The sequence below is a fragment of the Pseudomonas sp. NPDC086566 genome (assembly GCF_050280885.1).
Taxonomy (GTDB): domain Bacteria; phylum Pseudomonadota; class Gammaproteobacteria; order Pseudomonadales; family Pseudomonadaceae; genus Aquipseudomonas; species Aquipseudomonas vlassakiae.
In genome coordinates this window covers 57,672-112,222 of sequence record NZ_JBNNWD010000009.1, presented here as the reverse complement: position 1 = coordinate 112,222, position 54,551 = coordinate 57,672, and the positions used below count along the sequence as shown (strand labels likewise).

The 54,551-nt window shown below is 63.0% G+C and carries 57 protein-coding genes (2 of these 57 cut by a window edge); 27 read left to right on the top strand and 30 right to left on the bottom strand.

Annotated features, from left to right (window positions below; translation table 11 throughout):
* The 4 genes from ACQKPS_RS20915 to ACQKPS_RS20900 form a co-directional block, all read left to right on the top strand.
* Nucleotides 1-446, top strand: the final stretch of a protein-coding gene (locus tag ACQKPS_RS20915) for a cytochrome d ubiquinol oxidase subunit II (protein WP_427605538.1). The gene continues 562 nt to the left of window position 1, outside the view; only the last 446 of its 1,008 coding nucleotides appear in the window; its start codon lies beyond the left edge, outside the window; it ends in the stop codon at nucleotides 444-446.
* Nucleotides 447-626: 180 nt separating this feature from the next.
* Entirely contained in the window at nucleotides 627-1,835 is a 1,209-nt protein-coding gene (locus ACQKPS_RS20910; protein WP_283723274.1) for an MFS transporter, read from the top strand.
* Between the two features lie 108 nt (nucleotides 1,836-1,943).
* Complete coding sequence (locus ACQKPS_RS20905; RefSeq protein ID WP_283723275.1) at nucleotides 1,944-2,549, top strand: TetR/AcrR family transcriptional regulator; 606 nt, start codon at nucleotides 1,944-1,946, stop codon at nucleotides 2,547-2,549.
* 58 nt (nucleotides 2,550-2,607) lie between these two features.
* A complete protein-coding gene (locus tag ACQKPS_RS20900) occupies nucleotides 2,608-3,102 on the top strand; it encodes a DUF1543 domain-containing protein (protein WP_427605537.1) in 495 nt (164 codons plus the stop codon).
* 61 nt (nucleotides 3,103-3,163) lie between these two features.
* Here ACQKPS_RS20900 and gstA read toward each other — a convergent pair whose 3' ends face one another.
* The 3 genes from gstA to ACQKPS_RS20885 all read right to left on the bottom strand — a co-directional run bounded on the left by gstA (nucleotide 3,164) and on the right by ACQKPS_RS20885 (nucleotide 6,926).
* Complete coding sequence (gene gstA, locus ACQKPS_RS20895) at nucleotides 3,164-3,769, bottom strand: glutathione transferase GstA (protein WP_427605536.1); 606 nt, start codon at nucleotides 3,767-3,769, stop codon at nucleotides 3,164-3,166.
* Between the two features lie 121 nt (nucleotides 3,770-3,890).
* A complete protein-coding gene (locus ACQKPS_RS20890; protein WP_427605535.1) occupies nucleotides 3,891-5,195 on the bottom strand; it encodes a nitrate/sulfonate/bicarbonate ABC transporter ATP-binding protein in 1,305 nt (434 codons plus the stop codon).
* Nucleotides 5,196-5,204: 9 nt separating this feature from the next.
* A complete protein-coding gene (locus tag ACQKPS_RS20885; protein ID WP_427605534.1) occupies nucleotides 5,205-6,926 on the bottom strand; it encodes an ABC transporter permease in 1,722 nt (573 codons plus the stop codon).
* Between the two features lie 174 nt (nucleotides 6,927-7,100).
* On the opposite strand from ACQKPS_RS20885, the gene ACQKPS_RS20880 reads away from it, so the two are divergent.
* Nucleotides 7,101-7,319 carry a hypothetical protein gene (locus ACQKPS_RS20880; protein ID WP_427605533.1) on the top strand — a complete coding sequence of 73 codons (219 nt, stop codon included), beginning with the start codon at nucleotides 7,101-7,103 and terminating at the stop codon, nucleotides 7,317-7,319.
* Between the two features lie 272 nt (nucleotides 7,320-7,591).
* Here ACQKPS_RS20880 and ACQKPS_RS20875 read toward each other — a convergent pair whose 3' ends face one another.
* Nucleotides 7,592-8,362, bottom strand: coding sequence for an SDR family NAD(P)-dependent oxidoreductase (locus ACQKPS_RS20875; protein WP_427605532.1), 771 nt, complete (start codon nucleotides 8,360-8,362; stop codon nucleotides 7,592-7,594).
* Nucleotides 8,363-8,481: 119 nt separating this feature from the next.
* Here ACQKPS_RS20875 and trbK point away from each other — a divergent pair, with 119 nt between their 5' ends.
* Nucleotides 8,482-8,661: an entry exclusion lipoprotein TrbK gene (gene trbK, locus ACQKPS_RS20870; RefSeq protein WP_099814542.1), complete on the top strand. Its 180-nt coding sequence runs from the start codon at nucleotides 8,482-8,484 to the stop codon at nucleotides 8,659-8,661.
* A gap of 15 nt (nucleotides 8,662-8,676) precedes the next feature.
* On the opposite strand, the gene ACQKPS_RS20865 is transcribed toward trbK, so the two are convergent.
* The 5 genes from ACQKPS_RS20865 to ACQKPS_RS20845 all read right to left on the bottom strand — a co-directional run bounded on the left by ACQKPS_RS20865 (nucleotide 8,677) and on the right by ACQKPS_RS20845 (nucleotide 14,432).
* Entirely contained in the window at nucleotides 8,677-9,678 is a 1,002-nt protein-coding gene (locus tag ACQKPS_RS20865) for a 5'-nucleotidase (RefSeq protein WP_254484997.1), read from the bottom strand.
* A gap of 62 nt (nucleotides 9,679-9,740) precedes the next feature.
* Nucleotides 9,741-10,061 (bottom strand): YceK/YidQ family lipoprotein, encoded by a 321-nt coding sequence (locus ACQKPS_RS20860; RefSeq protein ID WP_254484998.1) that lies wholly within the window; start codon nucleotides 10,059-10,061, stop codon nucleotides 9,741-9,743.
* A complete protein-coding gene (locus tag ACQKPS_RS20855) occupies nucleotides 10,061-12,505 on the bottom strand; it encodes an alpha/beta fold hydrolase (protein ID WP_254484999.1) in 2,445 nt (814 codons plus the stop codon). Before ACQKPS_RS20855 ends, ACQKPS_RS20860 begins: the two co-directional genes overlap by 1 nt.
* Nucleotides 12,506-12,514: 9 nt before the next feature.
* Entirely contained in the window at nucleotides 12,515-13,957 is a 1,443-nt protein-coding gene (locus ACQKPS_RS20850; RefSeq protein WP_254485000.1) for a TIGR01777 family oxidoreductase, read from the bottom strand.
* Nucleotides 13,950-14,432, bottom strand: a complete 483-nt coding sequence (locus tag ACQKPS_RS20845; protein ID WP_186603820.1) for a cell division protein — start codon at nucleotides 14,430-14,432, stop codon at nucleotides 13,950-13,952. The genes ACQKPS_RS20850 and ACQKPS_RS20845 overlap by 8 nt, the downstream gene beginning before the upstream one ends.
* Nucleotides 14,433-14,599: 167 nt before the next feature.
* Here ACQKPS_RS20845 and ACQKPS_RS20840 point away from each other — a divergent pair, with 167 nt between their 5' ends.
* The 3 genes from ACQKPS_RS20840 to ACQKPS_RS20830 all read left to right on the top strand — a co-directional run bounded on the left by ACQKPS_RS20840 (nucleotide 14,600) and on the right by ACQKPS_RS20830 (nucleotide 16,621).
* A complete protein-coding gene (locus tag ACQKPS_RS20840) occupies nucleotides 14,600-14,854 on the top strand; it encodes a hypothetical protein (protein WP_254485001.1) in 255 nt (84 codons plus the stop codon).
* A 355-nt stretch (nucleotides 14,855-15,209) separates the two neighbouring features.
* Nucleotides 15,210-15,998, top strand: a complete 789-nt coding sequence (locus ACQKPS_RS20835) for a formate/nitrite transporter family protein (RefSeq protein ID WP_283723285.1) — start codon at nucleotides 15,210-15,212, stop codon at nucleotides 15,996-15,998.
* Nucleotides 15,999-16,177: 179 nt separating this feature from the next.
* Entirely contained in the window at nucleotides 16,178-16,621 is a 444-nt protein-coding gene (locus tag ACQKPS_RS20830) for an acetyltransferase (protein ID WP_427605531.1), read from the top strand.
* Between the two features lie 23 nt (nucleotides 16,622-16,644).
* Here the strand turns inward: ACQKPS_RS20830 and ACQKPS_RS20825 are convergent, their stop codons facing one another.
* From ACQKPS_RS20825 to ACQKPS_RS20815, 3 genes are read right to left on the bottom strand one after another with little or no spacing between them, the layout of a single operon-like run.
* The gene (locus ACQKPS_RS20825) at nucleotides 16,645-17,622 is read right to left on the bottom strand and encodes a D-2-hydroxyacid dehydrogenase family protein (RefSeq protein ID WP_254485004.1); all 978 of its coding nucleotides are present in this window, start codon (nucleotides 17,620-17,622) and stop codon (nucleotides 16,645-16,647) included.
* Between the two features lie 18 nt (nucleotides 17,623-17,640).
* Nucleotides 17,641-18,798: an MFS transporter gene (locus ACQKPS_RS20820; protein ID WP_427605530.1), complete on the bottom strand. Its 1,158-nt coding sequence runs from the start codon at nucleotides 18,796-18,798 to the stop codon at nucleotides 17,641-17,643.
* Between the two features lie 27 nt (nucleotides 18,799-18,825).
* Nucleotides 18,826-20,505 carry an amidohydrolase gene (locus ACQKPS_RS20815; RefSeq protein ID WP_427605529.1) on the bottom strand — a complete coding sequence of 560 codons (1,680 nt, stop codon included), beginning with the start codon at nucleotides 20,503-20,505 and terminating at the stop codon, nucleotides 18,826-18,828.
* Between the two features lie 124 nt (nucleotides 20,506-20,629).
* Between ACQKPS_RS20815 and ACQKPS_RS20810 the strand changes: the two genes are divergently transcribed.
* On the top strand, nucleotides 20,630-21,259 hold the full coding sequence (locus ACQKPS_RS20810; protein ID WP_427605528.1) for a TetR/AcrR family transcriptional regulator: 630 nt from the start codon (nucleotides 20,630-20,632) through the stop codon (nucleotides 21,257-21,259).
* 12 nt (nucleotides 21,260-21,271) lie between these two features.
* Here the strand turns inward: ACQKPS_RS20810 and ACQKPS_RS20805 are convergent, their stop codons facing one another.
* The 9 genes from ACQKPS_RS20805 to ACQKPS_RS20765 all read right to left on the bottom strand — a co-directional run bounded on the left by ACQKPS_RS20805 (nucleotide 21,272) and on the right by ACQKPS_RS20765 (nucleotide 28,834).
* The gene (locus tag ACQKPS_RS20805; RefSeq protein WP_254485008.1) at nucleotides 21,272-22,144 is read right to left on the bottom strand and encodes a metal ABC transporter substrate-binding protein; all 873 of its coding nucleotides are present in this window, start codon (nucleotides 22,142-22,144) and stop codon (nucleotides 21,272-21,274) included.
* Nucleotides 22,141-23,040, bottom strand: a complete 900-nt coding sequence (locus ACQKPS_RS20800; RefSeq protein ID WP_254485009.1) for a metal ABC transporter permease — start codon at nucleotides 23,038-23,040, stop codon at nucleotides 22,141-22,143. Before ACQKPS_RS20800 ends, ACQKPS_RS20805 begins: the two co-directional genes overlap by 4 nt.
* Nucleotides 23,040-23,786, bottom strand: a complete 747-nt coding sequence (locus ACQKPS_RS20795; RefSeq protein ID WP_254485010.1) for a metal ABC transporter ATP-binding protein — start codon at nucleotides 23,784-23,786, stop codon at nucleotides 23,040-23,042. Before ACQKPS_RS20795 ends, ACQKPS_RS20800 begins: the two co-directional genes overlap by 1 nt.
* A complete protein-coding gene (locus ACQKPS_RS20790) occupies nucleotides 23,783-24,685 on the bottom strand; it encodes a metal ABC transporter substrate-binding protein (protein ID WP_254485011.1) in 903 nt (300 codons plus the stop codon). The genes ACQKPS_RS20795 and ACQKPS_RS20790 overlap by 4 nt, the downstream gene beginning before the upstream one ends.
* Before the next feature lie 15 nt (nucleotides 24,686-24,700).
* A complete protein-coding gene (locus ACQKPS_RS20785; RefSeq protein WP_254485012.1) occupies nucleotides 24,701-25,270 on the bottom strand; it encodes a DUF6162 family protein in 570 nt (189 codons plus the stop codon).
* A gap of 11 nt (nucleotides 25,271-25,281) precedes the next feature.
* A complete protein-coding gene (locus tag ACQKPS_RS20780) occupies nucleotides 25,282-25,602 on the bottom strand; it encodes a hypothetical protein (RefSeq protein ID WP_254485013.1) in 321 nt (106 codons plus the stop codon).
* The gene (locus ACQKPS_RS20775) at nucleotides 25,599-26,138 is read right to left on the bottom strand and encodes a thiamine pyrophosphate-binding protein (RefSeq protein WP_283723295.1); all 540 of its coding nucleotides are present in this window, start codon (nucleotides 26,136-26,138) and stop codon (nucleotides 25,599-25,601) included. The genes ACQKPS_RS20780 and ACQKPS_RS20775 overlap by 4 nt, the downstream gene beginning before the upstream one ends.
* A complete protein-coding gene (locus ACQKPS_RS20770; protein ID WP_427605527.1) occupies nucleotides 26,135-27,328 on the bottom strand; it encodes a PepSY-associated TM helix domain-containing protein in 1,194 nt (397 codons plus the stop codon). The genes ACQKPS_RS20775 and ACQKPS_RS20770 overlap by 4 nt, the downstream gene beginning before the upstream one ends.
* A 171-nt stretch (nucleotides 27,329-27,499) precedes the next feature.
* The gene (locus tag ACQKPS_RS20765; RefSeq protein WP_427605526.1) at nucleotides 27,500-28,834 is read right to left on the bottom strand and encodes a lysine N(6)-hydroxylase/L-ornithine N(5)-oxygenase family protein; all 1,335 of its coding nucleotides are present in this window, start codon (nucleotides 28,832-28,834) and stop codon (nucleotides 27,500-27,502) included.
* 194 nt (nucleotides 28,835-29,028) lie between these two features.
* On the opposite strand from ACQKPS_RS20765, the gene ACQKPS_RS20760 reads away from it, so the two are divergent.
* Nucleotides 29,029-29,466, top strand: coding sequence for a hypothetical protein (locus tag ACQKPS_RS20760; RefSeq protein WP_254485017.1), 438 nt, complete (start codon nucleotides 29,029-29,031; stop codon nucleotides 29,464-29,466).
* 74 nt (nucleotides 29,467-29,540) lie between these two features.
* On the opposite strand, the gene pbpG is transcribed toward ACQKPS_RS20760, so the two are convergent.
* The 3 genes from pbpG to ACQKPS_RS20745 all read right to left on the bottom strand — a co-directional run bounded on the left by pbpG (nucleotide 29,541) and on the right by ACQKPS_RS20745 (nucleotide 31,329).
* Nucleotides 29,541-30,467, bottom strand: coding sequence for a D-alanyl-D-alanine endopeptidase (gene pbpG / locus ACQKPS_RS20755; RefSeq protein WP_427605525.1), 927 nt, complete (start codon nucleotides 30,465-30,467; stop codon nucleotides 29,541-29,543).
* A 243-nt stretch (nucleotides 30,468-30,710) separates the two neighbouring features.
* Nucleotides 30,711-30,893, bottom strand: coding sequence for a hypothetical protein (locus ACQKPS_RS20750; RefSeq protein ID WP_254485019.1), 183 nt, complete (start codon nucleotides 30,891-30,893; stop codon nucleotides 30,711-30,713).
* Between the two features lie 94 nt (nucleotides 30,894-30,987).
* Nucleotides 30,988-31,329: a hypothetical protein gene (locus tag ACQKPS_RS20745; RefSeq protein WP_099814553.1), complete on the bottom strand. Its 342-nt coding sequence runs from the start codon at nucleotides 31,327-31,329 to the stop codon at nucleotides 30,988-30,990.
* A 161-nt stretch (nucleotides 31,330-31,490) separates the two neighbouring features.
* On the opposite strand from ACQKPS_RS20745, the gene ACQKPS_RS20740 reads away from it, so the two are divergent.
* Nucleotides 31,491-32,324: a shikimate 5-dehydrogenase gene (locus ACQKPS_RS20740; protein WP_427605524.1), complete on the top strand. Its 834-nt coding sequence runs from the start codon at nucleotides 31,491-31,493 to the stop codon at nucleotides 32,322-32,324.
* A gap of 9 nt (nucleotides 32,325-32,333) precedes the next feature.
* Here ACQKPS_RS20740 and ACQKPS_RS20735 read toward each other — a convergent pair whose 3' ends face one another.
* From ACQKPS_RS20735 to ACQKPS_RS20725, 3 genes are all read right to left on the bottom strand, one after another.
* A complete protein-coding gene (locus ACQKPS_RS20735; protein ID WP_427605523.1) occupies nucleotides 32,334-32,576 on the bottom strand; it encodes a hypothetical protein in 243 nt (80 codons plus the stop codon).
* Nucleotides 32,577-32,671: 95 nt separating this feature from the next.
* Nucleotides 32,672-33,199, bottom strand: coding sequence for a lactoylglutathione lyase (gene gloA, locus ACQKPS_RS20730; protein WP_254485022.1), 528 nt, complete (start codon nucleotides 33,197-33,199; stop codon nucleotides 32,672-32,674).
* Between the two features lie 227 nt (nucleotides 33,200-33,426).
* Nucleotides 33,427-33,786 carry a histone-like nucleoid-structuring protein, MvaT/MvaU family gene (locus ACQKPS_RS20725; protein ID WP_254485023.1) on the bottom strand — a complete coding sequence of 120 codons (360 nt, stop codon included), beginning with the start codon at nucleotides 33,784-33,786 and terminating at the stop codon, nucleotides 33,427-33,429.
* Between the two features lie 358 nt (nucleotides 33,787-34,144).
* Between ACQKPS_RS20725 and ACQKPS_RS20720 the strand changes: the two genes are divergently transcribed.
* Complete coding sequence (locus tag ACQKPS_RS20720) at nucleotides 34,145-35,434, top strand: OprD family porin (protein WP_427605522.1); 1,290 nt, start codon at nucleotides 34,145-34,147, stop codon at nucleotides 35,432-35,434.
* A 21-nt stretch (nucleotides 35,435-35,455) separates the two neighbouring features.
* Entirely contained in the window at nucleotides 35,456-36,205 is a 750-nt protein-coding gene (cobF, locus tag ACQKPS_RS20715) for a precorrin-6A synthase (deacetylating) (RefSeq protein ID WP_254485025.1), read from the top strand.
* A gap of 59 nt (nucleotides 36,206-36,264) precedes the next feature.
* Here cobF and ACQKPS_RS20710 read toward each other — a convergent pair whose 3' ends face one another.
* On the bottom strand, nucleotides 36,265-36,615 hold the full coding sequence (locus ACQKPS_RS20710) for a response regulator (protein WP_254485026.1): 351 nt from the start codon (nucleotides 36,613-36,615) through the stop codon (nucleotides 36,265-36,267).
* 255 nt (nucleotides 36,616-36,870) lie between these two features.
* Here ACQKPS_RS20710 and ACQKPS_RS20705 point away from each other — a divergent pair, with 255 nt between their 5' ends.
* Genes ACQKPS_RS20705 through ACQKPS_RS20685 form a run of 5 tightly spaced genes read left to right on the top strand, consistent with a single transcriptional unit; the run spans nucleotide 36,871 to nucleotide 43,370 of the window.
* On the top strand, nucleotides 36,871-40,338 hold the full coding sequence (locus ACQKPS_RS20705) for a response regulator (RefSeq protein ID WP_427605521.1): 3,468 nt from the start codon (nucleotides 36,871-36,873) through the stop codon (nucleotides 40,336-40,338).
* Nucleotides 40,335-41,156, top strand: a complete 822-nt coding sequence (locus ACQKPS_RS20700) for a CheR family methyltransferase (protein WP_254485028.1) — start codon at nucleotides 40,335-40,337, stop codon at nucleotides 41,154-41,156. The genes ACQKPS_RS20705 and ACQKPS_RS20700 overlap by 4 nt, the downstream gene beginning before the upstream one ends.
* On the top strand, nucleotides 41,153-41,728 hold the full coding sequence (locus ACQKPS_RS20695) for a chemotaxis protein CheB (RefSeq protein WP_283723304.1): 576 nt from the start codon (nucleotides 41,153-41,155) through the stop codon (nucleotides 41,726-41,728). The genes ACQKPS_RS20700 and ACQKPS_RS20695 overlap by 4 nt, the downstream gene beginning before the upstream one ends.
* A complete protein-coding gene (locus ACQKPS_RS20690; protein WP_254485030.1) occupies nucleotides 41,722-42,948 on the top strand; it encodes a hybrid sensor histidine kinase/response regulator in 1,227 nt (408 codons plus the stop codon). The genes ACQKPS_RS20695 and ACQKPS_RS20690 overlap by 7 nt, the downstream gene beginning before the upstream one ends.
* A 44-nt stretch (nucleotides 42,949-42,992) precedes the next feature.
* Nucleotides 42,993-43,370 (top strand): response regulator, encoded by a 378-nt coding sequence (locus ACQKPS_RS20685; protein WP_254485031.1) that lies wholly within the window; start codon nucleotides 42,993-42,995, stop codon nucleotides 43,368-43,370.
* A gap of 80 nt (nucleotides 43,371-43,450) precedes the next feature.
* Here the strand turns inward: ACQKPS_RS20685 and ACQKPS_RS20680 are convergent, their stop codons facing one another.
* Together ACQKPS_RS20680 and ACQKPS_RS20675 are read right to left on the bottom strand one after the other, a co-directional pair.
* Entirely contained in the window at nucleotides 43,451-44,605 is a 1,155-nt protein-coding gene (locus ACQKPS_RS20680; RefSeq protein WP_427605520.1) for a cysteine desulfurase family protein, read from the bottom strand.
* A gap of 188 nt (nucleotides 44,606-44,793) precedes the next feature.
* The gene (locus ACQKPS_RS20675) at nucleotides 44,794-45,720 is read right to left on the bottom strand and encodes a LysR family transcriptional regulator (RefSeq protein ID WP_313203059.1); all 927 of its coding nucleotides are present in this window, start codon (nucleotides 45,718-45,720) and stop codon (nucleotides 44,794-44,796) included.
* Nucleotides 45,721-45,858: 138 nt separating this feature from the next.
* On the opposite strand from ACQKPS_RS20675, the gene ACQKPS_RS20670 reads away from it, so the two are divergent.
* The 8 genes from ACQKPS_RS20670 to tssH form a co-directional block, all read left to right on the top strand.
* A complete protein-coding gene (locus ACQKPS_RS20670) occupies nucleotides 45,859-47,088 on the top strand; it encodes an acyl-CoA dehydrogenase (RefSeq protein ID WP_254485034.1) in 1,230 nt (409 codons plus the stop codon).
* An 869-nt stretch (nucleotides 47,089-47,957) separates the two neighbouring features.
* Nucleotides 47,958-48,461 (top strand): type VI secretion system contractile sheath small subunit, encoded by a 504-nt coding sequence (gene tssB / locus ACQKPS_RS20665; protein WP_254485036.1) that lies wholly within the window; start codon nucleotides 47,958-47,960, stop codon nucleotides 48,459-48,461.
* A 33-nt stretch (nucleotides 48,462-48,494) separates the two neighbouring features.
* On the top strand, nucleotides 48,495-50,033 hold the full coding sequence (gene tssC / locus ACQKPS_RS20660) for a type VI secretion system contractile sheath large subunit (protein WP_254485037.1): 1,539 nt from the start codon (nucleotides 48,495-48,497) through the stop codon (nucleotides 50,031-50,033).
* Nucleotides 50,034-50,056: 23 nt separating this feature from the next.
* The gene (gene tssK / locus ACQKPS_RS20655; RefSeq protein WP_427605519.1) at nucleotides 50,057-51,412 is read left to right on the top strand and encodes a type VI secretion system baseplate subunit TssK; all 1,356 of its coding nucleotides are present in this window, start codon (nucleotides 50,057-50,059) and stop codon (nucleotides 51,410-51,412) included.
* Nucleotides 51,409-52,089: a type VI secretion system protein TssL, short form gene (gene tssL / locus ACQKPS_RS20650; protein WP_254485039.1), complete on the top strand. Its 681-nt coding sequence runs from the start codon at nucleotides 51,409-51,411 to the stop codon at nucleotides 52,087-52,089. Before tssK ends, tssL begins: the two co-directional genes overlap by 4 nt.
* Before the next feature lie 5 nt (nucleotides 52,090-52,094).
* Nucleotides 52,095-53,825, top strand: coding sequence for an OmpA family protein (locus tag ACQKPS_RS20645; RefSeq protein WP_427605518.1), 1,731 nt, complete (start codon nucleotides 52,095-52,097; stop codon nucleotides 53,823-53,825).
* A gap of 16 nt (nucleotides 53,826-53,841) precedes the next feature.
* A complete protein-coding gene (locus tag ACQKPS_RS20640) occupies nucleotides 53,842-54,345 on the top strand; it encodes an Hcp family type VI secretion system effector (protein WP_254485041.1) in 504 nt (167 codons plus the stop codon).
* A gap of 149 nt (nucleotides 54,346-54,494) precedes the next feature.
* Nucleotides 54,495-54,551: the beginning of a type VI secretion system ATPase TssH gene (gene tssH, locus ACQKPS_RS20635; RefSeq protein WP_427605517.1), read on the top strand. The gene runs 2,598 nt beyond the window's last position; the window shows 57 of its 2,655 coding nt (coding positions 1-57); it begins with the start codon at nucleotides 54,495-54,497; its stop codon lies beyond the right edge, outside the window.

The window sequence follows — 54,551 nt, the reverse complement described above, 5'->3', positions numbered from 1 at the left end:
GTGGCCTGCAGCGAACATCGCGCAGGCAAGCGCAATGTCTTTCTGCAGCCATCATGGTGCTATTGATGGTGCTGCTCTTCTGGACGTCTTGCCTGAACCCCGGTTATGCGCAGCGACTTTTCAACCCGGTCGTTCTGGGGCCAATGGGTGGAACAGGCCTGTTTGCCTTCATCGCTTTTGCGCTCAGCTTTCGAAGTCGCTACGACGTAGTGCCGCTGATCTGCGCGCTGAGCGTGTTCGTCCTGGCGTTCACGCTGATGGTCGTTACCCTCTTTCCGCTGATCGTCCCGCCCAGCCTCACGCTGTTCAGCGCCGCGTCTGGCAGGACAAGCCAAACCTTCATGCTGGCTGGGTTTGTCCTGCTGATGCCGGTGACCTTTTTCTACAACACCTTCGGTTTTCGAGTGTTTAGCGGGAAAGTTCATCCGCCAGAAATTCGCGGGTAGTTGATAGGCCTGGCTGCCATCTTCGAAGCGGACCTGCACGGTATCTGCCTGACAAGGAGAATCAGGCCGGATCGCGATGCTTTACATTCAGTACGTATGATAATAGGGTTTTAATCATACGCGATGTATGTAATCGCGCACCGGCGCACGACTGCGCAAGGTCGATAAGGAGAGTCGAGTATGTTCAGTACCTACCGCGAGTTGTTCCAGGCCAAAGGGGCCAAGGGCTTTGCCCTGGCTGGCCTGTTGGCCCGGCTACCATTGCCCATGACCGGTATCGGCATTATCACCATGCTGTCGCAGATTTCCGGCAGTTACGGCTTGGCCGGTGCTGTGGCAGCCACCTTCGTGCTGACCTATGCGCTGATGTCGCCACAGATCTCGCGCCTGGTCGACCGCCACGGCCAGCGCCGGGTATTGCCAGCCGCCGCCGGAATCAGCGTACTGGGCATTCTCTTGCTGCTGGCTTGCAGCTATTGGCGGCTGGCGCAGTGGACGCTGTTCGTCGGCGCCGCGCTTGCCGGTTTCATGCCCAGCATGTCGGCGATGGTCCGCGCGCGCTGGACCGCGATCTACCGCGGCAAGGCGCAACTGCAAACCGCCTATTCACTGGAAACCGTTCTCGACGAAGTCACCTTCATTGCCGGCCCGCCGATTTCGGTGGGTTTGAGCGTGGCGGTACTGCCACAGGCCGGGCCATTGGCTGCAGCCGTGCTCTTGGCCATCGGTGTGATCGCCCTGTCGGTGCAGGTCGGCAGCGAGCCACCGGTGGAGGCCGAAGCCGTCACCGGGCAAGGCAGCACTTCGGTGTTCCGGCTGGCCGACGTGCGCCTGCTGACCTTGCTGATGGTCGCCATGGGCGTGATAGTCGGTACCGTCGATATCGTCAGCGTGGCATTTGCCGAGCAGATGGGCATGCCGGCGGCGGCGAGCGTCGTGCTGTCCTGCTATGCCATCGGCTCCTGTGCTGCCGGGTTGCTGTTCGGTGCGATGAAACTCGATACCTCGCTACACAAGCTGCTCCTGCTCGGCGGGCTGGCGACTGCGGCGACCACCTTGCCGCTGCTGCTGGCGGGAAATATTGTCGGGTTGGCCGGCGCCGTGCTGGTCGCGGGCTTGTTCTTTGCGCCGACCATGATCGTGGCGATGTCGCTGGTAGAGCGCATCGTGCCCGAACGCAAGCTGACCGAAGGCATGACCTGGTTGCTCGCCGGGCTCAACGTAGGTGTGGCCGGCGGTGCAGCGGCAGCGGGGCAGGTGGTGGATGGATGGGGCGCCAAGGCTGGCTTCAACGTGGCCTTGGCTGCCGGGGCCGCAGTGTTGCTGGTTGCGCTCTGGGGCTACCAGCGCATGCGCGCCCAGGCCCGGCAGGCGTCGTATTCGGTTTGATCGGTTTCAGCCTGGCGACGTGGCCACAGCTTGTCAGCGTGCCTCCTGCCCAAGACAATGCGCGCAAGAGGCATGAATAGGTTTTGCCCCCCGACAAGGAATAGCTGGATGGTTCGTCGCACCCGCGCCGCAATGCAAGAAACCCGAGCCCTGTTGCTGGCCACCGCCCGTCAGATGTTCAGCGAGCAGGGCTATGCACATACCTCGATGGACGACCTGACCGCACGGGCGGGTTTGACCAGGGGCGCGCTGTACCACCATTTTGGCGACAAGAAGGGGTTGCTGGCGGCTGTGGTCGAGCAGCTCGATGCTGAAATGGACGAGCGCCTGTGTGCTATCACAGACTCTGCCGAAAACGCCTGGGACGGTTTTCGCCAGCGTTGCCGCGCCTACCTGGAAATGGCGCTGGATCCCGAAATTCAGCGTATCGTGCTGCGTGATGCCAGGGCGGTGTTGGGTGGCGGCTCGCCAGAGGCTCAGCGGCATTGCATAGAGTCGTTGCGCCATTTGATCGAGAATCTGGTGCAGCAAGGTGTACTTGTCGAGGCGCAGGCTCAAGCGCTGGCCGCGTTGATATATGGCAGCCTGGCGGAGGCGACGGTATGGATCGCGCAGGCCGAGAACGGTGACGAGCGCCTGGCGCAGGTAAGCCAGGCGTTCGACCTGCTGCTGTGTGGGGTGCTGAAACAACCAACGAACGCTACCGCACCGTGACCGCACGCTACATTCAGCGGCTTCAATGGGCTGACGAATACGATGACAGGGGTAATGAATGCTGTTCGTAGTGCTGCTTGGCGGTAAACACCCTCGGGCAAAAATCGAGGTGCACGACGTCGTTTTCGTGGTGGCCGAAACGCTGGAACAAGCCTACCCGCAACTGCGTGACAGCTGGTTCGGCAGCCTCAAAGGCATGCATATCGACGCCTGGATGGCTGTCGATGGCGTCGAGGGATGGCGGGTGGAATTGAGCAGCCTGGCGCCACCAGCCGATGCACCTCGCCTGTACTTCATCAACCTGGGAGGCTACGAGTCGCAGACGTTCGGTGAAGCGCATCATTATCTGTTGATCGTGGCCAGGGACAAACGTGAGGCCAAGGCAAAAGGCAAGCGGCAGATCCTGTCACATTGGGCGCAGGCCCATACCGATGCGGTGCTGGACGTTGATGACTGCTTGCCCATTGATGAAGTGGGCGGCCGCTATGTGCACCTGGTTGAAGGGCCGCATGCCGGGATCGTGCAGCGCAACGACTATATCGTACTGGCCTAGCCTTGGCCCCTGGCGAGCGGCGCAAGCCTGCGAGGGGCTGGCCGCTCGAACCCGGCGCGGGTCAGATCAAGCCTTCGGCTTCCAGGGTTTTCTGCACGGCCGGGCGGCTGGCGACGCGCTTCTGGAACTGCACCACCGTTGGCCAGGGCGAGAGGTCGATTTTCAGCATCGGCGCCCAGTTGACGATGGTGAACAGGTAGGCATCGGCCACGCTTAAAGCGTTACCGGTCAGGTAATCCTTGCCCTGCAAGGCCTTGTCGACGAACCCCAGGCGTTTGCCGAAGGTTTCGATGGTCTTGCTCTTGGCCTCCGCACTGATGCTCGGGTTGAACAAGGCGGCGAGGGTCTTGTGCAGCTCGGTACCGATGAAGTTCAGCCATTCCTGCACCCGCGCGCGCTCCAGCGTGCCAGCGGGCGGTAGCAGGTTGGCCTGGGGCTTGTGCTCGGCAAGGTACTGGATGATCGCCGGGCCCTCGGTGAGGACCTCGCCGTTATCCAGTTGCAGGGCTGGCACATAGCCTTTGGCATTGAGCGTGTAGAAATCCGCGCCGCTGGCCGTGGTATGGGTCTTGAGGTCGACCTTTTCGACGGTGTAGGGCAGGTCCAGTTCGTTGAGGACGATATGCGGCGAGAGTGAACAGGCACCCGGCGAGTAAAAGAGCTTCATGGTCTTCTCCCATTGAGTGGGCCAGCCGGGATACGGCTGGCGTGGTGAGGCGCTGTGCAGCGCTCAGGTTATGACAGCAAAGCAGGCTCTCAGGCAAACCGCTGACCAGCGGCCAGCGCAATCACTGCTCATCGATGATTTCCCGGGCCAGGGTCAGGCGGCGCGTGTGGAAGTCGTACTCATACAGCTCGGCATAGCGCCCCCACTCGATGGCCACCTTGAGCACACGCTCGGCTTCCTCGGCGTCCATGTACTCGGTCAGGCGGTCGAGCACGGTTTTTTCCTGCAGGCCCGCAGGCTCCAGGTGCAGGCTGTCGAGGATGTAGCCGATCAGCGACACGCGGCCCTTGCACTGGCGTGCGAACAGGTCCTGGCGCCGCGCCTGGCGGGCGGTCACGTAGTTGCGGCCGTGGCGTGTCAGGCGGATGTCGCCCTCTACCACCTGGGCGAAGCCGAGCAGGCCGAGCGCCTCGTAGATCGGGAACAGGACCTCGTCGGGCAGCTCGGTTTCCTCGGCCAGGTGCGGCAGGTCGGCCTCGCCGTTGAACGGTTCGCCGGCGATCAGCTCGAGCACGCTCTCCATCCGCGCGATATCGGCATCGGGCAGCCGGTAGCCCAGCTCCACGGCCGGTGGCGCGCCGGCGGCAGCGATGGCCTCGGGGCGCTGGGTCATCAGTGCATAGACCTCGTCGATAAGCCCGCGGACCTCTTGCGAGTCAGCGTTGCGCGGGCGCGGCAGGTCGATGTGCAGTTCCGAGCGCACCCGGCCCGGGTCGCTGGCGAGGATCAGGATGCGGTCGGCCATCATCACCGTCTCCTCGATATTGTGCGACACCACCAGCATGCTGCGGGTGGTGATGCGGTGTTCTTCCCAGAGTTCGAGCATGTCGTCGCGCAGGGTTTCACCGGTGAGCACGTCGAGTGCCGAGAAGGCCTCGTCCATCAGCAGCACTTCGGGGTTCATCACCAGGGCACGGGCGATGCCCACGCGCTGGCGCATGCCGCCGGACAGTTCGCGTGGCAGGGCGCCGCCGAAGCCGGACAGGCCGATCAGTTCAAGCGCGGCGTCGGCCATGCGCTGGCGTTCGGCCGGGGCCACACCCTGGGCTTCCAGGCCGAGTTCGACGTTCTGCTGCACGGTCAGCCAGGGGAACAGCGCGAAGGTCTGGAAGACCATGGCCACACCGCCCACCGGGCCGTGGATTGGCTGGCCGCGGTAGGTGACGGTGCCGCGGTCGGCACCGATCAGGCCGGCGATGATCCGCAGCAGGGTCGACTTGCCCGAACCGGAGCGGCCGAGCAGGGCGACGATCTCACGCTCGCGCAGCTGCAAGTCGACGCCTTCGAGGATGGTTCGCGGCGTGCCGTCGGCGGCCCGGAACGCCTTGCTCACACCCTTGAGCTGGATCAGCGGTGGTTGTTTCATGGCTGGTCCTCAACGACGGCTTGCGGCGCGCAGGTACAGGCGGCGCCAGAAAAAGCGGTTCAGCAGCATCACATAGATGCACATCACGCCGATCCCCAGTGCAATGCGGTGGAAGTCGCCGGCGTCGGTCATCTGTTTGATATAGCTACCCAAGCCGTCAGCCACCAGCGAAGTGTCGCCCCAGCTGACGTACTCGGCGACGATACTGGCGTTCCACGAACCGCCACTGGCCGTGATGGCGCCGGTGACGAAGCTGGGAAACACCGCTGGCAGGTACACGCGCTTCCATTTCAGCCAGCCGCGCAGGCCAAGGTTGTCGGCGGCCAGGCGCAGTTCATAGGGAATGGCCGCAGCCCCCGCCACCACGTTGAACAGGATGTACCACTGGGTGCCGAACACCATCAGTGGGCTCAGCCAGATGTTCGGGTTGAGCTGGAAATGCACCAGCAGCAGGACGACCAGGGGGAACAGCAGGTTGACCGGGAAGGCGGCAAGGAACTGCGCCAGCGCCTGCACCTTCTGCAAGTAGCGCGGGCGCAGGCCGATCCAGATCGACAGCGGCACCCACACCAGTGAGGCCAGGCCAATCAGCAGCATCACCCGGCACAGCGTGATCAGGCCCAGGCCGAGCACATGCAGGGCTTCGCCCCAGCCGACGTCCTGGTGCACGAACAACCCCAGGCGGAAAAAGGCAAAGGCGCAGGCCAGCACCAGGAGGATGTCCCAGGCGCGCGGCCACCAGGCCGGCAGGCGCAGCCACGGGCGCCGCGCCACGGTGCCGTCGTGGCGCTGGGCGAACCAGCCCATGGCGTTCTGCACGCCCTTGGCCAGCTGCGCACTGAAGGCGCTCAGCCAGCGGCTGCGGCGCCCCCAGTCAAGCACCCAGGAGCGTTGCGCGGTGTCGCCCTGGGTGTCTTCGAAGCGGAAGCGGTCAGCCCAGGCCAGCAGCGGGCGGAAGAACAGCTGGTCGTAGAGCAGGATGCCGGTGAGCATCGCGCCGATGGCCCAGGCGATGGCGCCGAGGTTGCGTTGGTCGATGGCCACGGCGATATAGGAGCCGATGCCGGGCAACTTGATGTCCTGCCCAGCCACCGAGATGGCCTCGGCGGCGACCAGGAAGAACCAGCCACCGGACATCGACATCATCATGTTCCACAGCAGGCCAGGCATTGCGAACGGCAGCTCAAGGCGCCAGAAGCGCTGCCAGGCCGAGAGACGGAAGATCCGCGCAGCCTCGTTCAGCTCCGGCGGCACGGTGCGGAACGACTGGTACAGGCTCAGCGCCATGTTCCACGCCTGGGAGGTGAAGATGGCGAAGATCGCCGCGCATTCCACCCCCAGCAGGTTGCCCGGGAACAGCGCGATGAACGGCGCGATGGCGATGGCCTGGAAACCCAGAATGGGTACCGACTGGAGCACGTCCAGTAACGGGATCATGGCCTTTTCGGCGGCGCGATACTTGGCCGCCAGCGCAGCGAAGACGAAGGCGAACAGTAGCGAGAAGCCCAGCGCGATGAACATCCGCAGGATGGTGCGCATCAGGTAGTAGGGCAGGTTGACCGGGTCGAGGGCAATCGGCAGCGCCTCGCCGACCACGAACGGCCGGCTCATCTGCATGGCGCCGTAGGCGGCGAGCACCAGGACCACCAGCACCAATGGCAGAAGGATCCAGTCCCAGCGATTGGGCGCTACCTCACGCAGGCCTGGCGATGGGTTGAACAGGCGGGCCATGAACAGGTCTCGATCGTCAGGTGTGGAAGAGCCAGGTGCCAGCACCTGAGCCAGTATGGTTCAGGTGGATGACAGGTCAATGTGCCGAAAACGGATGGTCAGATGGCACTGCACACGCTGTTCGGATAAGGTTCGGCTGTCTGCCATGAAATGTCACGTGAAGGCATGGGGGTTATGGATAACTTTTTTGACATGCAGATACGCAAGCTGACCTGCGCCGATATACCCATCGCCAGCGCCCTGTGCCTGGAGGCATTTACGCTGGCGGTGGCGCCATCGCTGACCGAGCAGGGCGTAGAGGCTTTCGCTGCAGTAGCGGCCGAACATGTGCCTGCCGCAACATTTTCAGCGCCTGTGAGATCGAGCGCCGCCCGCGCGGCGCATCGCGGATAAATCCGCTCCTACATCTGTTGCAACGTGCCGAACCTGTTACGCCATGGTCGCCTGCCTTGGCGCATGACTTGAGCCGTACAAACCGGCTGACAACCATGGCCTCACAGACATGGTCACGTTGCAACAAATGTAGGAGCGGATTTATCCGCGATGCGCCGCGCGGGCGGCGCTCGATCTCATAGGCGCCAGACCGCTAAAGGCGAACACCCGCAGCGTTCGCCGAGCGCATGGAAGGCGATAACCTGACCCTGGTCTGTGAAACAAATGGTGTCTCACCACTCAATCGATTGCCCGTCCCACGACCAAAACCCTCCGCTGTCCGCAGGCCCCAACCGTCCGACCTGCTCGATGACACACTGCGCGGCGAAAGCAGGGTCAAACAGCTTGCCCGCTGGCACATTCCCTTGAAACGGCCGCGACAGCGCTGTGTCCGTGGTCCCGGGATGCAACGCCAGCACGGTGGAGGCCGGATTAAGGCGCCTCAGTTCGATGCTTGCCGTGTGCAGTAACTGGTTTAGCGCGGCCTTGCTGGCCCGATAGCTGTACCAGCCACCCAAGCGGTTATCGCCGATCGACCCCACCCTGGCTGACAGCGCGGCAAAGGTGGCGGGCGCCTTGCGCAGCAAGGGCAGTAGGTGCTTGAGCAGCAAGATCGGTGCGAAGGCATTGCTCGCGAAGCTTGCCTGCAGGCCGGCCAGGTCCAGTTGTGCCAGTGATTTCTCTGCCTTGGCGCCCTCTTGATGGAGGATGCCCAAGGTGCTGATGACCAGGTGCAAGTGATCGCAGGCACGCCCGAGTTCGGCTGCCAGTGCCGCGAGTGCTCGTTCATCGCGTGCGTCGCAATCCATCAGTACCAGGCGCTCGCCGTGTTGCCTGGCGAGTGTCGCCAGGTCGTCATTGCCTTTGGCATTGCGCGACACGGCCCAGAGCCTGGCCACATCATCACGCGCCAGCAAGGCCGTACACAGCGCCAGGCCGATGCCACGGCTTGCGCCGGCTATCAGGACATTGGCCTGGCCATTGAGGTTGGGTATCAGGCTCATGCGGCACCTCACGCGAGTGAATTGAGTATGGCATTGAACTCGCCCTGTGACGCGCTACGCTTTTGGCAGGCGTCTTTCCTTTTGCCAAACCTCCGCCCGTCAATGGAGTGAGTGAGCAGATGATTCGCAAATCCCTTCTTGTGATTGCCATCGCTACCTTGCTGGCGGCCTGTGGCGACGATTCTTCCCACTACGCGGTCTCTGATGAACACTGCCAGCCCGATCGTTTGAAGACGCTCCCCAATAATGCCAACCGCGATACGCTGGTCGAGAAGTGCATGCCTCGGCAGTCGCCGTGAGTGCATGGTCGCGGTTCACGCCGGGCGAAGATGGGCTGGCGGCGTGGCTGGACGCTCCGATGGCAGTTGTTCGGCACTATTTTGTTGCTTCTCTTTGTTCGCCACACCGAAGGGCACATGCACCATCGGCAGATCCCCCGCCGCTGAAGTCAGGTGACTGCGCTGGTCGTCGAAGAACATGTGCGGCTTGAGGATCGACAGCACCCGGTCCTTCTCCATCCCGCCAAGGAAGAACGACTCATCCGGCGAAACGCCCCAGTTCTTCAGGGTCGTCACCACCCGTTCATGGGCCGGCGCATTGCGTGCCGTGACGATCGCGATGCGCAGGATGCGCTGGTACGCAGGGTCCTGTGCCAACTTGCGGTCTTCCAGTTTGCGAATCAGCGATAGCTTGCGGTACAGGTCCGCCAGCGGCCCCGGCTGATGCGGGATGGCCTTGCGATCACGCTCATGGGCCTGGAACTCATCCAGGTTCAGATGCTGCTTGTACACACTTTCCGCCTCGTCATCGGCAATCACGCCATCGAAGTCGAAGGCCACCCGCAGCTCGGTATCGATCTCGTCGTCGTAGATCTTCGTCGGCAGCACCAGGCCCGCCGGGTAGTCGGCGTCGATTGCACGCTGCACGTCGCCTTCATGGGCGCTGAGGAACAGCGAGGCATTGAACGCCGGGATGTATTCGTAGGGTGAACGGCCGGACATGAACGCGGCACGGGTGATGTCGAGGTTGTAATGGTTGATCGAGCGGAACACTCGCAAACCGGTTTCCGGCGAGTTGCGCGAGAGCAGCACCACTTCCACCGGCAGTTGTTCGGGAAAGGCCTTGTTGATGCTCAGGAAGCGGCGGATGAACGGGAAGGCGACGCCCTTGGGGAAGGGCACGTCGAGGTTTTCTTCCTGGTGCTGGCGATACGCTTCGACGCCATCGCACTGGTAGATGTTGTCGGAGACGGTCAGGTCGAACAGGGCGCTGGAGGCGACGCCGACGACAAGTTTCTGTTCGATGGGGTAGGGCATGGGATGTCCTGAGAAAGGCGGGGACCAGCCATCATCATAGGCCAAGCGCCGAACGCCGTGCGTTACATCACGTCGAACGAGCCATCCAGGTTGCATTCCCGATGATCTCCACCGCTATCTTCAGGCAGAAACGCGGTCAGGTCATAGGGCAGCAGCACCGTATCCAGCGCAAAGGAGAAGGGCACGTCGATCAGGCCCACCAGGCCACTGGGGCCGTTGCGCGTGGCAAAGTTCCAGCCAAAGCGCGTGCCCGGATAGACACAGCGCTCGCCATCGAGGTGAGTGAGGGTACTCCAGCAGCCACTCAACATCAGCGGCAGCGAGAGCGCCAGGTACTTGGCAATCCTTTTCATAAGTGTGGTCACACCTTCCTGGTCTTTCATCAACGGGGTCCTTCAACCAGCCGTAATTCCCCGTCCCGATACAGCACCTCACGCCCCAGCCATTCGCTGCTCACTTGGGGCAGCACTGCCGAGGGTTTTCGCAGTTCGCGCAGCAAGGTCGAACCATGGGACAACCGCCCACCCATGCGCGCAATCACGGCCCGCGCGGCCTGATAGTGGGCGTGGCGGCCGGGGTCGAGGCTGTCCTCGAGGAGGATGTCCTGGCCCAGGATGCCTTGCACCTGGCCAGGGTAGATCATGAAACCGGTGGCCTGTTCGCTGCCCTGGCTGCCGTCTTGCCAGAAGCTGCCGTCGCGCGTGCGCACGTCAGGATGCGGGCCGAACCAATCGGCACGCTGAGCCTCAGGCATGGCGTGGTGCACGCGGAAGAAGATCCGCATCAGGTTGTCCCGGTACCACTCGCGCACTTGCAGGTAGTAACCCCGCAAGCCGGGCACGCCGAGGCGATGGGCCAAGGTTACGACGGATGGCCAGGCGGGCAGCGGCTGCAGGGGCAGTTCGGTCGGCGCCGGCCGCGGTGTGCCGGGGTCGGTTTCCCACGGCAGACGGTGGGTGCTGTGCTGCAGATCGTTGTAGGCGGTCGCTGGCCGGCCCAGCCAGGCACCGCCACTGCTGGCCAGGGCCGTGGCGATGCACAGGTTGCCCTGCACCACGAAGACATAGAAGCGGCTGAACCAGTCTGCCAGTTGCTGGCCGTCAGCGCCGGCGGCCTGCAGCTGCGCCAGTTCTGCGTCGAAGCGTTGCAGGCCCGGGGCCAAGGCTTGCAGGTGGCTGCGTGCAGCATGCTGCATGCGCCACAGGCGCGGCACAGCGCGCAGCAAGCGCAGTGGGCGCCAGGGCAGGTCGGGGGTGGCGCCGCCGACTTCGCCCGCGTAGCTGGCAGCGGAGATGCCCCAGTCGGCCAGGCGGGCAAGGAACAGGTCGTTGTTGATGTAGGAGGCACCGCCAAACACGGCGGTGAAAGGTTCGTTGTCCTGCAGCACCCGGCTGTCCCAGCGCGCCATGATCGCCGGAATGCTGGCGGCGGCGCGGCGCTGGGCGTATTCGACGAAGCGGCTGGGTTGCGGCGGCAGGATCTCGGCGATGTTGGCCGAGGTCAGGTGGCGGCGCCAGCCGTGCTCGCTGATCGGGCGATACTGCAGCAGCCACAATTGCTGGCCGTCCCACGCCCATTCGACATCGCCTGGCACGTAGTGGAACACTTTCAGCACGCCTTGCAGGAAGTCCCAGATCGCGTTGGCCGTCAGGCCATGCACGTTGGCGAAGTGGCCGCTTTGCCAGGCAGCGCCCAGGCGCGACAGCGTTGCGCGCCGGGGACTGGCCTGGCCGTCGGCCAGCGCTTCCAGATGGCCTTCGATCCACTCCAGCTCCACCGAGAGGTGGCGCACGAAGGCGATGCCGGACACCCTCGGTTCGATGAAGCGCTGCACCACCACTTCCTCGACGCTGGCGTCACGCAGTGCCCTGACACGGTCGGCGACGGCGTGTCCAGGCACACGCAGGTAGGTGGTGCTCAGGCCGGCATTGGCGGCATCGGCCTGGTCCTCGGCATAGCTGGAGGAACGCACGGCCCACAGGGCATCCGGGGCCGAGGCAAGCAGTCTGGCAAGGCGCGGGTCGTTGCCGTCGTCCAGGCTCAGGGCTTCGGGCACAGCCTGGCCGGCCAGTGCTGCCAGTTGCAGGCGGCCGCCTTTGGTGTGGGCGACGAAGCCTTGGCTGCCTGACTCCAGCCAGGCGGCAAATTCGGCCGGCGCATCGATCCAGGGGTAGTGGCCCCAGCCCGGTTGCAGGCTGATGCGCAGGTCGGCGCGGGCGAGGATCGCCGACCAGGCGGCGGCCTGGGCGATCCCCAGCAGGCGGTCGTGGTCGCCCCATACCAGCTCGACAGGGTCGGTGACCCACTCCAGTAGCGGCAGCGCGCTGTCGGCGCGCAGTTGTGCCCAGGAGGGCACGAAGGCGCGGCAGCGGGCATAGCCGGCACCCATGCGCCGGTACTGCGCGGGCGTCCAGCGCCGGCTGGAAAACTTGGCGGCGAACCAGTGCGGCTTGTGGCTGAGCAGCCAGTGGATGGCCTTGCGCAGAGGCAGCGGCGACATCAGCGCGGGCAGGCGGCGTTGCCAGAGGAAGGCGCCGACCGGGGCCAGCAGCACGCTGCGGCTGAAATGGCCGGGGCTGCGCTGCAGCGCATGCAGCACGATCAGCGCGCTGACGCCAACGGCCATGATGGCGTGTCCGCGTTCGCTCAGGCTCAGCAGGGCTTGCGCGTACTCGTCCAGGTCCGCGCAGGGCGGCGCGGGGTTGTCGCCGAAGCCGGGCAGCTCCAGGGCCTGCACCCGGTAGTGCCGGAAGTGCGGCACGGCATCGTCCCACCAGTCGGCGGCGCTGCCGTTGCCGGCCAGCAGGTACAGCAGGGGCTTGCTCATCGCTGCTCCTCAGGCCAGGTCGCGCAAGGCGCTGTCCAGGGTCGGGTACCGGAAGCGGTAGCCGGCCTGCTCCAGGCGGCTCGGCAGCACGCGCTGGCCGTCGAAGAACAGCTCGGCCATTTCCCCGGCAAGCGCCCGAACCGGTGCGGCCGGAACATGCAGCCACACCGGGCGCTTGAGCAGTCGGCCGACAGCCTGGGCGAAGGTGGCCTGGCTGACCGGCTCGGGGGCGACCAGGTTGTAGGTGCCCTGCATCTCGCTGTCGACCATGCTGCGCGCCATCACCGCCAGCACGTCGTCACGGTGTACCCAGCTCATGATTTGCCGGCCATCGCCCATGCGCCCACCCAGGCCCAGGCGGAACGGCATCAGCAGGGGTGTCAGGGCACCGCCAGGGCCGAACACCACGCCCAGGCGCAGCACCACCTGGCGAATGCCGAGGGCGCTGGCCGGGCTGGCGGAAGCCTCCCAGCGGTCGCACAGCTCGGCCATGAAGCCGTCGCCTTTGCTGGCGCTTTCGTCCAGTGGCTGGCTAGCGTCGCGTACACCGTAGTAACCGATGGCCGAGGCCTGGATCCATAGCGCCGGCTTGTGCCGGGCCTGTCGCGTCCAGCGCAGCAAGGCCTCGGTGGTGCCGACCCGGCTGGCCAGCAGCTGCGCCTGGCGGCGCGGTGTCCAGCGTGGCCCGGCGACGGGTGCCCCAGCCAGGTTGATGACCACGTCGAAGCGCTCGTCATGGCCGAATTTGTCGAGGCTGCGCAGGCAGCGGGCGCGACCGTCGAACAGGTAGGCGGCGCGCAGCGGGTCGCGGGCCAGAACGCTGACGCTGTGACCGGCATCGAGCAACTGGTTGACCAAGGTTTCGCCGATGAAGCCGGTGCCGCCAGTGACCAGCACCTGCTTGTAGGCGCTGCCGGCGAACGGGTTGGTTGGCGGCCCCTGCCGGTGCAGGCGCAGCGTCGCCAGCGCATCGCGGATCCCCGACGCAGTCACACCGAGGGCGAACAGGGTCAGCAGCCAGCCGCGCCAGCCGAGGTCTATGGCCACCAAGCCATCGGGCAGGCTCGACCACTGCAGCAGCTGCAGGCCGTACAGCGCGAAGAAGGCGCCAGCGTTGATCGCCAGCACGGTATGCATGATGCGCTCGATGGCCGGCAGTTTGCGGCTGCGGTCCTCGACCACGAAATCCCACAGGGTCAGGCCGATCTCCAGGGTGAAGACCACCGCCACGATAATCGCCCAGACGCCCTGGAACGCTACATGGGCGATACCCAGAAACAGGATGCCGTAGCAGCACGAGCGCACTGCGTGGATCGCCAGCTCCAGCCGCGCACTGTAGCGCTGGGGCAGGGCAACGGTCAGTTCATGGTGGTAGACAGTGTCCAGCGCGCCCAGCAAACCCTGGATCAGCAGCAGGTTGAGGGCCCAGGAGAGGATCGGCAGTTCAGCCACGTTCAAGTCCTTTCAAAGTGGTGGTGGGGCGGTCGCAGCGATACAGCCACAGCAACGGTGGCAGCAGGGCGAGCAGGGCCAGGCCATCGATGACCAGGTGCGACCACATGCCGGCCTGCAACGACACCACTATGTCCTGCGGTGCCCACAGCACGATGCCGCATGCCAGCCAGGCCCAGGCACTGTGGCTGCGCAGGCGGTCGCCCAGCTGGATCAGGCCGAGCATGTACAGCGAGTAGCTTTGCAAGGTGGCGCCGAACAGTGCGAGCCACCACACCTGCTGCTCGCGGGCAGGCGCTGGTGCTGCCTGGCCCCAGAACGCCTGCTCGATGCTCAGTTGGTATGTGCCCAGCAACGCGCTATGGCCGGCCCAGGTAAGGCCCAGGCCAATCAGTAAGTGCATCAGCGCTGCGGCTTGCAGCCAGCGTACCCATGCACGGCGCACATCGCATCGTGCGGTAAAAGAGCGGAGCATTCCTTGTCCTGTCGGCTTCCGTGACGGCGGCCAGTGTACTTGATTTGCGCAAGTGGTCGTAGGCGCTGGCTTTTTGCGCCACTGGTCGAGGCGCTGGCACTCCAGCCCTTCGCATTTCTTCTGAGTTAAAGGTGCAGATCCGCTGCACCGCAGACCGGAGACCCACCATGACGACAGATACCCCGAAAAAGCAGGATGTGGGTGAAGCGTGGTCGCAGAAGCGGCCGGAAGACTGGAACCCGCCGCCAGGCAATCCAGGCTCCGATCAGGACGCACAACAGCAGCGGGAGAACGGCACTGCCCGCACGGACGAGGATGTCGAAGTCCCGCTGCCGGCGGACGACGAGGCCCCGGTCGAGGAAGACATGCAGGATGTGGATGCCAACAACTCAGTGTCCAGCGAACACCCGGAACCTCGTTGAGCGCTTGCGGTGACGGTCGGTACCCTGTGGGAGCGGGCGAGCCCGCGAAAAAGGCGACTCGGTGGATGGCACCGGCTTTGCCGGTGTTCGCGGGCGCGCCCGCTCCCACAGGGATGGCGTCAGATGCTGAAGGGTTGCACGTAGCTCCCTCATCGACCGGGTCTATCAAGCCATCCACCCTATCAATTTGACTGCGACATTCTGCCTCAGTAACGTGCGCGGCTCTTCGTTGTAGCGCATGAGACCACCCGTTTTGCCTTCCCCCTGAAGCACCTCGCGTCACTTCGCCACCCGTAAATTCCTGACTGCCGGCATGCCTCCAGGGTGCCGTCGTCCCTGCGTTCGAGTTTCTGAAATGTCTGTCAATGCCCCTTCCCGGATCACCGAACTCGTCATCGAGGCCGGTACCAAGAAAGCCCATTTGCCTACCCGCGCACTGCTCATTCTCGGGTTTCTTGCCGGTGGCTTCATCTCGATGGGCTTCATCCTGGCTATCCATGTCAGCGCCATGATTCCCGGGCAATGGGCTTCGCTGGGTAACCTGCTGGGTGCTGCGGTGTTCCCGATTGGCCTGATCCTGGTGATCCTGGCGGGCGGCGAGCTGCTCACCGGCAACATGATGAGCCTGCCGCTGGCCATGTTCGCCGGGCGCATTCGCCTGACCGCCGTGGCACGCAACTGGTTGCTGGTGACCCTGGCCAACTTGCTCGGCGCGCTGTTCGTGGCGTACTTCTTCGGCCACCTGCTTGGCCTGACCGAGGGCGCCTACCTGGCCAAGACCGTGGCCGCCGCCACCAGCAAGGCCAGCGCCGACTTCGTTCATGCCTTCGTCTCGGGCATCGGCTGCAACTGGCTGGTGTGCCTGGCGGTGTGGCTGGCTTTTGCCAGCCGTGAAATGAGCGGCAAGATCCTTGGCATCTGGTTCCCGATCATGGCTTTCGTCGCCATCGGCTTCCAGCACGTGGTGGCCAACATGTTCCTGATCCCGGCGGCGATTTTTGCCGGTTACCTGAGCTGGGGCGCGCTGGCCGAGAACCTGATCGCGGTGTTCCTCGGCAATGCGGTGGGCGGGGCGATCTTCGTCGGCCTGGCGTACTACGTGTCGTTTGCGGCGACGGCCCAGGAACAGGCCACGGTGCCTTAAGTGCCTTTACCTCGCCGGCAAGGCTGGGTAGCATGGGCGCCTCCTTCCTTTCCGGCTGTTCTGCCGTGCACCGCCCAGGCGTTGATTCGCGAAGCGGGCATACATGATGCCGACATGAGTACGGTCGCCTGACCACGGCGCACCGATTAATCCGTCATCAGAAAATTCGGGATGATTCCATGATCATTCGCCAAGCTATCGCTGCCGACCACCCTCGGCTGCTCGACATCTGGCTGAGCGCCGTGCGCGCCACGCATCACTTTTTACAAGCGTCCGACATCGACGCGCTGCTGCCGCAGCTGCGCGATGTCTACCTGCATGCCGTCGAGCTGTGGGTGGCCGTCGACACCGAGGACCAGCCGCTGGGCTTTATCGGGCTCAACCAGAACCATGTGGAAATGCTCTTCGTCGACCCTGATCGGCATGGGCAGGGGATTGGCCGGGCATTGCTGGACTTCTGCCGCAAGCCGCGCGGTACCTTGAGTGTCGACGTGAACGAGCAGAATCCGCAGGCGGTGGGGTTCTACCTTCACTACGGCTTCGTGCAGACCGGGCGTTCACCGCTGGACGGCGAAGGCCGGCCGTTCCCGTTGCTGCACATGGCCTTGCCTGACCCGGCGTAAGCCATGACCCTTGAGCCTGCAGATCAGCGCCGCACCGTCAGCGCCTGCGGGTTGGCGACGTTCTTCGCCGCGCCTTGGGCAAACGCCACCACGTTGTCGAAGGCATCGCCGAAATACAGCTCGTAGCCGTTCTTCTCCACATAACCCAGGTGCGGCGTGCTCAGCACCCGCGGATGGGTGAGCAGGGGGTGGTCCGGCTCGAGTATCGGCTCCTGTTCGAACACATCCACCGCAGCGAAGCCCGGTCTGCCAGCGTCGAGCGCCTGCAGCAGGGCCCCGGGTTCGATCAGTTCGGCTCGGCTGACATTCAGCAGCAGGGCATCCGCTTTCATCCGCGACAGGTCGCTCAAGGTCACCCGATGGCGCGTTGTCTCTGACAGCCGCAGGTTCAGGCTGACGATATCGGCCTCGGCAAAAAAGGCCTCGCGAGATGCCGCCGCCCGGTGCCCATCGGCTTCGGCCGCCGCCCGGCTGCTTTCGCTGCCCCACACCAGCACGGGCATGTCGAATGCCTGGGCGTAGCGGGCAAGCCGCTGGCCGATCTTGCCGTAGCCCCAGATGCCCAGCAGCTGGCCGGCCACCGCCTGGCCCAGGTTGACCTGCCAGTGGCCTTGCTTGAACGCTTCGATCGCCGGCACCAGCTGCCGCCGGGCGTTGAGCAGCAGCGCCCAGGCAAGCTCCGCCGGCGCCACCGGCGAGCCGCGGCCTTCGCTGACGACGATGCCGCGGGCGGTGCAGGCGTCCAGGTCCAGATGACCGGCGACCTTGCCGGTCTGGCTGATCAGCTTGAGGTTGGGCAGCCGGTCGAGCAGGGCTGCATCGATGCGCGTGCGTTCGCGGGTGAGGACCAGGGCGTCGGCATCGGCGAAGCGGGCGGCCAGCTCGTCCAGCGAGGCGGGTGGCTTGTCGTGAAACACGCGAACGTCGTGCCCAGCGAGGCGTTTGAAGCATTCGAGCGAGCGAATGACGTCCTGGTAGTCATCGGGAATGGCAATGCGCATGGTGGTCGGCCCTGGCGGTCAGTGTGGGAAGGGGTTGGCCCGGCGTGGCACCCCCCTGGCCATACACTTGAGCACAACGCCCAGCACCACCGCCACCCCGGCACTGACAAAAATCGCCTCATGCCCGGCGCTCTGCTGCTGCAAGGCCACGAACGCCGGGGCCAGTGCCGCCGCCGCAACCTGCAGGATGCTCACCCATGGCGTCAACGTGCCACGCGGATCGTTGGTGGCGATGGCGCCCATGTAGTAGGTCAGCGCCAGCACCCAGCCGAAGTTCATCAGGAACAGCGCCACGCACAGCTGCTCGGCATCTTGTGCCTGGCGTGCCAGCAACACGATCGACAACAGCACCAGCAGCGAGCCGAAGGCGATCATCGGCCCGCGCCTCACCCGAGCGCCCAGCAGACTGGGCAGGGCCCCGCCGGGCAAGCCGCCGAGGATGCCCAGGCCGAACGACCAGCCCACTTCCACCGGGCTGATCCCACGCTCGCGGGCCAGGGGGTCGACAAAGCCCCAGATGCAATAGATCGCCAGCTGCAGGCACAGCATCCCCAGCAGCGCATGGCGCCCGAGCGTGGCACAACCGACACCGCTCTGGGCCACGGGTAACGGCGCCTCGCGGTGCAGGCGCGGCGGAATCGCCAGCGCGACCAGGGCGATCAACACGAACCAGCCGCCGATGCTGGCTACTGCCCCGCGGTTGCCGAGCACCTCGGCGAGCTGGGGCATGCAGGTGGCATACAACGCGAACACGGCGGTCTGGATCAGCAGCGACAAACCATACGAGCGGTCCTGCCCCGGCAAGCGCCCCAGCCCGCTGATGGCGCCGGCATACAGCATCCCGGTAGCCACGCCACAGGCCAGGCGGCACAGCACCAGCGTTGCCAGTGAGTCCAGGGTGGCACTGAGCAGATTGAGCAGCAGGGCCGCGAGCGCGCCTGCCAGATACAGGCCACGGCCACCGAAGCGCCGGCCCAGCATGGGCAACAGCAGGCTGCCCAGCAACGTCCCGGTCATTTCGCTGGACAGGATCCAGCCTTGCTGGCTCAGGTCCAGGTTCAACCGCTCGGCCACCAGGCCGATGAAGATCGGTTGCACGCCGATGATGATCAGCGCCGTGGCGGCGATGTAGATGAGGGCGGCACGCAAAAGCAGGTTGTTCTTGTTGTTTTGCATTTAAGTTTTCCGAAAGGCGCTTCAGGTTCAGGCGTGGCGCAGGGTGCCTGCGTCGTGGGTGATGCGCCCGTTCATCAGGGTCAGTGCCACATCGGTCTTGCCGATCTGGTAGCGATCGAGTTCGAACAGGTCCTGTTCGAGGATGATGATGTCGGCGCGCTTGCCGGCAGTGATCGAGCCGATTTCCTTTTCCAGCCCCAGCTGGTAGGCGCCGTTGAGGGTGTAGGCGGCAATCAGTTGCGGGATGCTCAGGCGTTCGTCGGCATCGGGCATCACTGGCGCATCCGGCTCGCCACTGAGCTGGCGGGTGTGGCCCGACTCGATGTGTTCCACCGGTTTGTGCTGGCAACGGCACTGGCACACCAGGCCGTCCATGCCAATCGACACGGTCACGCCCTGGTCGATGAAGGTGCGGAACTTGTACATCGAAGCCCAGCGCTTGAACCCATACGACTGCTGAATGGCCTCGGCGTAGGCGTCGACCACGCCCCATTGCAGCTGGGTGTTGGCCATGACGCCGATGCGTCGGAAGCGTGGGATGTCGTCGGGGTGGGTGAGGAAGGCATGGGTGATCACATGGCGGCGGTCGCGCGGCGGGTTACTGGCGAAGGTCCGCTCGAACACATCCAGCGCCATGCGCACGGCGGCATCACCCACGGCATGCACCATCACATCGATACCGGCGGCATCGGCCTGGCGCACGTGGTTTTCGAACACCGCTTCGGGCATGGTCGTCGAGCCGCAGTGCGGCTTGTCGCAGTAAGGTTCGAGCAGGAACGCGGTGTGGTTGAGTTCGGTGCCGTCGAGCATCAACTTCAGGGTCTGCGCCTTCACCAGGGGTGAGTCATAGCGGCTGCGCATGCCTTGCAGGATGGTCACCGGGTCATCCTCGGTGCCCATGTTGATATAGCTGCCGATCACGCGCAGTTTCAGGCGGTCTTCGCGTTCCAGTTGCTGCAGGGTTTCGTACAGCAGGGTCTGGTCACCGGCCGGGTCGAGGAAACCGGCGTCGAACACGGTGGTGATGCCGGCGGCGACCAGCTTTTCTTGCCAGAACGGAATCGAGCGCAGGTACAGGTCGATGCCGGTCGGCAGGTAACCGGCTTCGCTCAGGCGTTGCATCAGCAGCGAGTAGGCCGCGCAGTCGATGATCACGCCAGTGGGCTCGCCGCTGAGCGGGTCCTTCTCGAACCAGCTTGCGCCTTCTTCCACGGGCGGTGTGTCGCGGTCGATGCCAGCGGCCTTGAGCGCGTAGGTGTTGACCCACATGGTGTGGTAGTCGGTGGACAGCAGGCACACCGGCTTGTCCGGGCAGATGGCGTCGAGCACTTCACGGCGCAGCAGCTCGGCCGGCATCAGCGGCTGGATCCAGCCCATGCCGGTGATGGCTTTCTCGTCTGGGTTGGCCGCCACGTAGCGCTCGAGCAGGGCCAGCACTTCGTGCGGGTCTTCATGGTTGACCAGTGCCTGGAAGGCGAACGCGGTGCTGGAAAAGTGCCAGTGCGATTCGACGAACCCCGGCAGTACCAGCTTGCCGGTGGCGTCCACCAAGCGCGTGGCAGGGCCGGCATGGGCCATGACGCTGGCGTGGTCGCCAACGCAGAGGATGCGCTCGCCCTGCACGGCCACCGCGCTGGCCCACGGCTGGTGCGGGTCGACGGTGTAGATGCGAGCGTTGTGGATGATGAGATCGGCGGTGCTGGTCATGGCGGCTCCCTGGGGCAAAATGCCGCGCTAGTTTTGTGTCGGTAAAAAGTTTTAGTCAATAAAATATTTTTACGGGTTGGCTTTGCGGTATGCTGGCCGTCGGTTTCGAAGGGGGAGGGGTTAAGTGAGCGGATTACGCGAGCAACAGAAGGCGCTGCGCCGGGAAACGATCAGCCGCACGGCGCTGGGCCTGTTCGAGCGCCAAGGCTTCCAGACCACCACCATGGAACAGATCGCCCGCCTGGCAGCGGTGTCGGTACCGACGGTGTTCGCTTATTTCGGCAGCAAGCAGGAGATCCTGCTGGAGAAACTGCGCGAGGCCGACCACCGCGCAGTGGCGGAGGCACGCAAGCGCCTGGCGGAATTCGACCAGGCGCTGGATGCGCTGTGTTTCTACGAAGCCAACCTGACCGATTACGCCTTCGAGGTGCTGCCGGCACCCTTGTGGCGTGAGATCCTGCCGCCGTTGCTGCCGCTGTTGGGGAGCAAGCAGCGTGATGTGCCCGAGGCCTACAAGCGGGTCAATGACGCGTTGGTCGATGAACTCAGGCACCTGCTTCAGGACCTGTGCGACAGCGGCAAGTTGCGCGCCGACCTTGACGTGGGCTATGCGGCGTTTCTGATCAACGACTACGGGCACCTGCAGCTGCTGCGGTTGTGCAGTGACGAGCCGCTGGACCTGGCGGCGCATCGCGAGGACGTGCGCCGCTTCATGGGCTTTTTGCTGGCCGGGATGCAGGCGGGCCGGCGCTGACCGGTAGCGGCCTCATCCGCCGTCGCTCAGTGCCCCGATCACCTGCTCGACACTGGCCTTGAGCCCGGCCAGCGCGTTTTCGGGGTCACTGTCCACCACCAGCAACCTCGCCCCGGCCGCCTCGATCACCCTGGCCACCGCAGCATCCGGCTGCCGATGGTCCAGCACCAGTGCCACATCCTGCGCCTTGAGGTGCTCGCCCAGCGCTTTCAGCGCTGCCTCATCCCATTTGCCATCCGCTGGCAGCGGCTGTTCCACCACATCCAGGTTCAAGCCGCTGGCCAGATAGCCCAGGCGCTCCGACAGGCTGACCACGCTCAGGTTGTCGACCTTGGCCAACTGCACCTGGCTGTTGGCGGTGAGTTCCAGCAGCTGGCGCTTGAGCTTCGCCAGGTTGCCCTGGATCCTTTCCTTGTCGGCGGGCACCAGGCGCTCGAGGTCGTTGGCCAGCACATCGGCCATGCGCCCCAGGTTGGTCGTGTTCAGCCAGGGGTAGGCCGCATAGGCGTCATCGCCGCTCACGGCGATGCCCGGCAGCGCACCGTCGAGCGGCCGCGCCGCATCGATCTCGACGATACGGATGTTGCTGCGTCGCGCCAGCGGGTAGAGCGGGTCGTCACGCCAGATCGAGCGCACACCGATCACTGCGTCGGCCTGCTGGGCGGCCTTGGCCAGGCTGGCAGCACCACGGCTGCTGAAGTACGACGGCTGGCGGCTGGCCGGCAGGTTGGCGGGTGCGGCGCGCGTGAGCTGCACGCTGGTGCCGTCGAGCAGGGCGCTGGCCAGGCTGTGGGTCACGGGCAGGGAGGTCAGCACTTGGCTGGCCGAGGCGAGTGCGGGCAGGCTGGTGAGCGCGATGGCCAGGGCCAGGTGTTTGAGCTTCATGCGGGGTTTCCTTGCAGGCGTGGGACGAGGGCGCGGGCCAGCGCGGCGAGGGCGAAGCAGATGCCGGCCACCAGAATGATCGCGGCGCCAGAAGGCACCGGCAGGTCAAGCATGATGGGCAGCAGGATGCCGAGCAGCGTGCTCAGGCTGGCAATCAGCACCGACACGAAGAAAAACCCCTTCAGCGACTGGCTGACCAGGCGCGCCGCCGCTGCCGGGATCACCAGCAGGGCGCCGACCAGAATCGCCCCGATCACCTTCACCGAAGCCACGGTGACCAAGGTCACCAGCACCACGAACAGGTAGTCCAGGGTCTTCACCGCCACCCCGCGCACCGCCGCCAGTTGCGGGTTGAAGCTGGCCAGCATGATGCGGTTGTACAGCGGCAGGGCCAGTGCCAGCACCAGCATCGCGACGATGCCCAGCACCACCAGGTCCTGGCTGCTGACGGTCAGTACCGAGCCGAACAGCACATTCTCGAGGATATGCACGTTGATCTTGCCCGCGAGCATCAGCAGCAGGCTGGCGCCGAGGGCCAGCGACACGGACAGGAACACGCCGATCAGCGTGTCCGGTGCCAGCCCGGTGCGGTTGCGCAGGAAGTTGAGCAGGATGCCGAACAGCAGGCAGTAGCCGAACAGGCTGCCATAGGGGCCGGTATAGGGCTCGCCGAGCAGGATGCCGATGGCGACCCCGGTCAGCGCGGCATGGCCGACCGCTTCCGAGAAGAAGGCAAAGCGCTTGACCACCACCAGGGTGCCGAGGCCGCCCAGTACCGGGCCGATCATCAGGCCGGCCAGCAAGGCGTTGATCACGAACCCGTAGGCCAGCGCCTGCGGCAGGTAGCCAGCCTCGGCCCAAGCCTGGACCAGCTGGCGGAATGCTTCGAAGCTCATCAGGCAAGGCTCTCGCTGCGAGGGTGGACAGAGAACAGGCCAAGCAGGCGCTCCGGCGTCAGCGCCTGGGCCGGCGGGGCGTCGAACAGCACCTGGCGGTTCAGGCCGGTGACCCGGTCGGCCAGGCGCAGCACGGCCTCCAGGTCATGCTCGATCCACAACACGGTGGTGCCGGCCTGGCGCCAGCCTTGCAGCAGCTGTTCGAACACCTGGATGCCGGCTTCGTCGAGTGCCGACATCGGCTCGTCGAGCACCAGCAATTGCGGTTCCGGTATCAAGCCCTGGGCGAGCAGCACGCGCTGGCGCTCGCCACCGGACAACGCGCCCATGCGCCGCTTGCGCTTGGCGAGCATGCCGACCCGCGCCAGCGCCGCATCGATCGCCGGCTGCACGCGCCGCGACAAGCCGAGGAACGCCGGGCGCCGCTGGCACATGGCAGCCATGAAGTCGTCCACGGTCATTGGCAGCCCGCGGTCGAATTCCAGCGCCTGTGGCACATAGCCGATCACCTGCTGCGCGCCTGGCCAGTGCAGGGTCAGCTGGCCCTGGTGCGGCATCTGCCCAAGCAAGGTCTTGATCAGCGAACTCTTGCCGCCGCCATTGGGCCCGACGATGGCGTGCACGTTGCCTGCGGCCACGCTGAACCGCACCTGGTCGAGAATGCGCGTGCGGCCCAGGGCCAGGTCGATGCCGGCAAACTCAATGCGCGGCCCAGCGGGGGCGGTGAGGTTCGCGGCAGCGGTCATGCGCGGTTCTCCTGGATGGCGCGGACCACGGTGTCGAGGTTGCGCTTCATTTCCACTTCGTACTTGTCCTGGGTGTATTCACCGTAGGAAATGTGCGTCAGCGGGTACAGGCGCACGCCGGCTTCACGCTGGATGGTCTCGACATAGGCCGAAGGGAAGTCCATCTCCGAGAAAATCACCTTCACATCCAGCGCCTTGAGCTGGTCGATGGTCTTTTTCAGCTGTGCCGGGCTGGGTTCGATGCCGTGGGCGGGCTCGACCACGGCGGTCACTTCCAGGCCGAAGTCACGCACCAGGTAGTCGTAGGCGGCATGGATGGTGGCCACACGGAAGGTGGCGCTGGGAGCTTCGGTGACCTTGGCGAGGGCTTCGGCACGCAGGGCACGCAGGCGCTTTGCGTAGGCACGGGCGTTCTGCGTGTAGAACCTGGCGTTGTCGGGGTCGAGCTTGCCGAGCTCCCGGGCGATGTTGTTGACCTGGGCGATGGTGGTGCTGATCGACAGGAAGGTATGCGGGTTGACCACCTTGCCGGCGCCACGCGCGGCGATCCCGGTGGCGGCCAGCAGCGGCACGTTCTGGTTGGCTTCGATGGTCTGGATGCCGGGCTTTTCGCTGGCGGCGATCATGCGGTCGGCGAAATCGTCATGGCCCACGCCATTGAGCACCACTACGTCCAGGGTGCCGATGCGCTTGATGTCTTCAGCGCGGGGTTCATAGGCATGCGGGTTGAAACCCGCCGGAATCAGCGGCACCACTTCGGCCTTGTCGCCGACGATGTTGCTGACGTAGCTGTAGTAGGGGTGCAGGGTGATGCCGATGCGCAGGGGCTTGCCGGTATCGGCCAGAGCCAGCGCGGGCAGGGTGCAGGCCAGGAGCAGGGCGAGGGCTTTGCGGAACATGGGGAATCCTTGGGTTCAATGACGGTGTTCGCGGGTGACCCCGGCGTCGTAGTGGCTGACCACCTGCTGCCAGCCGGCGGCGATCAGTGCGGCCTGGCCAAGGTCGTCGGGGGGCACGGCGGCGCTGTCGCGGCGCAGCCACACGTCGACCTCGGTGCTGCCAGCGTCGGGCAGGATCAGCAGGAAACTGCCGGCTACCTGCGGCGCCTGGCTGCGGCCCAGGTAGGCGCCCTCCGCCAGCCACTGCCACTGGTGGCTGCCACGGCGCTGGCTGCCGGCGTCGGCCACGAACGGTGGCAGGCCTTGCTCGGCCAGGGCCGTGACGCTGGGCGTGGCGGCGCTTTCCTCGCGAAGCAACTGTATTTCGTCGAATGCCACGCGCAGGTCGGTGTAGATGCCCTGTTCGGCAGCGCTCAGGTCGCGGCGGGCGTCGATCTGGTGGCTGGCGATAGCCTGCTCGTCCTCGCGCTCGCCGCGCAGCAGCACGATGCTGGCGGCGAGGGCGACGATCAGCAGGCTGGCCAGCAGCACGTAGAGGGTTTCGTGCCCGGCGCCGGCCGGGCGCACCACTTGGGTCTGGCTCATGGCTGGGCGGCTCATGGCTGTGCGATGTCGGCGTGGTCGACTTCCACGACGTGGCCAGGCCCTGCGTCGAACAGCACGTAGAACTCGCCGTCGGGGCGTTTGAAGGTCAGGCTCGAATCCTCACCGAGCTTGCCACCGACCAGCACCTGCTCGTCGTAGCCGATCACGTCGAGAGTCACCCCAGGCGCGCCGCTGCCATCGGAAAAACCACCGGTGCATTTCACCTGGCCACCGGCCACTTCCTCGCATTCGCACATCGGGTTGTGGGCCAGGGCCGGGCCTGCGGCCAGTACCAGCCAGGGCAGGGCGAGCCTGCGCATCAGGTGTTTCATGGGTTGCCTCCTTGTTTTTCGAGCCAGGCCACAGTGGCTGGCGAAGCCTTGGCCAGGGGGACCGAGGCCTGGTGCAGGCTGCCGTCCCAGCCTTCGAGGGTGATCCAGACCTGTGCGTCGGCGCGGGTGCGCGGCGGTATCGGCAGGTTGGTGACCATGCGGTATGGCGCGCCGAAGAAAATGGTGCCGGCAGTGCGCAGGCTGCGCGGCTTGCCGATGCGCAGGTAGACCGCCTTGACCTCCTTCGCGCAGGCCTTGCACAGCGCCGCGTTGAACAGTTTGAAGTGGCCTGCGGGGCCGTCGGCGCGCGGGGCCTCGTTGCGCAGCTCGGCGAGGTCGAGGCTGTACGGGCCGACCTGTATGTCGTGGATCGGGTGTGCACCGAGCCCGGCGTCACCCCGGAACAACCTGACGTCGGCGAAATACTTGGGCATGAACCCCAGGGGAATGAGGATCAGCAGGATGTTGAGGTGAAAGCGCCATTTCAGCCACCATTGCTTGAGTGGCCGGGCAGGCAGGGTTTGGGCCTGGCTCATGGGCGCACCTCCAGGGTGGTTTCGCGGCGCGTGCTGCGCGGTGTGCGCTCGCTGCGCTTGAGCGCGGCGGCAGTGGCCTGGGCGGTGCGTTTGGTCCAGATCAGCAGCCCGCTGAACACCATCAGGGTCAGGATCAGGCCGAAGAAGAACCAGATCAGCTTGATCGGCAGGCCACCGAAGTCGCCCGTGTGCAGCGGGCGCATGGACTCGGTGACGAACTCCAGGGGCGAACGGTCGCTGAGCAGGAACTGGCTGTCGACCTGGCGGGTGTACGGGTTTACCGACGCGCTCTGGAACATCAGCGGGTACCAGCCACGACCGCCCATTTCGATGTGACTGTAGGCGGTGGCCGGCAGCGAGATGGAGGTGATGTCCAGGCTGGGGATGGCCAGGCCGGCAATGCGTGCGGCCTCGTCCAGGTCGATGCGTGGCGGCGGGCTGCCGTCGACGGTCTGCGGCACCTGCTCGCGGGCGATCACCGGCACGATGGGCTCGCTGGAGATGGTGATCTGGTTGTCGAACAGGATCGCCCGGATCAAGAACCAGATGCTGGTGATGGCAATGACCGCGATGAACCAGATCGACCAGACCCCGGCCAGGCGGTGCAGGTCGCCCCAGAAGATGCGCGAGCCTTGGCCGGTGCGTACCGGCTTGAAAAAACCTTTCCAGAATTTCTTGTACACCACCAGGCCCGTCACCAGCGACGCGAGCATTGGCAGGCCGAGCAGCGACACCAGGTACCAGCCCCAGCTGAAGCCATTGGTGAATGGCACCAGCCACCAGCCGTGCAGGGCCCGGGTGAAGGCTTCAAAGTTGAAGTCCGGCATCTTGCCCTGAATCGCCCCGGTATAAGGGTTGACGTAGAGCAACGGGCTGGAACCATCGGCGTAAGTGACCTGCGCCGTCAGCGCGAAGTGCGAGCCGTCGGGCTGGCTGAGCGAGTTGACGGCCATGTCTGGCTCGGCCTTGTGCAGGGCATCGAGCACTTGCTGGAAGCTCAGGCGTTCGGCCTTGTCGTCAGGCTTGCTGGCGCGCACGTCGGGGTTGGCCAGCCAGACGATCTCCTGGCTGACCACGGCCAGCATGCCGGTAAAGCAGACGATCAGCACGAAGAACCAGATCGGCAGGGCGAGCCAGCTGTGGACCAGGAACCACAGCTTGGACTTGGATTTTTTTGGTGATTTGGCCATCGGTCAGTCTTCTGAAAAAGGGGGCGAGCACAGGCCCAACCAAAAAAGGGCTGTTGTTCAAAAGACGAATGAGAATGAAAATCCTGATGAATTAAATGCAAGCAAATGTTTCGGAGGGCACGCGCGCCGACAGGGCGCTGGTGCGCCCTGTCGCTTGGGTGGCAACGCCAGTCAGGCGCTGGTCAGGGCAACGGCAGGTTGTGCCTTGCCCTGTTGGCGCGCCAGATCGTGGTACAGCGCCTGGCCTATCTCGGCGGCACGGGAGGGCAGCACCGACAGCAAGGTGTCGCTGAGGCCATGGCTGTTCTCGCAAAAGCCTTGCAGGTAGACCGAGGCCTGCAGGTCGGGGCTTGCCAATACCCGGTAGTTGCGGTCGACGCTGAAGTCTTCCAGGTAGTCGGCCAGCGGGGCGAGCAGGTCGCGGTGCGAGCGGCGTTCGTAGCCGGTGGCGAGGATTACCGCGTCGTAGCGGTGGGTCTGCTGCTGGCCGGTGGCCAGGTCACGCAGGGTCAGTTCGATGCCGTCGCGGGTAGCCACCACGGCTTCCACCTGGCGGCGGCACAGCACGTTGTGGCGGAACTGGTGTGCCACCTTCTGCCGGTAGAGGATGCCGTAGATTCGCTCGATCAGGTCGAGGTCGACCACCGAGTAGTTGGTGTTGTGGTATTCACCGAGCAGCTTGGCGCGTTGGTCGGCCGGCTCGTTGTAGACCAGGTCGGTGTAGTCGGGGGCGAAGATCTCGTTGACGAACGGGCTGTCGTCGGCCGGCTTGAGGGCGGAGCCGCGCAGCACCATGTCAACCTTGACCGACGGGTAGCTGTCATTGAGGTCGATGAAGGCCTCGGCGGCGCTCTGGCCAGAGCCGATCACGGCAATGCGCATCGGCTTGCCGACCGTGCAGGGCAACTTGTTCAGGCTGCTGAGGTACTGGGAATGGTGGAAAACCCGTGGATCATCCTTGAACGCGGTGAATTTCTCGGGGATTTTCGGTGTGCCGCCGCTGCCCACCACTACCGAGCGCGTCCGTCGGCTGAATTCGCGGCCTTGCCCATCGCGTGAGACCAGGCGCAGGTGCTCGACACGGCCGGCCTTCACTTCAGGTTCGATGCGCAGCACTTCTTCGCCATACACCGCCTGGCTGGCGAAGTGCTCGGCGGCCCAGCGCAGGTAGTCGTTGTACTCCAGGCGGCAGGGGTAGAAGGTGCCGAGGTTGATGAAGTCGGCCAGGCGCTGCTTCTGGTGCAGGTAGTTGACGAAGCTGTACGGGCTGGTCGGGTTGCGCAGCGAGACCAGGTCCTTGAGGAACGAGATCTGCAGTTCGCTCTGGGTGGCGAGGGTTTCGCCATGCCAGCGGTATTCCTTCTGCTTGTCGATGAACAGCGCATCGAGGGCGTGGCCCTGGCTCTGGGCAAGTTCTTCCAGGGCGATGGCCAGGGCCAGGTTGGACGGGCCGAAGCCTACGCCGATCAGGTCCTTGATAGTTTCCGGGTGTGCAGACTGGCTCATGGCTGCGGTTCCATAATGGGTCGAATGTGGGCGCATGCCGGGGCTCCGGCGCTTGTACATTGGGTGGAACGAGCCAGCGCAGAGTGAATTTACTGCCCGAAAGCGTGCCTGCGGTCAGCCCGGCCTAAAGGCTTGCCGCTTTTGGCCGATACGCAGGTCAACTCAAGGACCCTTTGCAAGGCAGGGAGAAACACATGGTAGGTATCGCGGCAGTCAGCATCAGCAACACATCGGCCCAGGCCGGCAGCGCTTCGCAGGTCAGCGACACGGAAAAGACTGAATCGGGCAGCTCGACGCTGCAGGTCGACACCTCGAAACTGCGTGGCGACGGCCAGGCCAAAGGCGCCGAGGCTGCGCAAGGCAGCAGTGGCAGTGGCGAGCCGTCACACATCAAGCAGTTGCGCGAGATGATCAAGCAACTGCAGAAGCAAATGGCCGATGAACAGAAACAGCTGGCCATCCTGATGGCGCAGAAAACCGACGACACCACCAAATTGGCGGCAGTCACGGCCAAGCAGGCCAGCATCGCCACCCTCAGTGGCCAGATCATGACGGCTACTGCGCAACTGCTGGAAGCGCTGCAGAAGACCGGTGGCGACAGCGCTGGCGGGATGGTCGACACCCAGGCCTGAAATCAACCGTAAGCTGGTTCGATCCTGTGAGAGCGGGCGCGCCCGCTCCCACAGGATCATGCTAAATCAACAGGTCAGTCCGACGCCAGGCGCCCCTTGCCGTGCTTGTCGGTCTTGTATTGCATGGCCACTGCCGGTGCCGGCTTGGTCGCGCCGGTTTCCAGCCACTGACGCATGCGGGTGGCGTCGGCGAAGTGGGTGTACTTGCCGAAGGCATCAAGAATCACCATGGCCACCGGGCGGTTGTCCATCTTGGTCAGCAGCACCAGGCAATGGCCGGCTTCATTGGTGAAACCGGTCTTGGTCAGCTTGATGTCCCAGTTGCTCTTGTTCACCAGGTGGTCGGTGTTGCGGAAGCCCAAGGTGTAGTTGGGCTTGCGGAATGCCACGGTCTTCTCGCGGGTGGTCGACAGCTCGCTCAGCATCGGGTACTTGCGCGCGGCCATCAGTAGCTTGGACAGGTCACGGGCGGTGGAGACGTTCTGCGTCGACAGGCCGGTCGGTTCGACATAGCGGGTGTGCGCCATGCCCAGGCTGCGGGCCTTGGCGTTCATCGCCTTGATGAAGGCCGGGTAGCCCCCTGGGTAGTGGTTGGCCAGGGTGGTCGCGGCACGGTTTTCCGACGACATCAGGGTAATCAGCAGGGTTTCCCGGCGATTCAGCTCGCTCCCCAGGCGTACGCGCGAATACACGCCTTTCATGTCCGGGTTGTTGGCGATGGTCATGGTGAGCATCTCATCCATGGGCAGCTTGGCATCCAGCACCACCATCGCCGTCATCAGTTTGGTCACCGAGGCGATGGGCACCACGCGGTCAGCGTGGCTCGCATACAGTTCCTGGTTGGTGTTCAGGTCGATCAGCAGGGCGCTGCCAGACGCCAGGTGCAGCTTGGACGGGTCGCGTTGGACCTGGGCCGGGGGTTGTGCAGCAGCGGTCGACGGAAGGGTCGCAGTACCTGTGAGCAACAGCAGCAGGCTGAGGATGGACAGGGATGTTTTCACGTTGAGGCTCACTAAAAGTTGGTATGTCGTTGGCTGTGCAAGGGTTTTCCCCCAAAAAACCGCTGCATTGTGGAGTATGGCCGAAGTGCTGTCGATTGCTCGTTGAGCCGACCCCATGAAATGAAAAAAGCTTCATGCTGTATCGGTTTTCCTGCCGCCGTTCGTCGCTTCGACCAGGCAAAAAAAGACCCGCCAGGTAGCGGGTCGGAAGGGACGTAGGGAGCAACGCACAACAAGATTCGGTCAAGCGATCAGGCAGTCGGCCTGGAGCTGTTCAGCCAGGGCCTGCGCCGAGGCGCGGGTCGCCAGCGGGCCGCTGACGGCCTCGCCATTGCTTACCAGATACCAGCAGGCCAGCAGGCCCTGCTCACGCAGTGTGGCGGGGACAGCAGTGCCGACGACGGACATGATCTGAATAGTGGCCATGGGGACCTCCTGTAAAACATGTGGCCACCTTACGCAGCTCCCGGCACGGTTTGAAATCAACATGCTCAATAGTGCTCATCAGTTTTATCAACGGTCACCAGCGAGGCGGGCCGTAATACACCGGTGGCGGGCCGTAGTAAGGGCGGTACGCTGGCGGTGGCGGCGCCGGTACGTAGTACGGTTGGTAATACACGGGCTGCGGCGGTGCCTGTACATAGACAGGCGGTGGCCCATAGTAGGCGGGCTGGCGTTCGACATAGACGGTGCGGTCGTGGCCACCGTACACCGTCGCCCCGACCACGGCCCCGACCACTGCAGCGCCGAGCAGTGGGCCCGGGCCATACCAGCCATGGCCGCCGCCACCATGGGCGGAGGCTTGCCCGCTGATGGCCAGGGCACCGACCAGCAGGGCGATTCCGGGGAGATGACGGATCATGACACTTCCTCGCAAGGTAACCCCAGGCTTGGGGCCCTGATAGTATGCGTCCGGTCTCTGTCAGCCGGGCACAGGGAAACGGTAAAGGTTATGTAAGGGGCGACCAGTGGTGGCGTCTGGTACCCTGCACAAACGTTTCAGTCATGTAAAAGGAGCGGGTTATGGCGGCAACTCCCAGCAGAGACACGGTACTGTGCATTTCCCTGGCCGGGCGGCCGGGCACCTTCGGCGTGCGTTTTCATAATCACCTTTACCAGCAGCTTGGGATGGACTTCTACTACAAGGCCATGCGCACGGACGACCTGCCGGCAGCCGTCGCCGGCATCCGCGCCCTGGGCATTCGCGGTTGTGGCGTGTCGATGCCGTACAAGGAGGCCTGTATGGCGCTGGTCGATGAAATCGACCCGTCGGCGGCGGCGATCGAGTCGGTCAATACCCTGGTCAACGACGGCGGCCATCTGAAGGCCTACAACACCGACTACCTGGCCGTGCGGCAACTGCTGGCCGAGCATCAGGTTGATCCCTCCACCGCGTTCGCCCTGCGTGGCAGTGGCGGCATGGCCAAGGCCGTGGCCAGTGCACTGCGCGATGCCGGGTTCCGCGAAGGCATCATTGTCGCCCGCAACGAGCAGGCCGGTCGGCAGTTGGCGGATGTCTGCGGCTATCGCTGGGTAGCCGAACTGGGTGACCGGTGCCCGCCGATGCTGGTGAACGTGACACCGATCGGCATGGCTGGCGGGCCGGAGGCCCAGGCGCTGGCGTTCAGCGAGAATGCCATTGCGGCGGCCGAGCGGGTGTTCGACGTGGTGGCGATGCCGGCGCGCACGCCACTGATCCAGCGCGCCGAGGCACTGGGTAAACCGGTGATCACCGGGCTGGAAGTGATCGCGTTGCAGGCTTTGGAGCAGTTTGTGCTGTACACCGGGGTGCGGCCCAGCCGTGAACAGGTCGAAGCGGCGGTGGCTTACGCACGCGCCGCTCCTGCACCCGAATGACCTGCAAGGTCAGAAGGTCTTGTGACCTTTGTCCAGTTGCAAGTCCACCAGTGCCCGGCCATGGGCCAGCGACACATGCTGCGCATTCTCAAGGTCCGAGAAGAACTTCATGGGCATGGACATGCGCTTGCTGGTATGCCCCTGTGGGTCGGTGATCAGGCAGCCGGCGGCATAGGGCAGGGGGGAGTCGGGGTGGGGCATCACGCTGGCGGTGATGGTGTGGTTGCGGTATTCACAGTGAAGAGATTGCATCGTCCTTTACCTCGCTGTGGCATGTGAAGCACTACCTTCATATACCACAGCAAGGGGACGGCAGTTCCCGGCCCGACGAGCGCGAGCCGAAGGGATCAGCCCTTCAGGTCGGTTGGCTGGATCACTTCAACCCAGTAACCGTCCGGGTCCTTGACGAAGGCCAGGTGGTTCATGCGGCCATCTTGCAGGCGCTTCTGGAACGGCACGCCGAGGGCTTCGAAACGGGCACAGGCTTCACGCACGTCTGGCACCGAGATGCAGATGTGGCCAAAGCCGCGCGGGTCGGTGTTGCCATTGTGATAGGCAAACTCCGGGTCGTTTTCGGTGCCGTGGTTGTGGGTCAGTTCCAGCACGCCCGGGATCGATTTCATCCACTGGTGGCGGGCAGCGTCGTCGGCGGGGATCTGTGCCGGGTCGACCAGGGCCAGGAAATACAGGCTGAAGGCCGCTTCAGGGAAGTCGCGTTTGTCGACCAGGCGGAAGCCCAGCACGCGGGTGTAGAAGTCCAGCGACTTCTCGATATCCTTGACCCGCAGCATGGTGTGGTTGAAGACGAATTGGGCGGTGGCAGCGTCTGGCTGCGCGGTGACGCCAGGCAGGGTTTGCAGATCGTGCAGGCTCATGGGGACTCCAGAGACGGGGCTGGCAACCAGGTGCCAGCGAAACAGACAGGGGGCCATGATACGGCAGTGAAGCGTTTGCGCAAATAAAAGCGCCCTGCTCGGGGGAGCAGGGCGCCAGAATTAGAGGCCCGCATGTGCGGGCGCGTGATGGGGTCGCTAGTCCTTTAGCTGTCTCGATACTGCGGCAGCCGTTGTGAAAAAAGTGTGAAGTGGGTGTTGACGTTTCATCAGCGAACCCAGCTTTCCACGGTGGCGGCCCCATACTCCTCTTTCCATGCCTTGAGGCCGCGGTGGTTGCCGCCTTTGGTCTCGATCAGCTCGCCGGTGTGCGGGTTTTCGTAAACTTTTACCACGCGCGGGCGGCGCTGCTGTTTCGGTGCGCTGGCCGTGCCCCGGGTAACTGCCTTCGGGTCGAGGATGGCGATGATATCGCGCAGACTTTTGTCATAGCTTTTCATCAGGCCGACTAGTTTCTGCTCGAATTCGATTTCGCGTTTGAGGCCGGCATCCTTTTTCAGCGCCTCCAGTTGCGCCATTTGTTCCTGGAGCGCTTTTTCGGCAGCACGAAACTCTGCAAGTCTGGACACTGTAATCACTCCTGTACGTCTTCGTGGCAGGGCGTGACGAACATTGACAAGCACTAAACGCCAGCCACGCGGGTGGGTAAAACTGTTCGCTGACATCGAGTGTAGACACTTGCAGGAATTCGGTAAACCGCAAACTTTTTATAAGTAATCGGGAACTTTCCAAGTTTTCCGGGCGGTAATGCAGGCGGTTTTCGAGTGCTTTTGGAAGGGTTCTAGACCATGGTCCAATACCCCGTTGCAGCGCGCTTGGGCGATGATTTCAGATGATGGCTGACGCTTGTTCGGCCGCGACGCATTAGCGTGGCGCAGGTGCGTCACGACGATTTGTTTTTTCGCCTTTGTTTGGATGTTCCCTCGCATGTTTTCCCCCCTCCCTCTCGCCCCGGGGCGCCGTGTTGCCGGCGTGTTTCTGTTATGCACCGGTGCGCATGCCCAGGCCGCCGGTTTTGTTGAAGACGCCAGTGCCAAGGTTGAAGCACGCACGGTCTATTTCAACCGGGATTTTCGTGACGGCCACAGCAGTTCCAGCCAGGGCGCGTCAAAACGCGAAGAGTGGGCGCAAGGCTTCATTCTCAATGTGCAGTCGGGTTATACCCAAGGGCCAGTCGGCTTTGGCGTAGATGCACTGGGCATGTTGGGCATCAAGCTCGATTCCAGCCCCGCCGACAGTAACAGTGGTTTGTTGCCTTCATCCGGCCACGATCCACGGCACTCCGCCGATCAATACGCGAAGATGGGCCTGGCGGCCAAGGTCAAGGTTTCCAACACTGTGCTGAAGTATGGCTCGATGATGCCGGACGTCCCGCTGTTGAAGTACAACGATGGTCGCCTGCTGCCGACGATGTTCCAGGGTGCGATGCTCACCTCCGAAGAACTGCACGACCTGAAGTTCACCCTGGCCCGCCTGGACAAGTACACGGCGCGTGATTCCACCGATCGCCAGGATATCCGCGTGCATTGCAAGAACAAACGCTATGCCTGCGATATCGAAGCCGACCACTTTGACCTGGCCGGCCTGGACTACCGGTTCAACGACCGGCTCAGCGCCCAGTATCAGGTCGCCAGGCTGGAAAACATCTACCGCCAGCATTTCCTTGGCCTGGTCGCCAGCCAGCCGCTCGCGCTCGGCAGCCTGTCGGCGGACCTGCGGCTGATCAAGAGCGATGACATCGGCAATGCCCGCGCTGGCGAGATCGACCACCGAGCCTTCAGCGGCATGCTCGGTTACAGCCTGGGTGGGCACAAGATCAGTGCCGGCTGGCAGCGCATGTACGGCGAGAGTGCCATGCCGTACCTCGATGGCAGTAACCCGTACCTGGTCAACTACGCCCAGGTCAACGACTTTGCCGCCGCCCAGGAACGTTCCTGGCAAGTGCGCTACGACTACGACTTCAAAGCCCTCGGTGTGCCCGGCCTGAGCTTCTTCACACGCTACATCAATGGCGACCACATCAAGGTCCCCGGCAGCACTGCCGAAGGCAAGGAATGGGAGCGTGATACCGAGCTCAGGTACCAGGTGCAGAGCGGCACCTTCAAGGATGTCAGTGTGCGTCTGCGTAACTCCACGTACCGCAGCAACTACGAGCGGTGGGCGCGGGACATGGACGAGACGCGGGTCATCGTCAGCTATAACTTCTCTATCTTCTGAGCAGACAGGCTGGGCGCGTCCATGAAAGACCTTCTGTTGATCGGCATCGGCCCGGGCGACCCGCGGCAGGTCACCGTCGAGGCGGTCGAGGCACTGCGTCGCGCCAGCGTGTTCTTCGTGCTCGACAAGGGCCCGGGCAAGGGTGAGCTGGTCGGCATGCGCAAGGCGATCCTCGAGCGCTACCGGCCCGAGGGCGGCTACCGCCTGGTGCAGGTGGCCGACCCGCAGCGCGACGCCGAGGCGGACGATTACCCAGGCGCTGTGCACGACTGGCATCGCCAGCGTGCCGCGCTGTATGCCCGGTTGATCAGCGAAGAGGTGGGCGCCGAGGAGATCGCCGCCTTTTTGCTGTGGGGTGAGCCAGGGCTCTACGACAGTACCTTGCGCATACTTGACCTGGTTCGCGAACGTGGGGTGGCGCTGCGCTTGCAGGTGATTCCCGGTATCAGCAGTGTGCAGGCCCTGGCGGCGCGGCACCAGATCCCGCTCAACCGCATAGGCGAGCCGCTGATCGTGCTGCCAGGGCGACGCCTGGCAGCGCAGGGGCAGGTGGACAATGTGGTGGTGATGCTCGACGGGCAATGTGCATTTGCCGCGCTGGAGGATCCGGCGCTGGTGATCTACTGGGGCGCTTACCTGGGTACCGAGGACGAAGTGCTGATCGCCGGGCCTTTGCAAGCCGTGAAGGCGCGGATACTGGAGGTGCGCGAGCGGGAGCGGGCGCGCAAGGGGTGGATCATGGATACCTATCTGTTGCGGCGGGAGCTGTGAGGTGGGGTGGCTGTACCGGTCTCTTCGCGGCTTGAGCCGCGAAGCAGGCGCCGCCGGCTTCAAGGCGTGCCGAGAATCTGCACTACCTTGTCGCGCAGCTGGTCGATGGTGAACGGCTTGCCGATCATGTGCATGCCCTGCGGCACGTCGAAACTCTCGGCGTAGCCGCTGGCAAACAGCACCGGCAGCGCCGGCCGCATGGCACGGGCCTCGGCTGCCAATGCTTCACCGCGCATATCCGGCAGGCCGACGTCGGTCACCAGCAGGGCCAGTTGCTGGCTGTCATCCTCGATCACCTTCAGCGCCGCCGTGGCATTTTCCGCTTCAATGGTGCTGTAGCCCAATTCGTCGAGCACTTCGACCATCAGCATACGTACGATGTCGTCGTCTTCGACTACCAGAAGGTGCATGGTTGGTTTCCTGTTGAAAAAAGGCATGTCCCTACTCTGTGCGCCAGGCAGTGACAGAAGTTCCCGAGGATACCGGAGTGTTGCACATCGATGGAACGATTCTCACACGCAGCCTTCAAATACTGGCTAAATGCCCTGCCGCGGCGGCCCAAGCGGGTTAGACTCGCTTGTTGACCGGTGAGCGCAGCGGCAGACAACTACAGGCTAGAGCCGCCACACTTTTCCAATGGACTTTTTTCGCGCGGGCGTTTTCAGATGATTCAAGCAGCCTCGATGGACCAGCAGAGCTTCCGCAAGCTGTTGAGCCGCAATATCGGCTTACCCCTGGGGGTGGGTCTGCTCGGCGCCGTGGCCTTTGTCGCGGTGATCAACTACCTGCTTTCGGCCATGCAGTGGGTCGAGCACACCGATCGGGTGATTGGCAATGCCAACGAGACGGTCAAGCTGTCGATCGACATGGAAACCGGCATGCGCGGTTTTCTGATCACCGGTGACGAACGCTTCCTCGACCCCTACGAGGTGGCCAAGCCACGCATCCTGGGCAGCCTGCAGAGCCTGCGCGGCATGGTCGAGGACAACCCGCAGCAGGTCGACCGCATCGACCGGTTGATCGCCTTGCAGAACGCCTGGAACGATTTCGGCAACGAGATGATCAACCAGCGCCGCAGTGGTGGCGATTACCGTGAGTCGGTGGCCAATGGCCGCGGCAAGCGCATCACCGACGAGATACGCAATCAGTTCGAGAGCCTGATCGACACCGAACAGCAGCTGCGCATGGCCCGCAACGAGAAGGTCAGTACGGTCACTGTTACCGCGATTTCGGTGTTCGTGCTGCTGATTGTCGGCCTCAGCGCCTTGCTCGCTTACTTCGGCCGTCGCGATCTGATGGCACTGTCGGACAGCTACAGCGAAAACCTGCAGGCCCAGCAGCGCTTCGCCGAGCGCCTGGAGCACCAGGCCTGGCTGCGCAATGGCCAGACACAGCTGTCTGAACAGGTGTTGGGCCAGCTGACCTTGCCGATGCTGGGTGAAAACATCCTGCGTTTCTTCGCCAGCTACCTGGGCAGTGTGGTCGGAGCGCTTTACGTGCGTGACGAGCACGGCCGCCTGGTGCGCGTGGCCAGTTACGGTTTGGGGGCGGAGGAACAGGCCCGCCAGCAGGTGCTGGGCGACCACGACGGCTTGCTGGCCCGAGCCGTGCGCGAAGGGCGCCTGTTGCGCCTGGACAACTTGCCGGACGATTACTACCGCCTCAGCTCCGGCCTTGGCAGTGGCCTGCCGCGCAGCGCGCTGTTGATGCCGGCCATTGACGACGGCCAGATCAATGGCGTGATCGAACTCGGCTTCCTGCGCCTCTTGCAGGAGCGTGACGACGAACTGATGGAGCGCGTGGCTGGCAACCTCGGTATCTCCATCGAAAGCGCTCGCTACCGCCAGCGCCTGCAGGAGGTGCTGGCCGAGACCCAGCAGCTCAACGAAGAACTGCAAGTGCAGCAAGAAGAGCTCAAGACCGCCAACGAAGAGCTCGAAGAGCAATCGCGCGTGCTCAAGGAGTCGCAGGCCCATCTGGAAACCCAGCAGGCCGAACTCGAGCAGACCAATGAGCAGTTGTCCGACCGCACCCACGCCCTGGACCGCAAGAACGAGGAGCTCAGCCTGGCCCAGGAGGAACTGAAGGCCCGTGCCGAAGATTTGCAGCGCTCGAGCAAGTACAAGTCCGAATTCCTCGCCAACATGTCCCATGAACTGCGTACGCCGCTGAACAGCTCGCTGATCCTGGCCAAGCTGCTGGCCGAGAACGGCGAGGGCAACCTCAGCGCCGAGCAGGTCAAGTTCGCCGAGTCCATCTATTCGGCAGGCAACGACCTGCTGAACCTGATCAACGACATCCTCGACATCGCCAAGGTCGAGGCCGGCAAGCTTGAAGTGCGCCCGGAAAACACTCAGCTCGAACGCCTGGTCGAAGGCTTGCGCGGGATGTTCCTGCCGCTGGCCGAGCACAAGGGCCTGGGCTTCGAAGTGACGGTCGAAGCGCAGGTGCCGGCCACCTTGTTCACCGACCGCCAGCGCCTGGAGCAGATCCTCAAGAACCTGTTGTCCAACGCCATCAAGTTCACCGAGCGTGGCCAGGTCAGCCTGAACATCGGCTACCAGGCAGGCACCGGCATCATCTTCTCGGTTCGCGACAGCGGCATCGGCATCGCCGCCGACCAGCAACAAGCGATCTTCGGCGCCTTCCATCAGGTCGACGGCACCAGCAACCGCCGTTACGGCGGCACCGGCCTGGGCCTGTCGATCTCCCGTGACCTGGCGCATCTGCTGGGCGGGCAGATCAGCGTCGACAGCAGCCTCGGCCACGGCAGTGTGTTCAGCCTGATCATGCCGGAACGCTACGAGTCGCAGAGCGAGGAGGTCGAACCGTTGAGCCTGCGCCCGGCCGTCGACAGCCTGCCGCCGGCTCCGCCGGCTGCCGCTCCGGCCCTGGCCAAGCGCCCGGCGCCGGCCTTCAGCGATGATCGTGAACGCGCACCGTTCGACAACCGTTGCATCCTGGTGGTCGAGGACGAGCCGAACTTCGCCCGCATTCTCTTCGACCTTGCTCACGAACTGGGATACAGCTGCCTGGTCGCGCAGTGCGCCGATGAAGGCTTCGAGCTGGCCGAACAGTACATTCCCGACGCGATCCTGCTGGACATGCGCCTGCCTGACCATTCCGGGTTGACGGTGTTGCAGCGTCTCAAGGAGCAGGCCACCACGCGGCATATCCCGGTGCACATCATTTCGGTCGAGGACCGGGTCGAGGCGGCCATGCACATGGGCGCGGTGGGCTATGCGGTCAAGCCGACCAGCCGCGAAGAGCTCAAGGAAGTGTTCGCCCGCCTGGAAGCCAAGTTGACCCAGAAGCTCAAGCATATCCTGCTGGTGGAGGACGACGACCTGCAGCGCGAGAGCATTGCCCGCCTGATCGGCGACGACGATGTCGAGATCACCGCCGTGGCCATGGCCCAGGATGCCCTGGCGCTGCTGCGCGAGAACATCTACGACTGCATGATCATCGACCTCAAGCTGCCTGACATGCTCGGCAACGAACTGCTCAAGCGCATGACTGCCGAGGACATCCGTTCGTTCCCGCCGGTGATCGTCTACACCGGGCGCAACCTCACCCGCGAAGAAGAGGCCGACCTGCTCAAGTATTCGCGCTCGATCATCATCAAGGGCGCGCGCTCGCCGGAGCGCTTGCTCGATGAAGTGACGCTGTTCCTGCACAAAGTCGAATCGCAGCTGTCCCATGAGCGCCAGCGCATGCTCAAGACCGCGCGCAGCCGCGACAAGGTCTTCGAGGGGCGCAAGGTCTTGCTGGTGGACGACGATGTGCGCAACATCTTCGCCCTCACCAGCGCCCTGGAACACAAGGGCGCCATCGTCGAGATCGGCCGCAACGGGCGTGAAGCCATCGAGCGCCTGGAGCAGCACGATGATATCGACCTGGTGCTGATGGACGTGATGATGCCGGAGATGGACGGTTTCGAGGCCACTCGCCTGATCCGTCAGCAGCCGCGCTGGCGCAAGCTGCCTATCATCGCCGTCACCGCCAAGGCGATGAAGGATGACCAGCAGCGTTGCCTGCAGGCTGGCGCCAATGATTACCTGGCCAAACCGATCGACCTGGACCGCCTGTTCTCGTTGATCCGTGTGTGGCTGCCGCAACTGGAGCGAATTTGACTAGCGAACGCAACACTGACATCGAGATCCGGCTGCTGATCGAGGCGATCTACCTCAAGTACAGCTACGATTTCCGCAACTACTCCGGCGCTTCGATCAAGCGCCGGATCCTCCATGCCCTGCGCCAGTTCGACTGCCTCACGGTGTCGGCGTTGCAGGAGCGGGTGCTGCACGACCCGGGCATGTTCATGCAGTTGCTGCAGTACCTGACGATCCCGGTCAGCGAGATGTTTCGCGACCCTGGCCACTTCCTGGCCTTGCGCCAGGAGGTGGTGCCACTGCTGCGCACCTGGCCGTCGATCAAGGTGTGGATTGCAGGTTGCAGCACCGGTGAAGAGGTGTACTCGATGGCCATCCTGCTGCGTGAAGAGGGCCTGCTCGAGCGCACCATCATTTACGCCACCGACATCAACCCGCATTCGCTGGACCGCGCCAAGCAAGGCATCTACTCGATGCAGAGCATGCGCGAGTATGAAGAAAACTACCGCCTGGCCGGTGGCCGCCGGGACTTTGCCGAGTATTACACCGCGGCCTACGGCAACGCCATCATGGACAGCAGCCTGCGTGACAACGTGACCTTCGCCGACCACAGCCTGGCCACCGACAGCGTGTTTTCCGAGACCCAGCTGGTGTCGTGCCGCAACGTGCTGATCTACTTCAACAAGGCACTGCAGGACCGCGCCCTCGGGTTGTTCCACGAGTCCTTGTGCCACCGTGGCTTCCTGGTGCTTGGCAGCAAGGAGTCGGTGGACTTTTCGGCCTACAGCGAGCGCTTCGAGCCACTGGTCAAGCCCGAACGGATCTACCGTAAATCATGAACGGCGTGCGCGCGGTGGTCATAGGCGCCTCGGCGGGTGGCGTCACGGCACTGTTCTCGGTGCTCGGTGCGTTGCCGGCCGGTTTTGCCATTCCGGTGCTGTGCGTGCTGCACCTCCCGGACGACCGGCACAGCCAGTTGGCCGAGGTGTTGCAGCGGCGCTTGCAGCGGCCGGTGCGCCAGGCTTGCGACAAGGAAGCCATTGCCCCGGGCCAGATCTACGTGGCCGGGCCGAGTTATCACCTGTCAGTGGAAGCTGACTTCAGCCTGTCGCTGAGCCAGGAGGACCCGGTGCATTTCTCGCGCCCGGCCATCGACTTCCTGTTCACCTCGGCGGCCGATGCCTACGGCCCTGGATTACTCGGCGTGCTGCTGACCGGGGCCAACGAAGATGGTGCCGAAGGGCTTGCCTACATCAAGAACAGCGGCGGCCGGACCGTGGTCCAGGATCCCCGCGATGCACAGGTGGCGCTGATGCCGGAGGCCGCACTGGCCCGGCATACGCCCGACCTTATCCTTTCTCTGAGCGGTATCGGGCAGTTGCTCGCTACCCTGGAACCCAGCGCATGCTAAGCCACACCACTGCCAAACTGCTGATCGTCGATGACCTGCCGGAAAACCTGCTGGCGCTCGCCGCCCTGATCCAGGGCGAAGACCGCGAGGTGTACCAGGCACAGTCGGCGGAAGCGGCCTTGTCGCTGATGCTCGAACACGAGTTCGCCCTGGCCATTCTCGACGTGCAGATGCCGGGCATGAATGGCTTCGAGCTGGCCGAACTGATGCGCGGCACGGAAAAGACCCGCAACATCCCGATCGTCTTCGTCTCTGCTGCCGCGCGTGAAATGAATTATGCCTTCAAAGGCTACGAGAGCGGTGCAGTGGACTTCCTGCACAAGCCCCTCGACACCCTGGCGGTGAAGAGCAAGGTGTCGGTGTTCGTCGACCTGTATCGCCAGCGCAAGGTGCTCGACCGGCAGCTGCAGGCGCTCGAGCGCAGCCGCCAGGAGCAGGAACTGCTGCTGGGCCAGTTGCAGGTGGCGCGAGGGGAGCTGGAGCATGCGGTGCGCATGCGCGACGACTTCATGTCGATCGTTGCCCACGAGGTGCGCACGCCGCTCAACGGCCTGATCCTGGAAACCCAGCTGCGCAGGATGCACCTGGCCCGTGGCAATCTCGAGGCGTTCAGCGCCGACAAACTGCAGGCCATGGTCGAGCGTGACGAGCGCCAGATCAACAGCCTGATCCGCCTGATCGAGGACATGCTCGACGTGTCGCGCATTCGCACCGGCAAGCTGTCGCTACGGCCCAGGGCGTTCGACCTGAGCCAGTTGGTACGCGGCCTGGTAGAGAACTTCTCGGCCCAGGCCACGGCACTGGAGACGTCCATCGAGCTGCTGCGGTGTGAACCGTTGACAGGGGAGTGGGACGAATTCCGGATTGAGCAAGTCCTGGCCAACCTGTTGTCGAATGCTTTGCGTTATGGCGAGCGGCGGCCGGTGCACGTGCAGGTGTTCGAGTGTGATGGCATGGCAGCGGTGCAGGTTCGCGATCACGGCATCGGCATCAGCGCCAGCAACCAGCAACGGATCTTCCAGCAGTTCGAGCGTGTGGCCACCCAGCAAGCCAGCAATGGATTGGGGCTGGGCCTGTATATCTCGGAGCAGATCGTCCAGGCCCATGGCGGGCAGATTCAGGTACAAAGCGATGTCGGCAAAGGCTCCACGTTCACCCTGCTGTTGCCGCTGGCAGGGGTGAAAGAACAAAACGACCAGGTGCGGGCAACCTCCGCGTAAGCCTGAGGTCACATTGGCCAACTGCAAGTATTCAAGGCGTTGACATGAGTGAAGATGCACAAGATGTAGTATTGGTGGTCGAGGATGAACCGGCAATCCGGATGATCCTGCGCGACTACCTGGCGGGTGAGGGCTACCACGTGCTGGTGGCCGAAGACGGTGAACAGGCGTTCGCCATCCTGGCGAGCAAGCCGCACCTGGACCTGATGGTGACCGACTTCCGCTTGCCGGGTGGCATTTCCGGGGTGGAGATCGCCGAACCTGCGGTGAAGCTGCGGCCGGACCTGAAGGTGATCTTCATCAGTGGCTATCCGGCCGAGATCCTCGAATCCGGCAGCCCGATCGCCCGCAAGGCACCGATCCTGGCCAAGCCATTCGACCTCGACACCCTGCACCAGAAGATCCAGGCCTTATTGCGCTGACCCGTGCCGGCCTTTTCGCGGGTAAACCCGCTCCCATGGGATCACCTGGCGTTCACCGGCGGTGCTGTACCTGTGCGGGTTTACCAAAGCGCAGCCGAAGCCGCCGTCAAAGCCCGCCCAAACACCGCGATCGCCGTGTCCACCTCGGCCTCGCTGGTAAACCGCCCGATACTCACCCGCACACTCCGGCGTGCCCGTGCTTCATCCAGCCCCAGCGCCAACAGCACATGCGAAGCCGCGTTGCTTGCCGAGTTGCAGGCCGAGGTGGTGGACAACGCCAGCTCGCTGGCCAAGGCCATGCTGTTGAAGCCGTTGGCCTCGATGCACAGGTTGAGGGTGTGAGCAATCCGCTGCTGGGCGCAGCCATTGAGGCTCACTCCCGGCAAGGCCAGCAGCCCCTCACGCAGGCGCCTGCTCAGCTGCTCGATACGCTGGTGCTCGCTGTCACCCGGCTCACCGGCCAAGGCGAAGGCACTGCCCATGCCGACAATCTGGTGCGTTGGCAAGGTGCCTGAGCGCAACCCCTGTTCATGGCCGCCACCATGGATCTGCGCGCGCATCGACTCGCGGGCGCGCGGCCCGACATACAGTGCGCCGATGCCCTTTGGCCCATACACCTTGTGCGCCGAGAACGACATCAGGTCCACCGCCATCGCCTGCAGCTCGATGGCCAGCTTGCCGACCGCCTGGGCTGCATCCACATGCAGCAGGGCGCCATGGGCACGCACCCGTTCGCCAATGCCCGCAAAATCGGTGACGGTGCCCAGTTCATTGTTCACCGCCATCAGCGACACCAGGCGGGTGTCCGCGCGCAGGGCCGCCTGCACGTCGTAGGGCTGGATCAGGCCGTTGGCGTCCGGCGCCAGGCGCGTGACGGCCCAGCCCTGGCGCTCCAGTTCCTTGACCGTATCCAGCACGGCCTTGTGTTCCAGCTGGCTGGTGATCAGATGGCCCGGCTGCGCCATGCCCTGAGCGATGCCCTTGAGCGCCAGGTTGTTGGACTCGGTGGCGCCTGATGTCCAGACGATGTCATCGGCCCGGGCGCCAACCCTGTCGGCCACTTGCCGGCGGGCCTGCTCGACCACTTCGCGCGCGGCCTGGCCGTAAACGTGGCCACTCGACGCAGGGTTGCCGAAGTTAACCTGGCGACCTAGGCAGGTGAGCATGGTTTCGATGACCCGGTCATCGACCGGCGTGGTGGCGGCGTAGTCGAAATAGAGCGGTGTGCTAGGCATGGTGCGGGTCCGTGCAATGTTGCCGTGGTGTCGGCAATCGTTGCATCAAGCCTACCGGCTGGCGTGAAAATGAATTTGCCTTTCATGCCGAATTTGCCGATCTCTAGAGAATATTTTTCTCTATGGTTAGATCATCGGGAAATTATTTTCGCCTGCGGGCCCGTCGCGCCCGCACGGGCAGGAGCGCTTCAGGCAGGCTCCAGGGCACGCTCTTCTTCGGCCACCACACGTTCGCACAATTCGATGATCTGCTCACGCATCCAGCGGTTGGCCGGGTCCTGGTCAGTGCTTTCGTGCCAGTACAGGTGGGTTTCCAGCGGTGGCACCTCCACAGGCAGCGGCTGGAAACGCAGCTGGTGGCGGCGGGCAAAGCGCTCGGGCACGGTCATGGCCATGTCGGTCTGCTGCAGCACCTGCGAAGCCATCAGGTAATGTTGCGAGCGCAGTGCGACCTTGCGTTGCACGCCCATCTTGCCCAGTGCCAGGTCGACGTAGCCCAGGCCGTTGCGGCGGCTGGAGATATGGATGTGAGTCATGCCCAGGTAGTGGTCGAGGGTCAGCTTGGCATCGGCCAGCGGGTGGCCCTGGCGCAGCGCGCAGACATAACGGTCCTGCATCAGCTTGACGTGGCGCACCTGGGGGTCGGTGTTCAGCGGCGCGTCGACCGCGAAGTCCAGGCGACCGGCGGCCAGTTCCTTGGTGGTTTCGCGGCGTTTGCACAGGAAGCTTTCGATCAGCACCGCCGGGGCCAGGCGCCGCAGGCGCTGGAACAGCGGCGGCAGGATCACAGCCTCGGTGAGGTCGGTCATGCTGATGCGGAACGTCTTGTTGGCCTGCTGCGGGTTGAAGATGCGGCTTTCCTGCACCGAGGTGCGCAGCAGCGCCAGGGCATTGCGCACCGGGCCGATGATGTTCTGCGCCATGGGCGTGGGCACCATGCCTTGGGCGGTACGCACGAACAGCGGGTCGTTGAAGGTTTCGCGCAGCCGCGACAGGGCATTGGACACCGCCGGCTGGGTGATGCCGACGATCTGCCCGGCACGGGTCAGGTTGGCTTCGGTGTAGATCGCGTCGAAGACGATGAACAGGTTGAGGTCGACCTTGCTGAGGTTCATGGCGCCGCCCTTTGTTGGAATTATCGGTCGATCATATATCGGTTATGAATGTTTATACACGCGGAAAATAGACTAGGTAGATCGAGGCGCGCTGCTCTAGGCTCTGCCCATGTCTTTCGAACCGTGAAGGTAACCCCGATGGATTTCGCCTATTCGCCCAAGGTCCAGGCACTGCGTGAGCGCGTCAGCGCCTTCATGGAGGCTTATGTCTATCCCGCCGAGCCGGTGTTCGAGCGCCAGGTCGCCGAGGGCGACCGCTGGCAACCCACCGCGATCATGGAAGAACTCAAGGCCAAGGCTCGCGCCGAAGGGCTGTGGAACCTGTTCCTGCCCGAGTCGGAGTACGGCGCCGGCCTGAGCAACCTGGAATACGCGCCGCTGGCCGAGATCATGGGCCGTTCGCTGCTGGGCCCGGAGCCGTTCAACTGCTCGGCACCGGACACCGGCAACATGGAAGTGCTGGTGCGCTATGGCAGCGAGGCCCAGAAGCGCCAGTGGCTGGAGCCGCTGTTGCGCGGCGAGATTCGCTCGGCATTCGCCATGACCGAACCGGACGTGGCGTCTTCGGACGCGACCAACATGGCCGCTACCGCAGTGCGTGATGGCGACGAGTGGGTGATCAACGGCCGCAAGTGGTGGACCTCCGGTGCCTGCGACCCGCGCTGCAAGGTGATGATCTTCATGGGCTTGTCCAACCCGGATGGGCCGCGCCACCAGCAGCACTCGATGGTGCTGGTGCCGACCGAGGCCGCGGGAGTGAAGATCGTCCGTCCATTGCCGGTCTTCGGTTATGACGATGCGCCGCACGGCCATGCCGAAGTGTTGTTCGAGAACGTGCGGGTGCCTTATGAGAACGTGATCCTCGGCGAGGGGCGTGGTTTCGAGATCGCCCAGGGTCGCCTCGGCCCAGGCCGTATCCACCATTGCATGCGCTCGATCGGCATGGCCGAACGCGCGCTGGAGCTGATGTGCAAGCGCTCGGTCGAGCGCACGGCCTTTGGCCGGCCCTTGGCGCGGCTGGGGGGCAACGTCGACAAGATCGCCGACTCGCGCATGGAGATCGACATGGCGCGGCTGCTGACGCTGAAGGCGGCGTACATGATGGACACCGTCGGCAACAAGGTGGCGCGCAGCGAGATCGCGCAGATCAAGGTTGTGGCGCCGAACGTGGCGTTGAAGGTGATCGACCGGGCGATCCAGATGCATGGGGGCGCCGGGGTGAGTGGTGATTTCCCGCTGGCCTACATGTATGCCATGCAGCGGACACTGCGCCTGGCTGACGGGCCGGATGAGGTGCATCGGGCGGCAATCGGCAAGTACGAGATTGGCAAGTATGTGCCGGTGGAGATGTTGCGCGGCGCAAGGTGATGCAAGCCTGTACCGGCCTCTTCGCGGGCTTGCCCGCGAAGAGGCCGGAGCAGGATCACTGCGTCTTGAGGTCTACCATCAGATCCTTGGCCGCCTTGGTGGCCAATGCACTCATCAGCTTGCTCATCTCATCCTGGCGCCCCACGCTAGTGTCTGATCCCCCCCTCATCACGCTCGGCACCGGCGTCCTCGGCGCCGTGGGCGGACACCAGTTTCTTTTCTTCCTCTTTGAGCCGGCTCCGCCGCGCCACCCCCAGTTCCGCCAGCACCTCTTGCACCCGCACCTGTCGTCGAAACGCCATAAAGTCGGAAAGCTCAGCTGATGCTGTAGGAAGTTTCCATCGTCACGACGCAAAAAATTCTTTAGACGTTTAATGAGCGGCGAGTCCATCCTGCAGTAAATGGGGCCCGATTCCTCGTCGGCGCCGAGTGTGCTTTCGAGTTTTCTTTTTCAAAGGTGAGTTTTAGAGTTTGTAGGAAACTTCCGATTATGTGCGGGTGGCTGGAAATATATTGTTGCTTGTGCATATCGGAAGTTGCTTTGAATGGGCGCTGATTGTGTTGATGTAGGTCAATGTCTGAGCCGCGACTGAGCTGTTTCCATTAGATGTAGCGTTGTACTGGCGCAACTGATGTGGCTTGTGTAGTTCATTGTCGTTTTGACTGAGTCTTGTAGGACGCTTCCTTATTTTTAGAAGGGGGTAGCGCAGCGTGGAAAATTGCGCCATGGTTTCGTGAGGAAATGGTTCTGGATAGCGCTTCAAGCGGTAGTGCGCAGTGGTTCAGTTGGGTTTGAAACTCGATGGGTCTTCGGGATCGTCAACTTTCCTTTCTAGTCCTCGCCAGGGATTCCGGTTTTAGGAGAATGTATGGCTTCAAACAGCTTTCAAAATGAAGTGCCGAAGGCGCGGGTCAATATCAAGCTAGACCTGCACACTGGCGGTGCCCAGCGCAAGGTGGAACTTCCGCTCAAGCTTATGCTGATGGGGGACTACAGCAACGGCAAGGAGCAGCGCCCGCTGTCAGAGCGGCCGAAGGTCAATATCAACAAGAATAATTTCGACAGTGTGCTGTCCGATCTCTCTCCGAGTCTCAAGCTTATCGTTGAAGACACGTTGTCGGCGGACGGTGGCGAGACGCCGGTCGAATTGAATTTTCAGCGCATGAAGGACTTCGAGCCGGAGCAGGTTGCTCGGCAGATTCCCCAGTTGCGTGCGCTGTTGGCGATGCGGAATTTACTGCGCGAGCTGAAGGCCAATCTTCTGGATAACGCAACGTTCCGTGCCGAACTGGAGCGGATACTAAAAGATGATGCCCTAAGTGACGAGCTGCGTAAGGAACTCGCTGCCCTTGCTGCGCAAAGCGAGCGCTAGAAACCACCATCTCGACAGACGGGAAGCTAATAAATGTCCGAAGAACAATCTTCTGCGCAATCGCGTGGCGCCACCGTGCAGGTGGAAGAAAACCAGAGCGTCTATCACGCGCTGTTTGAAAGAATAAACCTCGAGCCGCTTGATCAGATGGGTGGCATTGAAGTGTTCCAAAGTGTCGATGCGTTGTCAGAAGCGACAGTTAATGAGCGCGTGACTGCATCGGTGAGCGTTTTTCTGGACCGGCTCAAGCAGGTCTCTCCGAAGGTGGAGAAACTGGACAGGGCTCTGCTGGATGAGCACATCGCCTCGATTGACGCTCAGATCAGCAGCCAGCTGGACGCGGTCATGCATCACCCGGATTTTCAGCGGGTCGAATCGATCTGGCGTGGCGCGAAGTCGTTGATTGATCAAACGGACTTTCGTCAAAACGTTCGGATAGAACTGCTGGATATCAGCAAAGAGCATCTGATGCAAGACTTTGAGGACGCGCCGGAGATCTCTCAAAGCGGACTGTATCTGCATACCTACACCCAGGAATACGATACACCTGGCGGTGAGCCCATCGCGGCGGCGGTTTCGAATTACGAATTTGGGCGAGGGGCGCAAGATATCGCGCTGTTGCGCAATGTTTCGAAAGTGGCAGCCGCAGCGCATATGCCCTTCTTGTGCTCGGTTGGCCCGGCGTTCTTTGGCAAGGACACCATGGAGGAAGTTGCCGCGATCAAGGATATCGGCAACTACATGGATCGCGCTGAATACATCAAATGGCATGCCTTTGCGCAAAGCGATGACGCCCGTTACGTGGGGCCGACCATGCCCCGTGTATTGGGGCGCCTGCCTTATGGGCCTGACACCAACCCGGTGCGACTCTTTAATTATGTGGAACAGGTCAAGGGGCCCGACCACAGCAAATACCTGTGGGTGAATTCGACGTTTGCATTCGCAGCCAACATGGTCAAAAGCTTTATCGCCAATGGCTGGTGCGTGCAGATCCGAGGGCCGCAGTCCGGTGGCGCTGTCACGAACTTACCGATCCACTTATACGACATGGGGACAGGTAGCCAAGTCAAGATCCCCTCGGAAGTGATGATCCCGGAGACCCGAGAGTTTGAGTTTGCCAACCTGGGCTTGATTCCACTCTCCTATTACAAGAATCGCGACTACGCGTGTTTCTTCTCGGCCAACTCAGCGCACAAGCCGGCCATCTATGACACAGCGGAGGCCACGGCAAATAGCCGTATCAATTCGCGGTTGCCCTATGTGTTCCTGCTTTCGCGCATTGCACATTATTTGAAACTGATCCAGCGGGAGAATATCGGTACCACCAAAGACCGTCGCCTGTTGGAGTTGGAACTCAACAGGTGGGTAAGTGGTTTGGTCACCGAGATGACGGACCCTGGGGATGACTTACAGGCATCTCACCCGCTGCGAGAAGCCAAAGTGGTTGTCGAGGATATTGATGACAATCCGGGCTTCTTCAGGGTCAAGTTGTTTGCTGTGCCGCATTTCCAGGTTGAGGGTATGGACATCAACCTCTCCTTGGTTTCGCAGATGCCCAAAGCCAAATCTTGATTGCGGTTGCAGGAGTGTATGACGTGAAAATCGATCGGCCTTTATGGGCGTCCGGAGTGGTGTTGTCTGCGCAGCAGTTTCAGCAGCAGGCCCGCTTTGAATCGTGGACTAATCAACATATTGCCTCATTGGCCCTGGTTCACCCTTGGGGCATCCGCCATGTGGCGTTTGATGCAGAGGCGCTGAGGTTGGGCAAGCTGATGGCCACTCGTCTTCAGCTGTGCCTGCCAGACGGTACTTTGATTGACACCGATCGGTTGGATCGACTGCCCGGTGCCCTGGAACTCTCTCGGGCAGTGTCCGGTGATATCCAGACGGCCACGGTTGTGCTCGCTTTGCCACTGGAACAAGCCAATGGTAACAACTGCCTGTTTGAAGGCAACAGCGCCGAGCGGCTAGTCAGATATCACCAGGTATGGCGTGATACCAAGGATCTCTACACCGGTGAAATGCAGTCAATCGGCGTGCTCGAACAGGCGCTGAGCTTGCGTCTGGCTGACGACGATAATGCGGATTACCTCACGTGCCCGGTGGCCCGTTTGCTGCGTGATGGCCGGGACGGGTGGGCCATTGATGATACCTACATCCCGCCCTTGTTGAGGTTTGACGCTCATGCCGGGTTGTTGCTTCAGCTTGACAACTTGCTCACCCAGCTGTCCGCCAAGCGTGAGCGGCTGATGGGGATGCGTCGGGAGAGCAACCAGCGCATGGCGGATTTTGCTGTCGCGGATGTCACGTTGTTCTGGTTGCTCAATGCGCTGAACACCTATCAGCCTGTGTTGGCTGACCTGAAAGCGCAGCCTGGTCGGCATCCGGAGCAGGTATATCAGCAGTTGGTGAAGTTCGCAGGTGGTCTGCTCACTTTCTCCTTGGACCAGCACATAGAGGACATACCTGCCTACCAACATGCAGATCTTGAAGCAGTCTTCCCGCCGTTGATGCGTACCCTTTCTACATTGCTGGAGGCGAGCCTGCCGTCACGTGTGCTGGCCTTGTCCCTGGAGGCACGCAGCGCGAACCGTTGGCAGGTCTCCCTGAGCGATCCCCGCTTGCTTGAGCCAGAAGGTGCGGACTTCTACCTGTCGGTTCGCTGCCGGATGCCGGCGATTCAAATTCAAAGTCAGTTTCCCCGGCTGTGCAAGGTCGGTTCCCCCGATGATGTGGACCATCTAGTCAATGCGGCGCTCGATGGCGTTCCTCTGAAACCTCTGAGCCATGTGCCGGCGGCAGTACCGCTGCGTCTGGAGAATCAGTACTTCGCGCTCGACCTCAGCCATGCCAAAGGGTGTGCGATGCTGGCTGATGGGGTCTGTGCACTCTATGTTCCGAGCGTGTTTCAGGATGTCCAGCTCGAATTGTTCGCGGTGCTTCGCTCATGAACAGTGCGACACAAAAGAACGCCGCAGCCAAGGTGGATATCGACGCGCTGATGCAAGATACCTATCTGCTGGTAGTCGAGTTGCGACACGGTACCGAGGCGCACAGTAGCCCGCAGCTTTGGTCGCGTTGTGTTGCTGATGTCGAGCATGTACGCGCCATGCTTCAGGAGCGTGGCCTGGATCGTCGTAGCATCGATCTGATCAGCCATGCGCAATGTGCGCTGCTGGACGAGACGGTGCTTGCTTGCGCGGAGGGTCGAGCCCATGAGGATTGGGCGATGGAGACCCTGCAGGCAAAGTTCTTCAGCAGCCACCAGGCGGGTGAGTCGCTCTACGAGGATATACGCACTGCGCTGCGCGAAGCCTCTGTGCACCCTCACGTACTCACTGTATTTCATCGGGTCCTGATGCTTGGATTCCTGGGTCGCTACCGAGAAGTCAACCATCCGGAGCGCCAGCAGTTGTTGACTGCCATCTCTGCCGAGGTGCCGCCTCTGGCTACAAGCCAGTCGTTGGTCATCCCATCAGGCACTGGTCCGCGGATGCCGATGTGGCATTGGTTGCGCTCTCCTCTGGTTCACATCGTGATGGCCGCTGCGCTGTTGGTAGGCGCCTGGTGGGGGCTTGATAACGCGTTAGGTGAGGCAGTGGCCTCTCTCTTGCCGGTGCAGGAGTGAGCGTAATGCCGCGGATACACAAACAAGGGCTTTGGCTATGGGCCGGTGCGCTGTCCTTGTTGTTGATTGCCACGTTGCCGCTGGCTGCAGCGGTTCAAGCCATCGCGGCTCTGCTAGTCAGTGCTTTGGTGATGGTGGGTTGGCGCCGGATATCGCGTGCTACCGGAGAACGTACACAGCTGCAGTGGAGCAGCGGTGTCAGCCTGCCTGCTGGATTGTATCGTCATCCCGTTGTTCTGGTGGTCGGTGATTGCCTGGCTGAACTGTTTGAGGCCTCGTCTGCCGAGCAGTTGGCTCCACGAGTAACAGGGGAGGGGTGTTATGTGCCAGTGCCCGACCTTTCGAAGTTGCCCGCATCCGTCGCCGATCTCTCGCTGGAGCGGCCAGAGTGGGGTGGGCAGCTCAGCATCATGTGGGTCGTGACCCCCAGTGCCCATACAGACGGCGCAGTGCTTGCGAACCAGATACAAAGCTTGTGCCACCAGGTCGCGATACTGCGCAAGCGAGGCACACCGCTGCCGCTGCTGATTGTGAGCTATTTCCACAGCGCGAGCGGGGCTTCGCCCTGGTTCAGCTGGGAGGCTGAAGAGTCGAGTGTGCGAGTACGAGGGGCGGGTGAATGCCTGAGCCTGTCCGAATGGCAGCGCAGGGGCAAAGATTCTGAGCACCAGGCTGATCGACTACGCACCACGGTGCAGTTGAACGCTGCCGTCGGTTGGCTGAACGAAGCGTGCTTGGCGGAAATGGACACAGAAAGTCCCCGTCAGCAGACCGCAACTGCGCTCACCCTTGCGGTTGCATTTGTTCCCAGGATTGAGGGGGCGCGTGACAGCAATCTTTGGCACCGCTGGCTCCAGCAGCGTACCGGCCTCTCCTACATTCGTGAGGAGGCTAATCACGCAAACGCGTCGTTACCTTTTCCTGATGCACTTCTTCATTTGCTGCCCGGCAGGGCTCCGCACAGTCCGCGAAGCAGGGCTGTGGTGATTGGGGTCTGGTTATTCGTGCTAGCGGCTTGCGTCGCATTGATCAGCTCGGCGAGGCAGAACACGCTCCTGATACGTCAGGTCACCGATGATTTGCGACGCTACAGCACCGCTTCGCTGAGCCCCGATTTGGCCAACGTATCGCAGCGCCAGGAGGCACTGATGGTGCTTCGCCAGGATGCGCAGCGCCTGGATCACCACTACCGCCAGGGGGAGCCGTGGTCACTCGGTATCGGGCTGTATCAAGGCGAAAGATTACGTCCGTCACTGCTGGCGGCGATCAACGGCCACCGCATCCCGACCGTACCTCAAGGCGTGCCTGACAAGCCCCGCACGGTTCGCCTGGACAGCTTGTCGCTGTTCAACAGTGGCAGCGCGCAGTTGAAGCCAGAGTCGATCAGGTTCCTGGTGAATGCATTTGCGGGCATCAAGGCCCAGCCGGGTTGGTTGATTGTGATCACGGGCCACACGGATGCGACGGGCAGTGACGAACAGAACTTGCGCTTGTCGCGAGCACGCGCCGCTGCGGTTCACGACTGGATTCAACACATGGGTGACATACCCAGCAACTGCTTCGCAGTACAAGGCTTGGGGGCGAGTGAGCCCGTTGCAAGCAATGACACGGAACAAGGACGGTCGGCCAATCGCCGAGTTGAAATTCGCCTGGTGCCGGAGGCGGGGGCTTGTCAGTCCTCGACTACGGCCTCGGGATTGCAACCCCTGTCGCACTTCGCGACGCCCAATGCTTGAAATGAGGAACTTCTAAATGGCTATTCCTGTTTATCTGTGGCTGAAAGACGATGGCGGGGCCGATATCAAAGGCTCGGTGGATGTAAAGGGCCGCGAAGGTAGTGTTGAAGTGGTCGGTCAAGATCATGATCTGTATATCCCAACCGATAACAATACCGGCAAATTAACCGGTACGCGTATCCACACACCTTTTGTTTTCACCAAGGAGATAGACGCCTCTTCTCCTTACCTCTACAAAGCCGTGACGACCGGGCAGACGCTTAAAGTAGCGGAATTCAAATGGTACAAAATCAATGATGCCGGGCAGGAGGTGGAATATTTCAACACCAAACTGGAAAACGTCAAGGTCGTGAAAGTTGCACCAAAAATGCACGACGTCAAAGACCCAGCGAAAGAGAAACACAATCACTTGGAATTGGTCGAGTTGCGCTACGAGAAGATCACTTGGGCTTTCAAGGATGGAAACATCATCCATTCGGATTCTTGGAATGAACGCCCTAGCGCCGCTGCCGCTGAATAAAAAGTGGCTGTCAGCCCACGTTGGTTGACAGGCCCCAGTGTCTTGGGTTGAGCGTCCGTGCGCGGGCGTTCAGCCAAATACACCTCAGATAGTCAGATGCGCTCGCACTTGTGGCGACATGTTGATCATTGACGACAAGGATGCCCTGTATGGCACACGATCCTACACGCCTGCTTCGCCGGCTAAACGCCTATTGTACCCAGGCA

Coding starts and splice junctions, on each gene's coding strand:
- ACQKPS_RS20840 (WP_254485001.1), top strand. CDS start 14,600: ATGACGACAGATACCCCGAAAAAGCAGGATGTGGGTGAAGCGTGGTCG.
- ACQKPS_RS20825 (WP_254485004.1), bottom strand. CDS start 17,622: ATGCGCATTGCCATTCCCGATGACTACCAGGACGTCATTCGCTCGCTC.
- ACQKPS_RS20775 (WP_283723295.1), bottom strand. CDS start 26,138: ATGAGCCAGGCCCAAACCCTGCCTGCCCGGCCACTCAAGCAATGGTGG.
- ACQKPS_RS20860 (WP_254484998.1), bottom strand. CDS start 10,061: ATGAAAGACCAGGAAGGTGTGACCACACTTATGAAAAGGATTGCCAAG.
- ACQKPS_RS20745 (WP_099814553.1), bottom strand. CDS start 31,329: ATGATCCGTCATCTCCCCGGAATCGCCCTGCTGGTCGGTGCCCTGGCC.
- ACQKPS_RS20800 (WP_254485009.1), bottom strand. CDS start 23,040: ATGAGCTTCGAAGCATTCCGCCAGCTGGTCCAGGCTTGGGCCGAGGCT.
- ACQKPS_RS20790 (WP_254485011.1), bottom strand. CDS start 24,685: ATGTTCCGCAAAGCCCTCGCCCTGCTCCTGGCCTGCACCCTGCCCGCG.
- ACQKPS_RS20760 (WP_254485017.1), top strand. CDS start 29,029: ATGGTAGGTATCGCGGCAGTCAGCATCAGCAACACATCGGCCCAGGCC.
- tssC (WP_254485037.1), top strand. CDS start 48,495: ATGTCCGAAGAACAATCTTCTGCGCAATCGCGTGGCGCCACCGTGCAG.
- tssL (WP_254485039.1), top strand. CDS start 51,409: ATGAACAGTGCGACACAAAAGAACGCCGCAGCCAAGGTGGATATCGAC.
- ACQKPS_RS20750 (WP_254485019.1), bottom strand. CDS start 30,893: ATGGCCACTATTCAGATCATGTCCGTCGTCGGCACTGCTGTCCCCGCC.
- ACQKPS_RS20705 (WP_427605521.1), top strand. CDS start 36,871: ATGATTCAAGCAGCCTCGATGGACCAGCAGAGCTTCCGCAAGCTGTTG.
- cobF (WP_254485025.1), top strand. CDS start 35,456: ATGAAAGACCTTCTGTTGATCGGCATCGGCCCGGGCGACCCGCGGCAG.
- ACQKPS_RS20875 (WP_427605532.1), bottom strand. CDS start 8,362: ATGAGCCTGATACCCAACCTCAATGGCCAGGCCAATGTCCTGATAGCC.
- ACQKPS_RS20675 (WP_313203059.1), bottom strand. CDS start 45,720: ATGAACCTCAGCAAGGTCGACCTCAACCTGTTCATCGTCTTCGACGCG.
- ACQKPS_RS20905 (WP_283723275.1), top strand. CDS start 1,944: ATGGTTCGTCGCACCCGCGCCGCAATGCAAGAAACCCGAGCCCTGTTG.
- ACQKPS_RS20640 (WP_254485041.1), top strand. CDS start 53,842: ATGGCTATTCCTGTTTATCTGTGGCTGAAAGACGATGGCGGGGCCGAT.
- ACQKPS_RS20890 (WP_427605535.1), bottom strand. CDS start 5,195: ATGAAACAACCACCGCTGATCCAGCTCAAGGGTGTGAGCAAGGCGTTC.
- ACQKPS_RS20900 (WP_427605537.1), top strand. CDS start 2,608: ATGCTGTTCGTAGTGCTGCTTGGCGGTAAACACCCTCGGGCAAAAATC.
- ACQKPS_RS20670 (WP_254485034.1), top strand. CDS start 45,859: ATGGATTTCGCCTATTCGCCCAAGGTCCAGGCACTGCGTGAGCGCGTC.
- ACQKPS_RS20780 (WP_254485013.1), bottom strand. CDS start 25,602: ATGAAACACCTGATGCGCAGGCTCGCCCTGCCCTGGCTGGTACTGGCC.
- ACQKPS_RS20710 (WP_254485026.1), bottom strand. CDS start 36,615: ATGCACCTTCTGGTAGTCGAAGACGACGACATCGTACGTATGCTGATG.
- ACQKPS_RS20740 (WP_427605524.1), top strand. CDS start 31,491: ATGGCGGCAACTCCCAGCAGAGACACGGTACTGTGCATTTCCCTGGCC.
- ACQKPS_RS20805 (WP_254485008.1), bottom strand. CDS start 22,144: ATGAAGCTCAAACACCTGGCCCTGGCCATCGCGCTCACCAGCCTGCCC.
- ACQKPS_RS20815 (WP_427605529.1), bottom strand. CDS start 20,505: ATGACCAGCACCGCCGATCTCATCATCCACAACGCTCGCATCTACACC.
- ACQKPS_RS20885 (WP_427605534.1), bottom strand. CDS start 6,926: ATGGCCCGCCTGTTCAACCCATCGCCAGGCCTGCGTGAGGTAGCGCCC.
- ACQKPS_RS20865 (WP_254484997.1), bottom strand. CDS start 9,678: ATGCCCTACCCCATCGAACAGAAACTTGTCGTCGGCGTCGCCTCCAGC.
- tssB (WP_254485036.1), top strand. CDS start 47,958: ATGGCTTCAAACAGCTTTCAAAATGAAGTGCCGAAGGCGCGGGTCAAT.
- ACQKPS_RS20835 (WP_283723285.1), top strand. CDS start 15,210: ATGTCTGTCAATGCCCCTTCCCGGATCACCGAACTCGTCATCGAGGCC.
- ACQKPS_RS20910 (WP_283723274.1), top strand. CDS start 627: ATGTTCAGTACCTACCGCGAGTTGTTCCAGGCCAAAGGGGCCAAGGGC.
- ACQKPS_RS20785 (WP_254485012.1), bottom strand. CDS start 25,270: ATGAGCCAGACCCAAGTGGTGCGCCCGGCCGGCGCCGGGCACGAAACC.
- ACQKPS_RS20770 (WP_427605527.1), bottom strand. CDS start 27,328: ATGGCCAAATCACCAAAAAAATCCAAGTCCAAGCTGTGGTTCCTGGTC.
- ACQKPS_RS20720 (WP_427605522.1), top strand. CDS start 34,145: ATGTTTTCCCCCCTCCCTCTCGCCCCGGGGCGCCGTGTTGCCGGCGTG.
- ACQKPS_RS20695 (WP_283723304.1), top strand. CDS start 41,153: ATGAACGGCGTGCGCGCGGTGGTCATAGGCGCCTCGGCGGGTGGCGTC.
- ACQKPS_RS20680 (WP_427605520.1), bottom strand. CDS start 44,605: ATGCCTAGCACACCGCTCTATTTCGACTACGCCGCCACCACGCCGGTC.
- ACQKPS_RS20820 (WP_427605530.1), bottom strand. CDS start 18,798: ATGCAAAACAACAAGAACAACCTGCTTTTGCGTGCCGCCCTCATCTAC.
- gstA (WP_427605536.1), bottom strand. CDS start 3,769: ATGAAGCTCTTTTACTCGCCGGGTGCCTGTTCACTCTCGCCGCATATC.
- ACQKPS_RS20645 (WP_427605518.1), top strand. CDS start 52,095: ATGCCGCGGATACACAAACAAGGGCTTTGGCTATGGGCCGGTGCGCTG.
- ACQKPS_RS20855 (WP_254484999.1), bottom strand. CDS start 12,505: ATGAGCAAGCCCCTGCTGTACCTGCTGGCCGGCAACGGCAGCGCCGCC.
- ACQKPS_RS20765 (WP_427605526.1), bottom strand. CDS start 28,834: ATGAGCCAGTCTGCACACCCGGAAACTATCAAGGACCTGATCGGCGTA.
- ACQKPS_RS20690 (WP_254485030.1), top strand. CDS start 41,722: ATGCTAAGCCACACCACTGCCAAACTGCTGATCGTCGATGACCTGCCG.
- ACQKPS_RS20830 (WP_427605531.1), top strand. CDS start 16,178: ATGATCATTCGCCAAGCTATCGCTGCCGACCACCCTCGGCTGCTCGAC.
- ACQKPS_RS20735 (WP_427605523.1), bottom strand. CDS start 32,576: ATGCAATCTCTTCACTGTGAATACCGCAACCACACCATCACCGCCAGC.
- ACQKPS_RS20795 (WP_254485010.1), bottom strand. CDS start 23,786: ATGACCGCTGCCGCGAACCTCACCGCCCCCGCTGGGCCGCGCATTGAG.
- trbK (WP_099814542.1), top strand. CDS start 8,482: ATGATTCGCAAATCCCTTCTTGTGATTGCCATCGCTACCTTGCTGGCG.
- ACQKPS_RS20685 (WP_254485031.1), top strand. CDS start 42,993: ATGAGTGAAGATGCACAAGATGTAGTATTGGTGGTCGAGGATGAACCG.
- gloA (WP_254485022.1), bottom strand. CDS start 33,199: ATGAGCCTGCACGATCTGCAAACCCTGCCTGGCGTCACCGCGCAGCCA.
- ACQKPS_RS20845 (WP_186603820.1), bottom strand. CDS start 14,432: ATGCTCCGCTCTTTTACCGCACGATGCGATGTGCGCCGTGCATGGGTA.
- ACQKPS_RS20880 (WP_427605533.1), top strand. CDS start 7,101: ATGGATAACTTTTTTGACATGCAGATACGCAAGCTGACCTGCGCCGAT.